General features: G+C 72.2%; 48 protein-coding genes (1 of these 48 cut by a window edge). 23 read left to right on the top strand and 25 right to left on the bottom strand.

Features of this window, described 5'->3' with window-relative positions; translation table 11 throughout:
* Together ACGFI7_RS06730 and ACGFI7_RS06725 are read left to right on the top strand one after the other, a co-directional pair.
* Nucleotides 1-201: the end of a hypothetical protein gene (locus tag ACGFI7_RS06730; protein ID WP_393400071.1), read on the top strand. 246 nt of this gene lie to the left of the window's left edge; only the last 201 of its 447 coding nucleotides appear in the window; its start codon lies beyond the left edge, outside the window; its stop codon occupies nt 199-201.
* Nucleotides 202-266: 65 nt separating this feature from the next.
* On the top strand, nt 267-2,930 hold the full coding sequence (locus ACGFI7_RS06725; protein WP_393400068.1) for a CHAT domain-containing protein: 2,664 nt from the start codon (nt 267-269) through the stop codon (nt 2,928-2,930).
* A gap of 14 nt (nt 2,931-2,944) precedes the next feature.
* Here ACGFI7_RS06725 and ACGFI7_RS06720 read toward each other — a convergent pair whose 3' ends face one another.
* The 4 genes from ACGFI7_RS06720 to ACGFI7_RS06705 all read right to left on the bottom strand — a co-directional run bounded on the left by ACGFI7_RS06720 (nt 2,945) and on the right by ACGFI7_RS06705 (nt 8,581).
* Complete coding sequence (locus ACGFI7_RS06720; RefSeq protein WP_393400066.1) at nt 2,945-3,760, bottom strand: sulfurtransferase; 816 nt, start codon at nt 3,758-3,760, stop codon at nt 2,945-2,947.
* Nucleotides 3,757-4,878, bottom strand: coding sequence for an alkaline phosphatase family protein (locus ACGFI7_RS06715; protein WP_393400063.1), 1,122 nt, complete (start codon nt 4,876-4,878; stop codon nt 3,757-3,759). Before ACGFI7_RS06715 ends, ACGFI7_RS06720 begins: the two co-directional genes overlap by 4 nt.
* Nucleotides 4,879-4,959: 81 nt before the next feature.
* Nucleotides 4,960-5,550, bottom strand: coding sequence for a DUF5998 family protein (locus ACGFI7_RS06710; RefSeq protein WP_393400060.1), 591 nt, complete (start codon nt 5,548-5,550; stop codon nt 4,960-4,962).
* Nucleotides 5,551-5,638: 88 nt separating this feature from the next.
* Entirely contained in the window at nt 5,639-8,581 is a 2,943-nt protein-coding gene (locus tag ACGFI7_RS06705; RefSeq protein ID WP_393400057.1) for a GNAT family N-acetyltransferase, read from the bottom strand.
* Between the two features lie 146 nt (nt 8,582-8,727).
* Between ACGFI7_RS06705 and ACGFI7_RS06700 the strand changes: the two genes are divergently transcribed.
* Nucleotides 8,728-9,618, top strand: a complete 891-nt coding sequence (locus tag ACGFI7_RS06700) for a carbohydrate kinase family protein (RefSeq protein ID WP_393400054.1) — start codon at nt 8,728-8,730, stop codon at nt 9,616-9,618.
* A 220-nt stretch (nt 9,619-9,838) separates the two neighbouring features.
* Here ACGFI7_RS06700 and ACGFI7_RS06695 read toward each other — a convergent pair whose 3' ends face one another.
* Complete coding sequence (locus ACGFI7_RS06695; RefSeq protein WP_393400052.1) at nt 9,839-11,926, bottom strand: RecQ family ATP-dependent DNA helicase; 2,088 nt, start codon at nt 11,924-11,926, stop codon at nt 9,839-9,841.
* Nucleotides 11,927-12,040: 114 nt separating this feature from the next.
* Between ACGFI7_RS06695 and ACGFI7_RS06690 the strand changes: the two genes are divergently transcribed.
* The 3 genes from ACGFI7_RS06690 (at nt 12,041) to ACGFI7_RS06680 (ending at nt 16,263) form a co-directional block, all read left to right on the top strand.
* Entirely contained in the window at nt 12,041-12,856 is an 816-nt protein-coding gene (locus ACGFI7_RS06690) for a hypothetical protein (protein ID WP_393400050.1), read from the top strand.
* Nucleotides 12,857-12,893: 37 nt separating this feature from the next.
* Nucleotides 12,894-15,386 (top strand): DNA topoisomerase (ATP-hydrolyzing) subunit A, encoded by a 2,493-nt coding sequence (locus ACGFI7_RS06685; RefSeq protein ID WP_393400048.1) that lies wholly within the window; start codon nt 12,894-12,896, stop codon nt 15,384-15,386.
* A gap of 97 nt (nt 15,387-15,483) precedes the next feature.
* Nucleotides 15,484-16,263 carry a hypothetical protein gene (locus ACGFI7_RS06680; protein WP_393400045.1) on the top strand — a complete coding sequence of 260 codons (780 nt, stop codon included), beginning with the start codon at nt 15,484-15,486 and terminating at the stop codon, nt 16,261-16,263.
* A gap of 9 nt (nt 16,264-16,272) precedes the next feature.
* On the opposite strand, the gene ACGFI7_RS06675 is transcribed toward ACGFI7_RS06680, so the two are convergent.
* A complete protein-coding gene (locus tag ACGFI7_RS06675) occupies nt 16,273-17,529 on the bottom strand; it encodes an FAD-dependent oxidoreductase (RefSeq protein WP_393400043.1) in 1,257 nt (418 codons plus the stop codon).
* 87 nt (nt 17,530-17,616) lie between these two features.
* Nucleotides 17,617-17,985: a VOC family protein gene (locus tag ACGFI7_RS06670; protein ID WP_393400041.1), complete on the bottom strand. Its 369-nt coding sequence runs from the start codon at nt 17,983-17,985 to the stop codon at nt 17,617-17,619.
* A gap of 40 nt (nt 17,986-18,025) precedes the next feature.
* On the opposite strand from ACGFI7_RS06670, the gene ACGFI7_RS06665 reads away from it, so the two are divergent.
* A complete protein-coding gene (locus tag ACGFI7_RS06665; RefSeq protein ID WP_393400037.1) occupies nt 18,026-18,589 on the top strand; it encodes a thioredoxin family protein in 564 nt (187 codons plus the stop codon).
* 22 nt (nt 18,590-18,611) lie between these two features.
* Here ACGFI7_RS06665 and ACGFI7_RS06660 read toward each other — a convergent pair whose 3' ends face one another.
* Nucleotides 18,612-18,962: a hypothetical protein gene (locus ACGFI7_RS06660; protein ID WP_393400034.1), complete on the bottom strand. Its 351-nt coding sequence runs from the start codon at nt 18,960-18,962 to the stop codon at nt 18,612-18,614.
* 145 nt (nt 18,963-19,107) lie between these two features.
* Here ACGFI7_RS06660 and ACGFI7_RS06655 point away from each other — a divergent pair, with 145 nt between their 5' ends.
* On the top strand, nt 19,108-19,599 hold the full coding sequence (locus tag ACGFI7_RS06655) for a beta-class carbonic anhydrase (protein WP_393400032.1): 492 nt from the start codon (nt 19,108-19,110) through the stop codon (nt 19,597-19,599).
* Between the two features lie 695 nt (nt 19,600-20,294).
* Here ACGFI7_RS06655 and ACGFI7_RS06650 read toward each other — a convergent pair.
* Nucleotides 20,295-22,361, bottom strand: coding sequence for a type IIA DNA topoisomerase subunit B (locus ACGFI7_RS06650; protein WP_393400029.1), 2,067 nt, complete (start codon nt 22,359-22,361; stop codon nt 20,295-20,297).
* Nucleotides 22,362-22,608: 247 nt separating this feature from the next.
* Here ACGFI7_RS06650 and ACGFI7_RS06645 point away from each other — a divergent pair, with 247 nt between their 5' ends.
* Entirely contained in the window at nt 22,609-22,839 is a 231-nt protein-coding gene (locus tag ACGFI7_RS06645; RefSeq protein WP_393400026.1) for a hypothetical protein, read from the top strand.
* Between the two features lie 182 nt (nt 22,840-23,021).
* Here ACGFI7_RS06645 and ACGFI7_RS06640 read toward each other — a convergent pair whose 3' ends face one another.
* The gene (locus ACGFI7_RS06640) at nt 23,022-23,741 is read right to left on the bottom strand and encodes a GNAT family N-acetyltransferase (RefSeq protein WP_393400023.1); all 720 of its coding nucleotides are present in this window, start codon (nt 23,739-23,741) and stop codon (nt 23,022-23,024) included.
* 97 nt (nt 23,742-23,838) lie between these two features.
* On the opposite strand from ACGFI7_RS06640, the gene ACGFI7_RS06635 reads away from it, so the two are divergent.
* From ACGFI7_RS06635 to ACGFI7_RS06620, 4 genes are all read left to right on the top strand, one after another.
* Nucleotides 23,839-25,194 carry an extracellular solute-binding protein gene (locus ACGFI7_RS06635; RefSeq protein ID WP_393400020.1) on the top strand — a complete coding sequence of 452 codons (1,356 nt, stop codon included), beginning with the start codon at nt 23,839-23,841 and terminating at the stop codon, nt 25,192-25,194.
* A gap of 167 nt (nt 25,195-25,361) precedes the next feature.
* Nucleotides 25,362-26,234: a carbohydrate ABC transporter permease gene (locus tag ACGFI7_RS06630; protein ID WP_393400017.1), complete on the top strand. Its 873-nt coding sequence runs from the start codon at nt 25,362-25,364 to the stop codon at nt 26,232-26,234.
* Complete coding sequence (locus ACGFI7_RS06625) at nt 26,231-27,082, top strand: carbohydrate ABC transporter permease (RefSeq protein ID WP_393400014.1); 852 nt, start codon at nt 26,231-26,233, stop codon at nt 27,080-27,082. The genes ACGFI7_RS06630 and ACGFI7_RS06625 overlap by 4 nt, the downstream gene beginning before the upstream one ends.
* Nucleotides 27,083-27,114: 32 nt before the next feature.
* Nucleotides 27,115-27,831 (top strand): YaaA family protein, encoded by a 717-nt coding sequence (locus ACGFI7_RS06620; protein ID WP_393400011.1) that lies wholly within the window; start codon nt 27,115-27,117, stop codon nt 27,829-27,831.
* A gap of 344 nt (nt 27,832-28,175) precedes the next feature.
* On the opposite strand, the gene ACGFI7_RS06615 is transcribed toward ACGFI7_RS06620, so the two are convergent.
* The 3 genes from ACGFI7_RS06615 to ACGFI7_RS06605 form a co-directional block, all read right to left on the bottom strand.
* Nucleotides 28,176-29,837 (bottom strand): RNA polymerase sigma factor, encoded by a 1,662-nt coding sequence (locus ACGFI7_RS06615; protein WP_393400008.1) that lies wholly within the window; start codon nt 29,835-29,837, stop codon nt 28,176-28,178.
* 241 nt (nt 29,838-30,078) lie between these two features.
* Entirely contained in the window at nt 30,079-32,172 is a 2,094-nt protein-coding gene (locus ACGFI7_RS06610; RefSeq protein WP_393400005.1) for a SpoIIE family protein phosphatase, read from the bottom strand.
* Between the two features lie 194 nt (nt 32,173-32,366).
* On the bottom strand, nt 32,367-32,936 hold the full coding sequence (locus tag ACGFI7_RS06605; protein WP_393400002.1) for an HhH-GPD-type base excision DNA repair protein: 570 nt from the start codon (nt 32,934-32,936) through the stop codon (nt 32,367-32,369).
* A gap of 154 nt (nt 32,937-33,090) precedes the next feature.
* Here ACGFI7_RS06605 and ACGFI7_RS06600 point away from each other — a divergent pair, with 154 nt between their 5' ends.
* The 6 genes from ACGFI7_RS06600 to ACGFI7_RS06575 all read left to right on the top strand — a co-directional run bounded on the left by ACGFI7_RS06600 (nt 33,091) and on the right by ACGFI7_RS06575 (nt 38,269).
* The gene (locus ACGFI7_RS06600) at nt 33,091-33,315 is read left to right on the top strand and encodes a hypothetical protein (protein ID WP_393399999.1); all 225 of its coding nucleotides are present in this window, start codon (nt 33,091-33,093) and stop codon (nt 33,313-33,315) included.
* A 123-nt stretch (nt 33,316-33,438) separates the two neighbouring features.
* On the top strand, nt 33,439-34,935 hold the full coding sequence (locus ACGFI7_RS06595; RefSeq protein WP_393401868.1) for a hypothetical protein: 1,497 nt from the start codon (nt 33,439-33,441) through the stop codon (nt 34,933-34,935).
* Nucleotides 34,936-34,945: 10 nt separating this feature from the next.
* The gene (locus ACGFI7_RS06590; RefSeq protein WP_393399996.1) at nt 34,946-35,716 is read left to right on the top strand and encodes a thioesterase family protein; all 771 of its coding nucleotides are present in this window, start codon (nt 34,946-34,948) and stop codon (nt 35,714-35,716) included.
* 69 nt (nt 35,717-35,785) lie between these two features.
* Entirely contained in the window at nt 35,786-36,541 is a 756-nt protein-coding gene (locus ACGFI7_RS06585) for a LamB/YcsF family protein (RefSeq protein WP_393399993.1), read from the top strand.
* A 244-nt stretch (nt 36,542-36,785) separates the two neighbouring features.
* Nucleotides 36,786-37,415 (top strand): allophanate hydrolase subunit 1, encoded by a 630-nt coding sequence (locus tag ACGFI7_RS06580; RefSeq protein ID WP_393401865.1) that lies wholly within the window; start codon nt 36,786-36,788, stop codon nt 37,413-37,415.
* Entirely contained in the window at nt 37,412-38,269 is an 858-nt protein-coding gene (locus ACGFI7_RS06575; protein ID WP_393399990.1) for a biotin-dependent carboxyltransferase family protein, read from the top strand. The genes ACGFI7_RS06580 and ACGFI7_RS06575 overlap by 4 nt, the downstream gene beginning before the upstream one ends.
* Nucleotides 38,270-38,272: 3 nt before the next feature.
* Here the strand turns inward: ACGFI7_RS06575 and ACGFI7_RS06570 are convergent, their stop codons facing one another.
* The 8 genes from ACGFI7_RS06570 to ACGFI7_RS06535 form a co-directional block, all read right to left on the bottom strand.
* Entirely contained in the window at nt 38,273-39,097 is an 825-nt protein-coding gene (locus ACGFI7_RS06570; protein ID WP_393399987.1) for a PhzF family phenazine biosynthesis protein, read from the bottom strand.
* Between the two features lie 10 nt (nt 39,098-39,107).
* Nucleotides 39,108-40,217 carry a winged helix DNA-binding domain-containing protein gene (locus tag ACGFI7_RS06565; protein ID WP_393399984.1) on the bottom strand — a complete coding sequence of 370 codons (1,110 nt, stop codon included), beginning with the start codon at nt 40,215-40,217 and terminating at the stop codon, nt 39,108-39,110.
* Nucleotides 40,218-40,252: 35 nt separating this feature from the next.
* Complete coding sequence (locus tag ACGFI7_RS06560; RefSeq protein WP_393399981.1) at nt 40,253-41,956, bottom strand: ABC transporter family substrate-binding protein; 1,704 nt, start codon at nt 41,954-41,956, stop codon at nt 40,253-40,255.
* A gap of 63 nt (nt 41,957-42,019) precedes the next feature.
* Nucleotides 42,020-44,029 carry a dipeptide ABC transporter ATP-binding protein gene (locus ACGFI7_RS06555; protein WP_393399978.1) on the bottom strand — a complete coding sequence of 670 codons (2,010 nt, stop codon included), beginning with the start codon at nt 44,027-44,029 and terminating at the stop codon, nt 42,020-42,022.
* Nucleotides 44,026-44,937, bottom strand: a complete 912-nt coding sequence (locus ACGFI7_RS06550; RefSeq protein WP_393399975.1) for an ABC transporter permease — start codon at nt 44,935-44,937, stop codon at nt 44,026-44,028. The genes ACGFI7_RS06555 and ACGFI7_RS06550 overlap by 4 nt, the downstream gene beginning before the upstream one ends.
* The gene (locus tag ACGFI7_RS06545; protein ID WP_393399972.1) at nt 44,934-45,920 is read right to left on the bottom strand and encodes an ABC transporter permease; all 987 of its coding nucleotides are present in this window, start codon (nt 45,918-45,920) and stop codon (nt 44,934-44,936) included. The genes ACGFI7_RS06550 and ACGFI7_RS06545 overlap by 4 nt, the downstream gene beginning before the upstream one ends.
* Nucleotides 45,921-46,003: 83 nt before the next feature.
* Nucleotides 46,004-48,346, bottom strand: a complete 2,343-nt coding sequence (locus tag ACGFI7_RS06540) for an AAA family ATPase (protein ID WP_393399969.1) — start codon at nt 48,344-48,346, stop codon at nt 46,004-46,006.
* 64 nt (nt 48,347-48,410) lie between these two features.
* Nucleotides 48,411-49,307: a haloalkane dehalogenase gene (locus tag ACGFI7_RS06535; RefSeq protein WP_393399966.1), complete on the bottom strand. Its 897-nt coding sequence runs from the start codon at nt 49,305-49,307 to the stop codon at nt 48,411-48,413.
* A gap of 207 nt (nt 49,308-49,514) precedes the next feature.
* Between ACGFI7_RS06535 and ACGFI7_RS06530 the strand changes: the two genes are divergently transcribed.
* Together ACGFI7_RS06530 and ACGFI7_RS06525 are read left to right on the top strand one after the other, a co-directional pair.
* Nucleotides 49,515-51,044, top strand: coding sequence for an MFS transporter (locus tag ACGFI7_RS06530; protein ID WP_393399963.1), 1,530 nt, complete (start codon nt 49,515-49,517; stop codon nt 51,042-51,044).
* Between the two features lie 35 nt (nt 51,045-51,079).
* The gene (locus tag ACGFI7_RS06525; protein ID WP_393399960.1) at nt 51,080-51,787 is read left to right on the top strand and encodes a DoxX family membrane protein; all 708 of its coding nucleotides are present in this window, start codon (nt 51,080-51,082) and stop codon (nt 51,785-51,787) included.
* Nucleotides 51,788-51,794: 7 nt separating this feature from the next.
* On the opposite strand, the gene sthA is transcribed toward ACGFI7_RS06525, so the two are convergent.
* Both sthA and ACGFI7_RS06515 read right to left on the bottom strand, forming a co-directional pair.
* Nucleotides 51,795-53,198 carry a Si-specific NAD(P)(+) transhydrogenase gene (gene sthA / locus ACGFI7_RS06520; RefSeq protein ID WP_393399957.1) on the bottom strand — a complete coding sequence of 468 codons (1,404 nt, stop codon included), beginning with the start codon at nt 53,196-53,198 and terminating at the stop codon, nt 51,795-51,797.
* A gap of 52 nt (nt 53,199-53,250) precedes the next feature.
* Complete coding sequence (locus tag ACGFI7_RS06515; RefSeq protein ID WP_393401863.1) at nt 53,251-53,502, bottom strand: hypothetical protein; 252 nt, start codon at nt 53,500-53,502, stop codon at nt 53,251-53,253.
* A gap of 184 nt (nt 53,503-53,686) precedes the next feature.
* On the opposite strand from ACGFI7_RS06515, the gene ACGFI7_RS06510 reads away from it, so the two are divergent.
* Both ACGFI7_RS06510 and ACGFI7_RS06505 read left to right on the top strand, forming a co-directional pair.
* On the top strand, nt 53,687-54,136 hold the full coding sequence (locus ACGFI7_RS06510) for a carboxymuconolactone decarboxylase family protein (RefSeq protein ID WP_393399955.1): 450 nt from the start codon (nt 53,687-53,689) through the stop codon (nt 54,134-54,136).
* A 285-nt stretch (nt 54,137-54,421) separates the two neighbouring features.
* Nucleotides 54,422-54,595, top strand: coding sequence for a hypothetical protein (locus ACGFI7_RS06505; protein ID WP_393399952.1), 174 nt, complete (start codon nt 54,422-54,424; stop codon nt 54,593-54,595).
* Here the strand turns inward: ACGFI7_RS06505 and ACGFI7_RS06500 are convergent.
* Nucleotides 54,592-55,218: a pyridoxamine 5'-phosphate oxidase family protein gene (locus ACGFI7_RS06500; protein ID WP_393399949.1), complete on the bottom strand. Its 627-nt coding sequence runs from the start codon at nt 55,216-55,218 to the stop codon at nt 54,592-54,594. The genes ACGFI7_RS06505 and ACGFI7_RS06500 overlap by 4 nt on opposite strands.
* Before the next feature lie 64 nt (nt 55,219-55,282).
* Nucleotides 55,283-56,380, bottom strand: a complete 1,098-nt coding sequence (locus ACGFI7_RS06495; RefSeq protein WP_393399946.1) for a PrsW family intramembrane metalloprotease — start codon at nt 56,378-56,380, stop codon at nt 55,283-55,285.
* Between the last annotated feature and the right edge of the window lie 101 nt (nt 56,381-56,481).

Raw genomic sequence — 56,481 nt, 5'->3', positions numbered from 1 at the left:
GACGTGGCGGGCCAGGTCGGCCCGCCGCCCGGTGAGGGCTGTCACGTCGACATCCGCACGCCTCACCTGACGCTGACCAGGCGTCTCGCCGGTACGGGCCAGTTCGCGGCCACGGGCCTGCCTCCGGGCTGGCTGAGCGTGGTCTGCCACCGGCCCGGCCACGCGCCCGTCCAGACACGGTGGGTGCGCGTCCGACCATGACTCCGGCCGGGGCCGAGGGATCCGCAGTCCCTCCGGTCCCCGCCGCTTCTCCACCGAGGCAGCGCATGGCGACACCGGAGATCACCCGTACCCCGGGCCGTTCCTCCCACAGCGCGCTGCTCGTGCGCGCGGCGGAGATGGCGGTGCTGCGCTCGGTGATCGATCCGCGTCAGGCGCTGCGCGCCGGGCGCAAGGTGCTGGAGGCGGCCGAGCAGGCCGGCGACGGCGAGGCCGCCGCCGTGGCGCTGCGCGCGATGGCGCTGGCCTCGCGCGAGCTCGGCGACCTGCAGGCCGCCGAGCAGCGGCTGCGGCAGGCAGTCCAGACTCCCGGCGCGCCGCCGGGGCGGGTGGCGCAGGCGCGGCTCTCCCTCGTCACCGTGCGCACCGAACGCGGTCACCCGCTGCAGGCGCTCAGGCTGGCCGCGCTGGCGTGGGCCTACCTGTCGCCGCTCGACCGGGCCAAGCTCGACACGCAGCGCGCCGTGGCCCTCGCCCACCTGGGGCGCTACCAGGAGGCGATCGCCTGCTGCGACCGGGCGACGCGGGCGCTCGTGGCGGCTCCCGGCACCATCGACGACCGCAGGTTCCTGGCGGGCGGGCTGCTCAACCGGGGGCTGGTGCACGCCTATCGCGGCGGCTGGGATCAGGCGATGCGCGACATCAGCGCCTGCCTGCAGATCGCCAGGCACGCCCGGCTGTCCCACCTCGCGCGGCTCGCCGCCGCCAACCTTCCGTTCCTGGCCGTACGGCGGGGCGACATCGGCGGGGCGTTCACCCACTACCGGGAGGCCGAAGACACGCTGTTCGGGTTCCCTGAGCGGCTGGCGACGATGCGGGCCGACTTCGCGGGCGCGCTGCTGGCCGCCCACCTGCCCGGCGAGGCGCGGGCGCTGCTCAGCCTGGCGGTGCCCGATCTGGAGGAGTCCGGGGCGCAGGTGGCGCTGGCCGAGGCCCGGCTCAAGCTCGCCCAGGTGGAGTTGCTGACGGGCGACGCGCGGGAGGCCATGGCGGTGGCCGAGCGTGCCATGCGGGAGCTGTCGGAGCAGGACCGTCAGGCGTGGCTGCCGCCGGCCAGGGAGGTGGTGCTGCGCTCCCGCCTGGCGCTGGAGCCACCGACGCCCGCGTTGCTGGCGGAGCTGGTGGCGTGCGCGGGCGACCTGGAACGGGACCCCGCCCACCTGGCCGAGGGCGCCTCCCTGCGGCTGACGGCGGCCGAGACCGCGCTCGCGCTCGGCGACCGCGCCGCGGCGCTGGCGCAGCTCTCCCACCTGACCGCGCGGCCCCCTCGGGAGCGGCGGATCCCGCCGGGCGAGCGCCGCACCCCGCTCGCCTCTCCCGCCCAGGCCGGGTACGTGCCCGCGGGGCAGGTGCCGCCGCTGGTGCGCCAGCATGCCCTGGCCCTGGCGGCGGCGCTGCGTGAGGACGTCCCCGCCGCGTTCCGGGCCGTGCAGGAAGGGCTGGCGGGGATGGGCGGCCAGGTGGACAGCCTGGACGACCCGTCGCTGCGCGCCCACGCGGCACGGGCCGGTGGCCGGCTGGCGGCGTTCGGGCTGCGGCTGGCGGTGCGTGACGGGTGCGCCGAGGAGGTGTTCGAGTGGGCGGAGCGCTGGCGGGCCGTCACGGCGCCGTCGCATGCGCGCCTGCCGCACGGTGCGGGCCCGCCAGAGGTGCGGGCGGCGCTGGGTCGGGCGGCGCTGGTCGAGTACGTCACGGACGACAGCTCGCTGTTCGCCGTGGTGGTGACGGGCGAGCGGATGGCGCTGCGGCCGCTGGGGGCGTTGCGGGAGGTCAAGGAGGCGCTGATCCGGCTGCGTTACTCGCTGCGCCGGGCCGCCCTGCACGACGGAGCGGCCGGGGCGGAGCCGATCGCGGCCGCCGGGGCGGAGCTGGAGCTGCTGCTGCTGGCTCCGCTCGCCGCCGAGCTGGGCGACCGTCCGCTGGTGCTGGTGCCCACGGGCGTCCTGCACACCCTCCCGTGGGCCGCGCTGCCCATGCTGCGCGAACGTCCGGTCACGGTGGCGGCCAGCGCCCGGTCGTGGCTCGCCGCCGTCGCCGGCGCCGCCCCCGTTCATCCCCGGCGCCCGCCCCGCTCCGCCGCCCGGCCGGGGCCGGGCGCGTCGGGCGCTCCGGTCGAGGGACCGGCTGTCGGTGCGGACGTCGTACGGTCCGGCGGTGCGGCGGTCACGGTGGCCGCGGCGGCGGGGCCGGGGCTGACGTACGCGCGGGAGGAGGTGGACCGGATCGTCGCCACCCACCCGGGAGGCCGGGCCGTGCCCGCCCTGCGTGACGACGTGCTCGCCGCGCTGGCCTCGTACGACGTGGTGCACCTGGCCGCGCACGGGGTGTTCCACGCCCGCAGCCCGCTCCTGTCGGGCATCACGCTGGACGACGGCCAGCTCATGGCCTACGACCTGCTCGACCGCGGGCGCACGGCCCGGCTGGTGGTGCTGTCGGCGTGCGACTCGGGCATGGCACGCACGCCGACGGACGGCGCGCCGCTCGGCCTGGCGGGCGCGTTCCTGGCCCAGGGGACGACCTGCGTGGTGGCCGGGATGGTGCCGGTGGGCGACGAGGACGCGCTGATGGTGATGAGCCGCTTCCACGAGCTGCTCGCCGCCGGCCACACCCCGGCGTCGGCACTCGCCGCCGCCTCGGCCCGGACCGGGATCGCGGCGTTCACCTGCTTCGGGGCCGGCGACCAGCCTCTCGTGCCCTGCCGCCCGGCATAGCGCTCCGGCGGCGGTCAGCCCGTGGCGACCGGCCGGGACGGGTCGGTCACCCAGTGGGACCAGGAGCCGACGTACAACGCGGCGGGACGCCCGGCCACCTCCAGGGCCAGCACCTGGTGGGCGGCCGTCACGCCGGACCCGCAGTAGGCGCCCGCCGGCACACCCTCACGGGCGCCCAGCGCGTCGAAGCGCCGCCGCAGCTCGCCAGGAGGCAGGAAGGCACCGTCGGGGGTGACGTTCTCCGTGGTGGGAGCGCTGACCGCGCCCGGGATGTGGCCGGCCACCGGGTCGATCGGCTCGACCTCGCCGCGGTAGCGTTCGGCGGCCCTGGCGTCGAGCAGCACCCCCGACGAGGCGAGGGAGGCGGCCTGGTCGGCGTCGAGCACGGGCATCGCGCCCGGCCGGGCCGTGAAGTCGCCGGGCGCGGGCACCGGCTCCTCCTTGACGACCGGCAGCCCGGCCGCCTCCCAGGCGGGCAGCCCGCCGTCGAGGACCCGTACGTCCTGATGGCCGAAGTAGCGCAGGGTCCACCAGGCGCGGGCCGCCGCGGTGGACGCGGTGTCGTCGTAAACCACGACCGGGCGCGCGTCGGAGACGCCGAGCCGCCGCATCGCCCGCTCGAACGCGCCGGTGGCGGGCAGCGGGTGACGCCCGCCCTCGCCCGGCGGGCCGGCCAGGGCGGCGTCGAGGTCGCAGAAGACGGCGCCCGGCAGGTGGCCCTCGCGGTAGAGGTCCAGGCCGGACGGGCCGCCCAGCCGCCAGCGCACGTCGAGCAGGGTGACGTCGCCGAGCGCGGCGAGGGCGGACGGGGTGATCAGCGGACCGGTCACCGGGTGCTCACCTCCAGGAGCGGGATGTTCTGCTCGATCGCGGTCATCGAGCCGTGGTAGCCGGTGAAGATCGCTTCGAGCCGGTGGGCGGACGGGGCGACGATGGCCAGGTCGGTGTACGGGACCGCGATCACGTCGCCGATGCGGCCGAGCCACTCGGTCAGCACCCGCGGGCCGAACCAGCCCGACTCGACCGCCTCCTCCCGCGGCACCACCCAGGCCTGGCCGCGCAGCACCTCGCGCCAGGCGGCGAGCACCTCGCCCGCGGCGCCCTCCCGCGCGTAGACGTGGCGCGCCCTGGCCTCGCCGCCGAGCATCGCCACCTCGTGGGCCAGCTCGGGAGTGGCCTCGGCGTCGAGCTTCTCCGAGGCGTTGACCATGCCGTGGTCGGCCGTCACGTACAGGGCGGAGCCGGGCGGCAGGCCCGCGGCGATGCGCTCGGCCATGGCGTCGACGACGGCGAGCTGCGCCAGCCACTCCTCGCTGCCCCAGCCCGTCATGTGGCCCATCGCGTCGAGGTCGCCGTAGTAGACGGTGACGTGGGCGCGCGGCCGCCGCAGCTCGGCCAGCACCCGGGCGACGCGGTCGTCGACGGTCTCGGCCGCCGCGTAGCGGACGCCGCGGAAGACGGCGCCGGTCAGCCCTGAGCCCTCGAACTCGCCGGGCGCCACGTAGACGGCGTCGACGCCGGCCGCCGCCGCGCGCTGGTAAACAGTGTCGCCGGGCTGCCATTCGAGCGGGTCCATGGGCATGCCGGACCAGCGCAGGCAGTTGAACAGGCGGCCGGTGCCGGGGACGGCCAGGCTCAGGCCGAGCATGCCGTGCTCGCCGGGCGAGACGCCGGTGCCGAGCGAACACAGGCTGGTCACCGTGGTGGCGGGAAACCCGGCGGTCAGCGTACGGGACCCGCCCAGGAGGCTCGCCAGGAACGGCGCCGAGGCGGCGTGCGCGGCGAGCAGCTCGGCGCCGAGGCCGTCGACCAGGAACACGCAGGTGCGCTCGGCAGGGGGGAGGTCGAGGGGATTGGGCACGTCCAGGCCCAGGGCCGCCAGCAGCGACCGGGACAGGTCGGGCAGCGACCCGGCGCCGTACGCCGGCACGAGGGGCCCGTTCGTCATGACCCGGATCCTATCGGCCCCGCCCCTCATCAGCCCAGACGAAGATCCCGCCCGCCCACGCGGAGAAGGCCGGGCCCCGGGTCAGGCGGCGGCGCGGGCGGTGGCTTCGGACAGGGCCTTGGCGAAGGCCAGGACGTGGGTGACCGCCTCGGGGCCGTCGGCCGCCTCGCTGACCCGCAGGGACAGGTCGTCGGCGGTGATGGCGCCGGTGTAGCCGTGGTCGGCCTCGCAGTTCTCGTCGCCGCAGGTGGCCGGCTCCAGGTCGACATGGGAGATGGCGCCCCAGCCGATCGTCAGCGTGACCTCCGTCGGAGGGACACCAGGGACGTAAGACGCGGGCTCGGGAACCACCCGGGTGACCGCCACCGACTGGATGCGGCCGAGCTGGACGGCCTCGGTGGTGGTGGAGGCGTGCGCCGTCGAGACGCCCTCCACGGCGGGATGCTCGTCGGTGTGGCAGACCATGAGCCTCGAACCCGTCAGCACCAGGACGGTGACGTGCCTGCGCACCTCCATCGCGGGATCGAAGGTGGCCTCGTGGTGCACCACGAAAGCCGTGACGGCCTCCTTGCCCAGCGCGGATTCGACCGCATCGGTGACGAGGTCGGGATAGTAGCCGCTGCGCTCGATCGCTTCACGCAGGCCCGCGGCTGAGACTCGGGTTTCCCTCATGGATCCAGTTTGCCAGGGACGCACAGTGCAACCACCCGCTAGATGTAACGCTCTATAACGTCTCCGTGCGCAGGGGGAACCGGGGCCGTCAGCTCAGACGGCGGGGGCCGCCGTCGAGGCGGGGGCCCGCCGGAGTGCGCAGGACGGCCCTGGCGCCGAGCACCGTCACGCCCTCCTCGCCCACGAGCACCTGATCCAGGTCGAGCCTGGCCAGCTCCGGCAGGTCGTGGGCCAGGCGGCTCACCCTGATCAGCAGGTCTTCCAGGGCGTCCACCGCGACCGGCGGGTAACCGTACTCGCCGAACAGCAGCGGCGCGGCCCGGACCGAGCGCACCAGCCCGGCCGCGTCCTCCCGGGTGAGCGGGGCCAGCCGGAAGCCGCGGTCCTGCAGCAGGCGGGCGGTCACCTCGCCCAGCCCGAACGACACGACGGGGCCGAACGCCGGGTCCTCCACGACGCTCACCACCGTCGGCACGGCGGGCTGCGGCGCCATCCGCTGCACGGCCAGCGCGGCTCCGTCACCGAGCTGCTGGGTGAACTCCTCGTACGCGTGCCGCACGGCGTCGGCGGTCGGCAGCCCGAGGCGCACCGTGCCCGCCCGCCGGGACGCCTCCGGGTCGGCGACCTTGAGCACGACCGGCCAGCCGAGCCGTTCGGCGGCCCTGGCGGCCTCCTCGGCCGAGCCGACCACTTCGGCGGGCCAGACGGTGAGGCCGTAGCAGGCGAGCAACTCGGTGGCGTCGGCCTCGACCGGCGGGCCCGCCGCCGCGAAGTAGGGCGCCCTCCCCTGTTCGGTGTCCTGCGCGGAAGCGCTTCCGGCCACCGGTCCAGCGGAAGGCCCGTTCGCTGACGGCTCCGCGGCGGAGGCGTCCGTCGAAGGGCGCACCGGGGCCTGATCGTCCGCCGAGTGGCTGGACTCCGGGGACGGCGGGCCGGCCGGCACGTCGCCGCCCGGCGAGACGGTCTCCCCGCTGGAGTCGACCATCTCGGGGGTGCCGACCGTGAGCCCGCCACTCCCGGGGGTTCCCTGGTCAGCGGCCTCATCGGCACCGACGTCGAGGCCCTCGGCGAGCGTCGCGGCGGCCAGGGAGCGGGCGCGGGCGGTGTCGGCGTCTTCCAGTTCGGGCGGCGGCGCGGCGGGCTCGGCCCGCCACCGGGCGTAGCGGACGGCGTGGGCCAGGGCGCGCACCGCTTCCTCGGGGGCCGCGTACGAGGGGATGGAGCCCCGCTCGGGCCTGGGCCCGGTCTGCAGGTGCGGGTGCATGCCGAGATGACCTTGGAACGTGGCCAGCACCGGCTTCGACGCGCCCTTCGACGCCCGGAGCAGCTCGGCGGCGACCCCGGCCGCGTCGCCGGGGATGGGCGGCATGTAGATGACGACCGCGGCGTCCACCTCGGGTGAGGCCAGTTCGCCGGCGAGCCCCGTACCGAACTCGGACGGCCCGGCCGCCGCACCGAGGTTGACCGGCGCGCGCGGCGACAGACCGGCGGCCACGCAGGCGTCGGCGGCGAGCAGGCCGAGCGCGTCGGAGTTGGTCACCACGGCCACCCGCGGCCCGGCCGGGAGCGGCTGATAGGCCAGCAGTTGACCGACGTCGAAGAGCTGGATCAGGTCGTCGACCCGGATCAGCCCCGCCTGCTCGAACAGCGAGCTGATCGCCGAGTCGGGCAGCCCCAGCTCCTTGGCGGAGTGGCCGGACGGCGTGCCGCCGCTCTTGACCACCACGATCGGCTTGCCGCGGGAGATCCGCCTGGCCAGGCGGGTGAACTTGCGCGGGTTGCCCAGCGACTCGAGGTAGAGCAGGATCACCTCGGTCGCGTCGTCTTCCTCCCAGTACTGCAACAGGTCGTTGCCCGAGACGTCGGCCCGGTTGCCCGCGGAGACGAACGACGAGATGCCCATGCCCCGCTGCGCCACCCGCTGCAGCAGGGCGGTGCCGAGCGCGCCCGACTGGCTGAAGAAGCCGACGGAGCCCCGGCCGGGGACGGTCGCGGCGAGCGTGGCGTTGAGCTTGACGGCGGGGTCGGTGTTGGCGATGCCGAGGCAGTTGGGGCCGACGACGCGCAGGCCGTGGGCGCGGGCGATGCGGGCCAGCTCGTCCTGGCGGGCGCGGCCCTCCTCGCCCTTCTCGCCGAACCCGGAGGAGACCACGACCAGGCCGTGCACGCCCTTCTCGGCGCACTCCTTCACCACGTCCAGCACGCTCCCGGCGGGGACCGCCACGACGGCCAGGTCGACGTCGTCGTCGATGGCGGCGACGCTCGGGTAGGCGCGCACGCCGGCGACGGCGCGCGCCTCGCGGTGCACGGGGTAGACGGGACCCGCGAAGTCGGCGGCGAGCAGGTTGCGCAGCACGGTCTGGCCGACGCCGCCGGGCTCGCGGGAGACGCCGATGACCGCGACCGAGCCGGGGGCCAGCAGCCGGGCGATGGACCGGGCCTCGGCGCGGTGCTCGCGGGCGATGGTGACCTCGGTGGCGGTCTCGGTGGGGGTGAGGTCGAGCGTCATGCGGACCACGCCGTCGGCGAACCGGCTCTCGGCGGTGTAGCCGACCTGGCGCAGCACGCCCATCATCTTCATGTTGGCGGGCAGCACGTCGGCGACGAAGCGCTCGATGCCGCGCTCGCGGGCGGTGGCGGCCAGGTGTTCGAGCAGCACCGAGGCCACTCCCCTGCCCTGGTGGGCGTCCTCGACCAGGAACGCGACCTCGGCCTCGCCCGGCCCGGTGCGGTCATAGCGGATGACCGCCACCATGTCGGCGCCGATCGTGGCGATCAGGGCGACCCGGCTGACGTAGTCGACGCTGGTGAACCAGCGCACCTCGCGGTCGGACAGCCGGGGCCGCGGCCCGAAGAAGCGGAAGTAGATGGACTCGTCGGACAGCCGCGAGTAGAAGGCACGCAACCGATCGGCGTCGGTGGGCCTGATGGGGCGCACGTGGGCGGTCCCGCCGTCGGCGAGGACGACGTCCGCTTCCCAATGAGCTGGATATTGTGCCTCCACAGTCCCGAGACTAAACCCGCATCCCACATGTCAAGAATCCCCGGTGCGTTTGGGCAACGGATGTGCATCGACTGAGGCCGGGTCTATGGGGTCCGCCCCACGAGCAGCCCCGAAGCTGTTAGTTTTGCCGTGGCCAGGCTCGATTGGTATGCAGCAAACAAGGTGGTGGCATCATGACGCGGGTCGTCGTGGTGGGCGATCTCATGACCGACGCGGTGGCGCGCGCCCGTTATGCGCTCGCCAGGGCGAGCGACACACCCGCGGTCGTGACCATGCACGGAGGCGGCTCGGGCGCCAACATCGCCTCGTGGCTGGCGGTCGAGGGCGCGGAGGTGGCCTTCATCGGCCGCCGGGGCGCCGACATCACCGGCCGCAACCGCGACATGGAGCTGATGGGCTACGGCGTCGACGCCCGGCTCGTCATGGATCCCGAGCGGCCCACGGGCACCTGCGTGGTGCTGGTGACCCACAAGGGCGAGCGCACCATGCTCTCCGACCCCGGCGCCAACGCGGCGCTGGCCCCAGAAGACCTGCCGCGCGACCTGTTCGGCGGCGGCCACCTCCACCTGTCGGGCTACACGCTGATCAACGAGGGCTCGCGCGACGCGGGTCTGGCCGCGCTCGACATGGCGCGCCGGTCGGGGATGTCGATCTCCGTCGACTGCGCCTCCGCGGCTCCCCTTGAGCGTACGGGCGCGGAGCCGTTCCTGGAGTGGACGAGCGGCGCCAAGCTGCTGCTCGCCAACGTCGACCAGGCCAAGGTGCTGACCGGTCGCGACGAGCCCGAGGCGGCGGCCAAGGTGCTGACCGCGTGGTTCCCCGAGGTCGTGATCAAGATGAACTCCGAGGGCGCGCTGTGGTTCGGCAACGGCCGCCCCGAGCCGGTGCGGGCGGCGGCCGAGCCGGTCGACCGCATCGTCGACGGCACCGGCGCGGGCGACGCGTTCTGCGCCGGGTTCCTGCCGGCGTGGCTGTCGGGCAAGCCGCCGGCGGAGTCGCTGAGCGCCGGCTGCAGCCTGGCGTCCAAGGCCATCGTGCACCTGGGAGCGCGCCCGCGCCTCTAGCGGGTCGTTCTGCGCCCCGGCGGGAGGAGCTGACCGCCTGCGGCTTCGCCACCACGTACGTCCACCGCGAGACGCCCGGACAGTCCGTGCGCACGGCGCCCGCCGAGGCGGGCATCCCGGTCACCGTGCGGCGGGGTCGCCGGGGAGGCGCTCGTCTGGCGCACCTCGCTCCCGGTGAGCGGGCCGTGACCGACGACCTGGAGACCACCGCGCCCGTTGATCAGGACGCGACGGCCAGGGCCAGCGGGAGGACGGCGGGGGCGCCGGCGTGGCGGATCAGGGCGGCGCCGAGCGTCATCGTCCAGCCGGTGTCGACCCGGTCGTCGACCAGCAGCACCGGGCCGCCGCACGCCGCCACCGCGGCGCTCAGCTCCTTCGGCATGGCGAGCGTCGCCCGTACGGCCTGGACCCGCTTGGCGCTGTTGAACTGCTGACCGGGCGGCCCCGCACGGTAACCCAGCTCGCCGAGGTAGGTGAGGCGGCCCACCTGCGCCAGCCGCTCGCCGAAGCCGCGCACCAGCAGGGGCCTGGTCGAGGAGGGCACCCCGACCACGGCCACCGGCCGCTGCTCCCACTCCCAGGCGGACAGCACCTTGATCACGGCCGCGAACATGTCGTCGGGCATCGGCCCGTCGGGGCCGTGGAACAGCTCGCGCAGCCGGTTGCCCCAGCCGATGTCGGTCAGCCTGCCGAGCGCGCGGCCGGGCTCGGCGCCGAGCTCGGGCTTGATGCGCCCGGACAGGTCGGACAGGCCCGTCGGCCACTGCTTGCGCGGATCGATCTCCACGCCCGGCCGGGCCAGCCGTTCGCGGGCGCGCTCGACGGCCGGTGCGGCGATGTCGGGCGAGCGGTGGCGGCCGGTGCAGTTGTCGCAGCGGCCGCACGGCGTGGCGGCCTCGTCGTCGAGCAGCTCGCGCAGGTAGTGCTCGCGGCAGCGGTCGGTGGTGAGGTAGCCCAGCATGGCCTCCTGCTCGGCCCTGCGTTCGGCGGCGATGCGGGAGTAGCGCTCGGCGTCGTAGTGCCACGGCTCGCCGGTGGCCTCCCAGCCGCCCTTGACCCGGCGGACCGCGCCGTCGACGTCGAGCACCTTGAGCATCATCTCCAGGCGGGTGCGGCTCAGGTCGACGGCGCTCTCCAGCGCGGGGGTGGACATGAGGCCCCGCTCCTCCAGCGTCTGAAGCACGGTGCGGACGACCGGCTCGGGAGGGAAGGCCAGGGAGGTGAAGTAGGCCCAGATCTCGCGGTCCTCGACCCCGGGCAGCAGGATCACCTCGGCCCGCTCGACGCCGCGCCCGGCCCGGCCCACCTGCTGGTAGTAGGCGACCGGCGACTGCGGGGCGCCGATGTGGACGACGAACCCCAGGTCGGGCTTGTCGAACCCCATGCCGAGCGCGCTCGTCGCGACCAGCGCTTTGATCTTGTTGTTGAGCAGCGCCTCCTCGGCCGCCAGCCGCTCGGCCGGGTCCGTCTGGCCGGTGTAGGCGGCGACCTCGTGGCCCTGCTCGCGCAGGTGGCCCGCGATCTCGTGGGCGGCGGCGACGGTGAGCGTGTAGACGATGCCGGAGCCGGGCAGCTCGTGGAGCGTCTGGGCCAGCCAGGCCAGCCGCTGCTCGGCGGTCGGCAGCCGGACCACGCTCAGGTGGAGGCTCTCGCGCTCCAGCGGCCCGCGCAGCACCAGGGTGTCGTCACCCATCTGCTCGGCGACGTCGCGGGTGACCCGGGCGTTGGCCGTGGCGGTCGTGGCGAGCACCGGGATGCCGGGCGGCAGCTCCGCGAACAGCGTGGCCAGCCGACGGTAGTCGGGACGGAAGTCGTGGCCCCAGTCGGAGATGCAGTGGGCCTCGTCGACCACGACCAGACCGGCGCTCTCGGCCAGCTCGGGCAGGACGTTGTCGCGGAAGTCGGGGTTGTTGAGCCGCTCGGGGCTGACCAGGAGCACGTCGACCTGGCCGTCGGCGACCTGGCCGTAGATCTCCTCCCACGCCTCGGGGTTGGCGGAGTTGATCGTCACGGCGCGGATGCCGGCGCGCTCGGCGGCGGCGATCTGGTTGCGCATGAGGGCGAGCAGCGGCGAGACGATGACGGTCGGCCCCTCGCCCAGCTCGCGGAGCAGCGCGGTGGCGACGAAGTAGACCGCCGACTTTCCCCAGCCGGTGCGCTGCACGACCAGCACCCGCCGCCGGTCGACGACGAGCGCCTCGATGGCGGCCCACTGGTCGTCACGCAGCCGGGCGTGCTCGCCCGCCAGGGCCCGCAGCTTCTCCTCGGCCTCTTCGCGCAGCATCGCCGCGTCGGGGGCGTCAATCATGGGTTCCTTGTTACCAGGTCCCGCCGACGATTCCGAGCCGGGCAAGGGGAACCGGGCGGTTCGGAGAATCGTTGAAGCGACATCAGCCGCTTATCGTGCCCCAGGGGAGGGGTCATGACAGAGGCACTCCAGGCGTTCCGGGGGCGGGGGCCCTGGCTTCGAAGTCGGACAGCGTTCAGGGCGGCGACGGCGCTGGCCCTGGTCTTCATGCTGGGAGCGGCCGGGTGCGCCGGGTCGGGTGTCAAGGCCTCCTATCACCCGGCGCTCCTTCCCGTGAAGCTGGAGTGGGGCAATGGCGCCATCAAGATCACCGGAGAGAAGTCGATCGTCACCCCCATCGGCGTCTTCGCCGTGGGGCTCGAACACCCGGTGGTGGCCAAGAAGGAGAACGCGCTCTACGTCATCTTCCGCAACCGCGACGCCAGCCTGCCCGGTTCGACCGTCGCGGGGGTGGACCACGTCTACGAGGTGCTGAGCGGCGGCGGACGGTTCGTCGCGGTGGTGAACGGCACGGCGACGATCGAGATCAGCAAGCAGGAGGTGCTGATCGACGTCACGGACGGCACGCTCAAGGTCGTCGAGTTCAAGGGGGCCCAGGCGGTCGTCCAGGAGCAGCCGGGCGGCATCGGCAAGCGGTGGCAGGAGTTCTGGGACGACTGCTTCTACTCTCCCATGGCCCTGTCCAGGTGGGCCTACGACGACTCCACCATGGACCGGTGGTACGGCCTGGGCTTCCTGTGGTTCCTCGTCCGCCTGATTCTCGCCCTCGTTCTCGGCGTCGTGGACCTGATCCTCACCGTGGGCTGCTTCCTGGCCGCCGTCGGATATCTGGTGGCGGGGACGACGGGGCGGAACATCGTGTACGGCGTCGAGGCGCTCATCGGGATGCTCTTCGTCTTCGTCGCCCTCGCCGTGGCCCAGGACTCCTGAGGCGACGTGTCGCGCACACCCGCAATTCTTCGGCACAATGTTCGACATGGCCCGACGCACGACCGCACCCCCTCCGGATGACTTCGAGGAGCGCATCGTCGACATTGACGTGTCGTCCGAAATGCGCACCAGCTTCCTGGAATACGCCTACTCCGTCATCTACCAGCGGGCGTTGCCCGACGCGCGCGACGGGCTGAAGCCGGTCCAGCGGCGCATCCTCTACTCGATGAGCGAGATGGGCCTGCGGCCCGACCGGGGGCACGTCAAGTCGTCCCGCGTGGTCGGCGACGTCATGGGCAAGCTCCACCCTCACGGTGACAGCGCCATCTACGACGCCCTGGTACGGCTGGCGCAGCCGTTCTCGATGCGGTTGCCGCTGGTCGACGGCCACGGCAACTTCGGCTCGCCTGACGACCTGCCGGCGGCCATGCGCTACACCGAGGCCAGGCTGGCCCCGGCGGCGATGCTCATGGTGGAGTCGATCGACGAGGACACCGTCGACTTCAAGCCCAACTACGACGGGCAGGAGACCGAGCCGACGGTCATGCCGTCGGCGTTCCCCAACCTGCTGGTCAACGGCACCACCGGCATCGCGGTCGGCATGGCGACCAACATGGCGCCGCACAACCTGACCGAGGTCGTCGCGGCCGCCCGCCACCTGATCAAGAAGCCGACCGCGACGCTCGACGAGCTGATGAAGTTCGTGCCCGGCCCCGACCTGCCGACCGGCGGCACCATCATCGGCCTGCAGGGCGTCCGCGACGCCTACGAGACCGGCCGCGGCACCTTCCGCATGCGGGCCACCTGCACCGTCGAGCAGATCACCCCGCGCCGCAAGGGCATCATCGTCACCGAGCTGCCCTACAACGTCGGCCCCGAGCGCGTGGTCACCAAGATCAAAGAGCTGGTGACCAGCAAGAAGCTGCAGGGCATCGCCGATCTGAAGGACCTCACCGACCGGCACAAGGGCCTGCGCCTGGTCATCGAGATCAAGAACGGCTTCATCCCCGAGGCGGTCCTGGAGGAGCTCTACCGGCTGACGCCGATGGAGGAGACCTTCGGCATCAACAACGTCGCGCTGGTCGACGGCGAGCCGCGCACACTGGGCCTGCGCGAGCTGCTTCAGGTGTACGTGAACCACCGGCTGGAGGTCGTCCGGCGGCGCTCGGAGTTCCGCCGCCGCAAGCGCGAGGACCGGCTCCACCTGGTCGACGGCCTGATCATCGCGCTGCTCAACATCGACGAGGTCATCCAGGTGATCCGCGCCTCCGATGACTCGGCGCAGGCGCGCGAGCGTCTGATGAGCGTGTTCGACCTGACCGAGGTGCAGGCCGCCTATATCCTCGACACGCCGCTGCGCCGCCTGACCCGCTACGACAAGCTGGAGCTCGACCGCGAGAAGGAGACCCTCACCGAGGAGATCGCCGAGCTGACCGCGATCCTGTCGTCGGAGACGCGGCTGCGCCAGGTGGTCTCGGGCGAGCTGGCCGAGGTGTCCAAGAAGTACGGCACGCCGCGCCGCACCGAGCTGCGTGAGGCCTCCGGCCAGACCCGCACCCCCGTGGTGTCGCTGCAGGTGGCCGACGACCCGTGCCTGGCGCTGCTGTCGTCCACGGGCCTGCTCGCCCGCACCGCCGACGACTCGCCGCTGGCCGGCGAGGGCGGCCGGTCCCCTCATGACGTGCTGGTCTCCGCCGTCCGCACCACCGTGCGCGGCGAGGTGGGGGTGGTGACGTCACAGGGCCGGCTGATCCGCGTCCAGGTGGTCGACCTGCCGACGCTGCCGGCCGCCGCCGCCCCGCCGTCGTTGTCGGGGGGCCATCCGGTCTCCGAGTACGTGTCGCTGGAGCCGGGCGAGACCGTGGTCGGGCTGGGTTCGCTCGACCCGGCGGGGCCCGGCCTGGCGCTCGGCACGGCGCAGGGCGTGGTCAAGCGGGTGGTGCCCGAATACCCCGCCAACCGTGACGACTTCGAGGTGATCACGCTCAAGGACGGCGACACGGTGGTGGGCGCGGTCGAGCTGGAGTCCGAGGATCACGACGTGGTGTTCATCACGTCGGAGGCCCAGCTGCTGCGCTTCTCCGCGTCGCTGGTCCGGCCGCAGGGGCGCCCGGCGGGCGGCATGGCGGGCGTCCGCCTCGACGACGGGGCGCGGGTCATCTGGTTCGGCGCGGTCGACCCGTCCAGGCCGGCCCACGTGGTGACGGTCGCGGGCTCGTCCACCGCCCTGCCGGGCACGCAGATCGGCGGCGGCAAGGTGTCCGACTACGCCGACTTCCCGGCCAAGGGCCGGGCCACGGGCGGGGTGCGCGCCCAGCGGTTCCTGAAGGGTGAGGACGTCCTGCTGCTGGCCTGGGCGGGCGCGGCCCCGGCCAAGGCGGTCTCCGCCGTGGGCAAGCCCGTTCCGCTGCCTGATGAGATCGGCCGTCGCGACGGCTCCGGCGTCCGCCTCACCCACACCATCGGCGCCATCGGCGGCGCTCTGGGCTCGGGGCCCGCCCCCGAGCGGTCCGCTCCACCGGAAGCCTGATCGGGGCCCGCGCCACCCAGGGTGGCGCGGGTCCTTCCCCCGCAGCCTGATCGCCAGGCGTGGTGAACCCCCGCCGCGAGATGATCGTGGTACGGGTATGAGATCCCGTTGGGTGGTCGCCCTGGTGTTGATGCTCCCGGCGTGCGGCAGCACAGGAGTTCAGGAGACCGGGACCACGCCGAGGCCGGAGCAGACCGCCGGGTCGCTCGCCGAGCCGACCGCGGACGGGTCCGGGGGGCGTCCTGTCGGGCAGTGGCTGCGGGTGGGTGGTCTGATGGCTCCCGGCCTCGCGGCCGTGCGCCCTCCGATGCTGGTGGTCTACGCCGACGGCCGGGCCGTCGCCGACGCCGCGCGCGTCCTGCGCCTCTCGCCCGCCGAGACCGCAACCCTGGTCAAGGCCCTCGAACATGACCTGGCAGGGCAACCCGCCACCGCCTCGCCCCGGCCGGGAACACGGAAGGTCTATGACGCGCCCACCACCGTCCTGGGCGTCGACGGCGGCAAGGGGATGCGCGAGGTGCGCGTACCGGCTCTGGAGCATGCCGAATCCGGCTACGACGCCGCGCTCGTCACCGCCCGCGACCGCCTCGCCCGCCTGGCCGCCCGCGTGAGCGCGCAGGGCCGGAGCTACTCGGCCGACCGGGTACGCCTGTCGGCCGAGCAGATTTCGGCCCCCGAGACGCCCGCCAAGCCCTGGCCCGGGGGCGTCCCCCTGCCGCCCGAGACGCAGGCGCGCTCGGGCAGGAAGGACTACAAGGGCGCCAAGGCGCGCACGATCACCCGGTCGATACCGGATGCCGGACTCTGGCACGTCTATCGCAGGCCGACCGGTGAGCACATCGCGCTCTCGTGGCGCTATCTGCTCCCCCACGAGTAGAGCTCCAGGCTACTCCGCCACGGTCGCCCTGCCTGCCGGCGTCTTGCCGGGGTCGCGGCGGGCGAAGGCCGGGGCGCGTTCGGGGCGCGGGCCGACGCCGATCAGGTAGGCGGGGACGTACGAGAGAGCGGGGAAACGGCGCAGGAGCCGCAGCAGCAGCGCGGGCGGCCCCGACCAGGTGCCGCGCAGCACCCGCACGACCAGCGCGCGGTGCATCACCCGCTGGAGGGCCTGCACGGCCGCCGTGGCGGGCAGCCGGCGGGCGCGTACCCGGGCGAGGGCCGCCGGAGTGGGCCGGCCGCGGCGCAGCGGCCCGGCCAGCAGCGTCGCGGCGGCGACGGCGTCCTGGATCGCCAGGTTGATGCCCACGCCGCCGACGGGCGACATGGCGTGCGCCGCGTCGCCGATGCACAGCAGGCCGTCGGTGTGCCAGCGGTTCAGCCGGTTGAGCCGGACGTCCAGGTGCTTGACGTCGTCCATCGAGGTCAGCTCGCTCACCTTGCCGGCCAGGTCCGGCACGGCCTCGGCGATCTCGCGGCGGAGCGGTTCGAGCCCGCGGGCGCGGAACGCCGGGTCGAAGCCCTTGGGGCCGATGTAGCCGATCTGGAAGTGGGTCTCGCGGGGCAGGACGATGAACAGCCGATCGGCGGTGACACGCGGGATGAGCGCGCCGAGATCCTCCTCCTTTGCGCGCGGCAGCCGGAACCACCACACGTCGAACGGCACGCGGCGCTCCTTGACCCGCAGCCCGGCCTCCCGGCGGGCGAGGGACCAGCGGCCGTCGCAGGCCAGGGTCAGGTCGGCGCGGAGCTCGCCGTCCTGCCCGTCCTCGGTCCGGTAGCGCACGCCGGCGACCCGCCCACCCTCGTGGACGAGGCCGGTGACCTCGGTGCGCATCCGCAGCGTGAAGCCGGGCTCCTCGCGGGCGGCGTCGGCGAGCAGGGTGAGCAGGTCCCACTGCGGGACCATGGCGATGTACGGGTGACGCACCCTGAGCCGGGACAGGTCGCCGAAGACCACCTGGCGGCCACCGGCGGGGAACGCGACCTCGGTGATGTGGTACTGGGGCAGGCGGGCGAAGCGCTCGCCCAGGCCGAGGTCGTCGAGCAGGTCGAGCGTCGACGGGTGAACGGTGTCGCCCCTGAAGTCACGCAGGAAGTCGGCGTGCTTCTCCAGGACCGTCACGGCGACCCCGGCGCGGGCGAGCAGCAGGCCGGCGACCATGCCGGCGGGGCCGCCCCCGATGATGACGCAGCGTCCGGTCATCGCGATCACCAGATTTCATCATGTGTTGAATAACCTCATGATGCGCCGCCCGTACGCGGACGTCAAGGAACGTCCCCCGCCGGGTCGCTAGACCGTCAGGCAGAACGGATGCCCGGCCGGGTCGAAGAAGACCCTGAACTGGTCGTCAGCGCTGGGCTGCACGCCGGCCTTGGCCGCGCCGATCTCCAGCACCCGCTTCTCCGCCTCGTCCAGATCGTCCACCCGGACGTCGAGGTGGAGCTGCTGCGGCCGCTCCCCGTCGGGCCACACCGGCGGCCGGTAGTTCTCCACGCGCTGGAACGCCAGGCGGTCCGGCGAGCCACCGTCGGTCACCACCACCCAGTCGTCGTCCTCGACGGCGATCGGCCAGCCGAGCAGGCGCGAGTAGAACCCGGCCAGCGCCCGCGGGTCAGGACAGTCGATGACCGTCGAACGAAACCGTGCGATGCCTTCCATGGACACACCTCCGAGAGTGACGACCGGCGACAATGGGAGCATGGCTGCCCACTCGTTCATGGTTCCGCTCGGCACACCCGCGCCGCCCTTCGACCTGACAGCCGTCCACGGCGGCAGCGTGTCCCTGAAAGATCTCGAAGGCTCTCCCGCAACCCTCGTGATCTTCCTGTCCAACCACTGCCCCTACGTCCGCCACATCGAGCACGGGCTCGCCGAACTGGCCGCCGACTACGGCTCCCGGCTGTCGATCGTCGCGATCTGCAGTAACGACAGCGTTCATTACCCCGACGACGATCCGACACACCTGGCCGAGCAGGCCGCCCGCGCCGGGTTCACCTTCCCCTACCTCCTGGACGACACCCAGGAGGTGGCGAAGGCCTACCGCGCGGCCTGCACGCCCGACTTCTTCCTGTACGACTCGGCCTTGGAGCTGGCCTACCGGGGCGAGTTCGACGGCGCCAGGCCGGGCAACACAGTGCCGGTGACGGGCGCCTCCCTCCGCGCCGCCGTCGACGCGCTGCTGGCCGGCGAGCCCGTCTCCGACCTCCAGGCTCCGTCGCTGGGCTGCGGCATCAAGTGGCGGCCGGGCAACGCGCCGGCCTGAACGCGCAGGTGGTCGTGCTCGCCTAGTAAGGCCGGGTGCCGTACTCCTGGCCGCGGCGCTCCGCCGAGCCGGTGATCGCCGCAGGGAGCGACAGCAGCAGCTCGTGCGGCTCGGCGCCCTCCCACGAGCGGATGAACCTGGCGCCGGCCTCGCCCGGATCGAACGCCTCACAACCGAGAGGCCCGTAACACCCGGCCTGGTCGAGCATCAGGACCAGCGGATCGTCGTCGGGCAGCCCGCCGGCGTAGGCGGCGGCGTCCAGCAGGGCCAGGGCACGCCTGGCGTTACGGCCGCCGTCGTCGGACTCCACTCGATCCAGACAGCGCCGGGCCTGGGCGCGGAGATACGCAGCGAGCGATTCGGACCTGCTCAAGACGACCTTCTTCGATCATGCACACGATGGGCTACTGAATCATCACGCAAAGTTAGCAGTGATCGCATGAGCGTGCCGCCGGTCCGGCCCAAGTTCACCACCCCCCGCCGCATTCTCGAAGCGGTCATGGGGGATCATCTGAGGCATGGATGCGTTCGACGACCTGTTTGCCGCCAACACCGCGTTCGTCCGTACGTTCAGAGGATCGGATCTGACCGGACGTGCCGCGCGCGGCCTGGCCGTGGTCACCTGCATGGACTCGCGCATCGACCCGCTGGGCCTGCTCGGGCTGGAGCCGGGGGACGCGAAGATCCTCAGGAACGCCGGCGCCCGGGTCACGGACGACGTCCTGCGTACGCTGGTGCTCGCCGTCTACCTGCTGGGTGTGGAGCGCGTCCTCGTCATGCCGCACACCGACTGCGGCATGACCAAGGCCACCGACGCGGACGTCCACCAGCTGACCCAGGACCACGGCGTGGACACCCGCAGCCTGGAGTTCCACATGGTGCCCGACCAGCGTGAGGCGCTCAAGCACGACCTGACCCGCATCACGTCGTCACCGTTCCTGCCGTCGGGCATGCCTGTCGCGGGCGCCATCTACGACGTGAAAACCGGCCGCCTGATCCCAGCAGATTGACCTGACCTGACCTGGCCTGGCCTGACCTGGCCTGACCTGGCCTGGCCTGAGCTGGCCTGAGCTGGCCTGAGCTGGCCACAGAAGCGGCCCCTCCCGCATCAGACACAAGCCGCAAAACGGCCCAGGCCCCTCCAGCAGCGAGCCCCAGGGACCAACCCACCCCGATCGGGCACCCACCCCGCGGTCATAGACCCTCCCGATCAGACGCCCCCGCCAAAAGCAGGCACGAACCCGGCCTGTGTGGGTGCCCGTACCGCAAGCACGAACTCGGCCCGACCTGAGGCACCTACCCCACAGGCACGAACCCGCCCGATCAAACGCCCACGCCGCAGGCACGAGCCCGGCCCGACCTGGGGCACCTACCCCGCGGGCACGAACCCGCCCGATCAAACGCCCACGCCACAGGCACGAGCCCGGCCCTCTGTGGGCACCCGCGCCCACAGGCACCGACTTGACCCCGCCTACGCCACCACCGGGATGACCCCGGCCCGGATCAAGAGCCCAGCCCGCGGAGGCGCACCCGGCTCAGCCCCGCAAGCCGGACGGTTGAGACCCATCAAGCGCTCACATCGACAGGACGGCCCCTGCCCGGGCCCGATTCGGCGCCCACCCACGACGTAGGGACGGCCCCAGGGCCGCCAGCGCCGCTGCCGTGATGTCCCGACGCCGATCAAGTGCCCGCGTGCCCCGTTCGGTCAGGCGTCGATGTGGTCGCGGTCGACCTCGGCGGCGCTCTTGACGATGAACTCGCGGCGCGGGGCCACGTCGCTGCCCATCAGCAGGCTGAAGATCTGCTCCGCCTCCTCGGCGTCCTCGATGCGGACGCGGCGCAGGATGCGGTGGCGGGGATCCATCGTGGTCTCGGCCAGCTGGTCGGCGTCCATCTCGCCGAGGCCCTTGTAGCGCTGGACCGGGTCCTTCCAGCGCTTGCCCCGCCGCTCCAGGTCGCGCAGGACCTTCTGCAGCTCGCCGTCGGAGTAGCAGTAGATGTACTTGTCCTTGCCGCGCCCGGGATTGGTCAGCTCGATGCGGTGGAGCGGGGGGACCGCGGCGAAGACCCGGCCCGCCTCGACCATGGGCCGCATGTAGCGGTGGAAGAGCGTGAGCAGCAGGCAGCGGATGTGGGCGCCGTCGACGTCGGCGTCGGCCATGAGGATGACCTTGCCGTAGCGGGCGGCGTCGATGTCGAAGGACCGGCCCGAGCCGGCCCCGACGACCTGGATGATGGCGGCGCACTCGGCGTTCTTCAGCATGTCGCTGACGGACGCCTTCTGCACGTTGAGGATCTTGCCGCGGATCGGCAGCAGCGCCTGGAACTCCGAGTCGCGGGCCAGCTTGGCGGTGCCCAGGGCCGAGTCACCCTCGACGATGAACAGCTCGCTGCGGTCGACGCCGTCGCTGCGGCAGTCGACCAGCTTGGCCGGGAGCGCGGAGTTTTCCAGGGCGCTCTTGCGGCGCTGGTTCTCGCGGTGCTCGCGGGCGGCGATGCGGGCCTTGGCCGCGGCGACGATCTTCTCCAGGGCCGCGCGCAGCGGCTGCTTGTAGCCGCGCGGCGGGTTGTCGAACAGCTCCTTGAGGTCGCGGCTGACGACGTGGGAGACGATGCGGGTGGCGGCGGAGGTGCCCAGGATCTCCTTGGTCTGGCCCTCGAACTGCGGCTCCGGCACGCGGACGGTGACGACCGCGGTGAGCCCTTCGAGGATGTCTTCCTTGGTGACGGGGTCGTCGCCGTTCTTGAGCAGGCGGGTCTCGCGGAGCTGCTCGTTGATCGTGCGGACGAGGCCGCGCTCGAAGCCGGTGACGTGGGTGCCGCCCTTGGGGGTGGCGATCACGTTGACGAAGGAGCGGACGGCGGACTCGTACCCCTTGCCCCAGCGCACGGCCACGTCGACGCTGAGCTCGCGCTGGACCTCGGTGGAGGTCATGTGGCCCTGGTCGTCGAGGACGGGCACGGTCTCGCGGAAGTGGCCCACCCCCTGCAGGCGCAGCACGTCGCAGACGGCCTCGTCGCGGGCGAGGAACTCGGTGAACTCGGAGATGCCGCCCTCGAACCGGAACTCGTCGCGGACCTGCTCCTCGTGGCGGCTGTCGATGACCACGAGGGTGAGGCCGGGCACCAGGAAGGCGGTCTGGCGGAGCCGGACGTGGATCTCGTCGAGCGACACCTCGGCGTCGGGCAGGAAGATCTGCTTGTCGGCCCAGAAGCGCACGCGCGTGCCGGTGACCTTCTTCGGCAGCTTGCCGCCGTCGCGCAGCCCGGACTTCTTCCTGAACTTGGCGGTCGGCCCCGGCCCGTCGAACACACCGGGCACGCCGCGCCGGAAGCTGATCTCGTGGACCTTGCCGTCACGGTCGACCTCGACGTCGAGCCGCGCCGACAGGGCGTTGACCACGGAGGCGCCCACGCCGTGCAGGCCGCCGGAGGCGGTGTAGGAGCCGCCGCCGAACTTGCCGCCCGCGTGGAGCTTGGTGTAGACCAGCTCGACGCCGGCCAGGCCGCTCTTGGGCTCGACGTCGACCGGGATGCCGCGACCGTTGTCGCGCACCTCGATGGAGCCGTCGGCGTGCAGCTCGACCTCGATGCGGTCGCAGTGACCGCCCAGCGCCTCGTCCACGCCGTTGTCGACGATTTCCCAGAGGCAGTGCATGAGCCCGCGGCTGTCGGTGGACCCGATGTACATCCCCGGGCGCTTGCGGACGGCCTCGAGGCCCTCAAGCACCGAGAGGTGCCGAGCCGTGTAACCCGCCTCCACTAGCGTCACTCCAGCCCTCCGGGTCTATCGTTCGAACACGTGTGCGTAGCTTACCGTTCTTCCCTCACGCACGCGTACAAGCTTGCCATGGCGCCATGTTTGCCGTTACCAGCAGGGTGATCCCCATTACTTTCGGACACATTCTGCTCTGGGCGTAGAGACCTGTGGGTTGGGAACGTCCACGTCCGGTTAGATGTTGTTCCAAGTGACTGACGCCAGATCCTCGCTTCGGCGGGGGTGACCCGAAAGGCGATACGTGACTGGAGCTCTTGCCCCCGTTAAGCCGCTGACGGCCCTCGACCGCTGCGACCGTTGCGGTGCCCAGGCGTACATTCGCGCAACCCTGCCGGTCGGTGGGGAGCTGCTGTTCTGCGCCCACCATGGGCGTAAGCACATCGCGGCACTGCGTGAGAAGGGCGCTGACATCCTGGACGAGTCGGCCCGTCTCAGCGAAACTCCGAAGATTGCCCCTAGCGACGAGCGGTGACGCGCTCGCCGTGACGACATAACCACATATATCTCCACAGGACGGCGATCCCGGCTCGACCGGGGTCGCCGTCTTGCGTTCCCCCGGATTCCGGCCCCCGCGGGATTGCGGCGGCGCTCCTGGCGCGAGCCGAGGGTCCAGGCGCCGCTCCCGGCCCAGGGGACTCAGACATCCGCACCGGCTCATCCGGCCGCGCCCGCCTTCCCGGCCCGTAGGCGGTAGTGGTAGCCGCCCGCGGGTTCCAGACCTTCGCTCCGGTAGAACTCCCGCGCGGCCAGGTTGCGCTCTGTCACCACCAGGTACGCCCCGGGCGTGTCGCCCGCCGCCGCCAGGGCCCGCAGAACCGCCCTGGCCAGCCCAAGACGGCGGAAAGCGGGAAGCGTGGCCATGCAGTAGACCCCGAGCGTCTCGCCCTGGGGCACGCCCCGGCCGACGGACACCGGCACCCCGTCCTCCTCGACGGCCGCGTACAGCGCCGGCACGCCGGTCAGGATCCGCTCGGCCGCCTCCAGCCCGTCGGCGTACCGGCCGTCGACCGCCCACCACGCCTCCAGCCAGCCCTGCCAGGGCCGCTTCTCGATCCGTACCGGCCAGGAGGCCTTGCCCCGGATCGTGCCCGCCATGACGACGGTGGGGTCCACCAGCGCGTACCCGCGCGCGTCCAGGGCGCGGTCCAGGCCGGGCGGCGCGCCCGCGCCGATCGAGAAGGCGCACGGCACGCTCCGCTCGGCGTAGAACGCCTCCGCGGCCGCGATCGCGGCGTCGAGATCCTCCGGCTGCCCCGCCGCCAGCACCGAGTTGGCCCGCTTCGTCACGCCTCCCGCGTGGCGCAGCACCCAGCCGCCGAGCGCGACCTGTTCCCAGGCCGGCCATGCCTCGTGCACCAGAAGATCGACATCCATCCCGGAGAGCCTAGCTGACCTGCACTGCTCGGCACGTTTGACAACCCACTTCCCGGTAAGGCGCTCGACCAGTCAAAGGGCCGTGAAAGGGGTTGCCATGTCCCGTTCAACGGGAGCCGTCGTCGTGGCCGGCATGCTCGTCCTGTCCTCCTGCGGTGGAGTCGGCGGAGGAAGCGGAGAAGGCGGAGGAGGTGGTGAGGGCCGGACGGCGGGGCAGTCGCTCACCACGATGGGCTTCGGGCTCCCCGACGAGATCGCCTCCGTCCGCGTCGACCTGTTCAAGAAGGCGAACCCGCAGGTCACGGTCCAGATCAACGAGGGCGCGTTCGACGAGCAGGCCTTCCTGTCGGCCGTCGCCGCCGGGAACCCGCCGGACGTGGTGTACCTCTCGCGCGACCGCATCGGCAGTTACGCCGCCCGCGGCGCCATCCAGCCGATCGACGCGTGCGTGTCGGGCGAGTCGATCCCGACGGGCGACTACTATCCGGCCGCGCAGGAACAGGTGAAGTACGCGGGCAAGTGGTACGGGATTCCCGAGTTCTACAACTCCATCGTCCTCATCGTGAACGACAAGGCGGCCGAGGACGCGGGGGTCGACCCGGCCTCGATCGACACCTCCGACTGGGACGCCCTCGCCCGCCTGGCGAAGAAGATGTCCAAGACGGACGGCGGCAAGATCGAACGCTTCGGCTTCAACCCGAAGTTACCCGAGTTCCTCCCCTTGTGGGCCAAGGCCAACGGCGCCGACATCCTCTCCGCCGACGGCCGCACCGCCGGCCTGGCCGACCCGAAGGTGGTCGAGGCCCTGCGGTACGCGCACGGCCTGGTGGAGGAGCAGGGCGGCTGGAAGCGGCTCAAGTCGTACGTGGACACCTGGGACTTCTTCGGCGCCGAGAACCCGTTCGTCAAGGACCAGGTCGGCATGCTGCTGAGCGAGCAGTTCCTGGTCAGCTCGATGGCCGGCAGCAGCCCCGACGTGAAGATCACCGTGCTGCCGTTCCGTGACCGGCAGGGCAAGCCGGTCAACTACGTCGGCGGGAACGCCTGGGTGATCCCCAAGGGCGCGCACAACCCGGAGGCGGCCTGCCGCTGGATGAAGACGATGACCGCCGCCGACACCTGGATCGCCGCGGCCAAGGCCCGTCAGGACAAGCGCAGCCAGGAGGGCAAGGTCAACATCGGCACCTACACCGGCAACGCCAAGGCGGACGAGACGATCTTCGGCGAGATCGTCCGGCCGAGCGGGAAGAAGCAGTTCGACGACGCGGTGAAGGTCATCCGTGAGGTGCAGCCGGTCGGGTTCGCGGTGCCGCAGTCGGCCGCCGCGGCGGAGTTCAAGAAGGCGTGGGAGGACGCGGGCACCCGGGTGCTGTTGGAGGGCCAGGCCCCGGACAAGGCCCTGGAACAGGCCCAGGCCGAGGCCCAGAAGGCCATCGACGGAGCCGGGTCGTGACAACGCGGGGACGCGCGCCGGGCCAGAGTGCCCGGCGCGGGCCCGGGTCGGCGCCCCGGCGAGAATCCGGGCGGGGCTCCCGGCGGGGCTCCTGGCGCGGGTTCCGGCGGGGGTCAGGACACGGCTCCTGGCGCGGGTTCCAGCGGGGTGAGACGCGGTGGGCGTACGTGTTCGTGCTGCCCTGGCTGATCGGGCTGGCCGTGTTCCAGCTCGGCCCGATGATCGCCAGTCTGGTGCTGTCGTTCACCCGGTACGACCTGATCTCCAGCCCGCGCTGGGCCGGGGTGGACAACTACGCCCGGCTCGCCGAGGACCCGAAGGTGGCCAGGGCCATCGGCAACACGGTGGTCTACACGGTGCTGCACGTGCCGCTGGCGATCGTGCTCGCCCTCGCGCTGGCGCTCATGCTCAACCGGATCGGCGGGCGCGGCGCCGGCGTCTTCAGAACGATCTTCTACCTGCCGTCGATGACCCCGTACGTGGCGGTCGGGGTGCTGTTCCTGTTCCTGCTGAACGGCCAGGCCGGCATGGTGAACCAGTTCCTGGCGCTGTTCGGGGTCGAGGGACCGCAGTGGACCACGGACCCGGACTGGATCCTGCCGGGCATCGTCCTCATGTCGCTGTGGAACCTGGGCTCCACGACGATCATCCTGTTCGCGGCGCTGCGGAACGTGCCGGCCGAGCTGTCGGAGGCCGCGATGATCGACGGGGCCGGACCGTGGGCCCGGTTCCTGCGGATCACGCTGCCCATGATCAGCCCGGCGCTGTTCTTCGTGCTGATCATCAACACGATCGCGTCGCTGCAGATGTTCGACCAGGTGTACGCCATGTTCTTCGGCAACCAGGTCACCCAGCAGGCGTCCGGCGACGCGGCCCTGTTCTACGTCGTCTACCTGTTCCAGCAGGCCTTCCAGTTCCTGCGCATGGGGTACGCCTCGGCCCTGGCCTGGGTGCTCTTCCTGGTGATCGCGCTGATCACGTTCGTGCAGTGGCGGGTGGGCGGCCGGTTGGTGCACTACGAGGGCGGGGAGCGGGCATGAGCGCCGCCGATCGGCCCCGGGGCGGCCCGGCCCGGGTGTTCTTCCTGCTCATGCTGGCCGCCGCGTCGACGATCTTCCTGTATCCGTTCGTGTGGCTGGTCGTCGCCTCGCTGAAGCCTCGCTCGTACACCTTCGCCGACCCGTTCGTCCCCTGGCCGGACCCGTTCGCGCCGGAGAGTTACGCGGCCGTCTGGCAGGCCGCGCCGATGCTGGCCTGGCTGCTGAACACGCTGGTCGTGGGCCTGGCGGCGGCGGTCTCGGTGACGTTGTCGAGCGCGTTCGTGGCCTTCGGGTTCGCCTACTTCCGCTTTCCCGGGCGCAATCTGATCTTCGCGAGCGTGCTGGGGACGATGATGCTGCCCGCCGCGGTGACGCTCGTGCCGACGTACCTGATCTGGAACGCCGCCGGGCTCACCGGGACGCAGGTGCCGCTGTGGGCGGGCAACCTGTTCGGGTCGGCGTTCTACATCTTCCTGCTCCGCCAGTTCCTGCTCGGGGTGCCGAGGTACGTGTTCGAGGCGGCCCGCGTGGACGGCGCCACGTATCTGGACCTGTTCTGGCGGATCGCGCTGCCGCTGGCCAGACCCGCGCTGATCATCGCGTTCGTCTTCGAGCTGAAGGCAAGCTGGTTCGACCTCATGAAACCGCTGATCTACCTGCAGGATCCGCAGCTCTACACGCTGCCCAGGGGGCTGAAGGCCATCGTCGACCAGTTCTACCAGGGCGGCGACCCGAAGTGGGAGATCGTGCTCGCGGCCAGTGTGATCACGACGCTGCCGCTGATCCTGATCTTCTTCTTCGGCCAGCGGTACTTCGTGCGCGGCATCGCCACGACAGGTCACCGCTGACCTGCGCCGATGCCCCGGTAAGCTGCGGCATTGTGCTCATTCTGCTGCCCCCGTCGGAGGGCAAGGCCGCGGCCGGCGACGGGCCGCCCGTCGCCGGCCTGTCCTTCCCGAAGCTGGACCGGCCCCGCAAGCGGGTGCTGAACGCCCTCGTCCGCGCCTCCCGCAGACGCGACGCCCTGGACGTGCTCGGCCTGTCCCCCGGTCAGGCTCCGGAGCTCGCGAAAAACCTGGAGCTCCAGGTGGCGGGCACCCTCCCGGCCGGCGAGCTCTACACCGGGGTGCTGTACGACAATCTGGCGCTCGGCGGCCTCTCCCCCGAGGCGCGGGCCAGGGCCGAGGAGAGCGTGCTGATCTTCTCCGGCCTGTGGGGCGTCCTGCGGCTCGCTGACCGCATTCCGCCCTACCGGCTGGCCATGGGCGTCACCCTGCCGCCCGTCGGCCCCCTTGCGGCCTTCTGGAGGCCGCTCGTCACACCGGAGCTGGAGCGCCTGCCGGGGCTGGTGGTCGACATGCGCTCCTCCGCGTACGCGGCAGCCTGGCGCCCGGGCGCCCGCGGCGTGTCCGTACGGGTGCTCAAGGGCGGCAAGGTCGTCAGCCACATGGCCAAGGCCACCCGCGGCGAGGTCGCCCGGCGGCTCCTGGAGAGCGGCCACACCCCGGAGACCCCCGACGAGCTGGTCAAGACCCTGGAGGACCTGGGCTACCGGGTCACGCTCACGGGCGGCAGGCTCGACGTCCTGCTCCCCTGAGAACGGCCCGGGCCTTCCTTTAGACGGCCCGGCCTCCCCTGAGAACCGCCCGGACCTTCCTTGAGAACCCGTCCGGACCTCTCCCGAGAACCGCCCGGACCTTCCTTTAGACGGCCCGGCCTCTCCCGAGAACCGCCCGGACCTTCCTTTAGACGGCCCGGCCTCTCCCGAGAACCGCCCGGACCTTCCTTTAGACAGCCCGGCCTCCCCTGAGAACCGTCCGGGCCTCTCCCGAGAACCCGTCCGGGCCCCTCCTGAGAACCGCCCGAACCCTCTCTGAAAGCCCTCCGGGCAGCGGAAAGGGCACGGCCCGCGAGGGGCCGTGCCCTTTCCGGGCGCGTCACCTAGTCGAGGTAGTCGCGCAGAACCTGCGAACGGGACGGGTGGCGGAGCTTGGACATGGTCTTCGACTCGATCTGCCGGATGCGCTCACGCGTCACCCCGTAGACCTTGCCGATCTCGTCCAGCGTCTTGGGCTGCCCGTCGGTGAGGCCGAACCGCATCGACACCACGCCGGCCTCGCGCTCCGACAGGGTGTCGAGCACCGAGTGGAGCTGCTCCTGCAGCAGCGTGAAGCTGACCGCGTCGGCCGGGACGATGGCCTCGGAGTCCTCGATCAGGTCGCCGAACTCGCTGTCGCCCTCCTCGCCCAGCGGGGTGTGGAGGGAGATCGGCTCGCGGCCGTACTTCTGGACCTCGACCACCTTCTCGGGGGTCATGTCGAGCTCGCGGGCCAGCTCCTCCGGCGTCGGCTCGCGGCCCAGGTCCTGCAGCATCTGCCGCTGGACGCGGGCCAGCTTGTTGATCACCTCGACCATGTGGACCGGGATGCGGATGGTCCGCGCCTGGTCGGCCATGGCCCGGGTGATCGCCTGCCGGATCCACCAGGTGGCGTAGGTGGAGAACTTGTAGCCCTTGGTGTAGTCGAACTTCTCGACCGCGCGGATCAGGCCCAGGTTGCCCTCCTGGATCAGGTCCAGGAACAGCATGCCGCGGCCGGTGTAGCGCTTGGCCAGCGAGACCACCAGGCGGAGGTTGGCCTCCAGCAGGTGGTTCTTGGCCCGGCGGCCGTCTTCGGCGATCCACTCGAGCTCGGCGCGCACGTCGACCGGGAGGCCGTCGCCGTCGCTGGCGAGCTGCTCCTCGGCGAACAGGCCGGCCTCGATGCGCTTGGCCAGCTCGACCTCCTGCTCGGCGTTGAGCAGGGGGACCTTGCCGATCTGCTTGAGATAGTCCTTGACCGGGTCGGCGGTGGCCCCGGCGGCGGCGACCTGCGCCACGGGCGCGTCATCGTCGTCGTCGGAGAGGATGAGGACCTCGTCCTCGCTCTTCTCCTTGACCGCGACGACCACTTCGGGCTTCGGCTCGTCCTCGGTCTCGTCGGTGTCGCCCTCGGTCTCGGTGTCGGTCTCGGCGACGATCTCCTCGTCCTCGACCTCGAGGTCTTCCAGGTCCTCCAGCTCCACGTCGCCGTCGAGCTCGATGTCATCGTCGTCGTCGACCTCGGACCTGGGGCCCTCGGGGGCCTTGGGCTTGGTCTCGGCAGGCCCAGCGCTCTCAGGCTTGGCCTTCTTGGCGGGGGCGCCCTTGACCGGGGCCGCCTTCTTGGCCGCCGGGGCGGCCTTCTTGGCGGGGGCCGGCTTCTTCGGCGCGGGCTCGGCTTCGGCGGTGCCGACGACCGCGGTCACGGTCTCCGGCTGCTGCTCCTTGGCGGCCGCCGCCGTCTTGCTCTTGACGGGCGCGGCGGTCTGGCGCTTTGCTGAACCTCGAGACTTCTTCTTCGGCGCAGCCGAATCCGCGGCGGTCACCACCACGGTCACGCCCTCTTTGCTGAGGTTCCGCAAGAACGCGGCGGCGTGCGACATGGGGATGTCCGCCTCCTCGAAGGCCTGACGGACATCCTCAGACTCGAGGAAACCCTGCGAGCGCCCACGCTCGAGCAGTCGCTGAATGACGGGCTCGTTCAGCTCTTGTGGCTTCGAGCGAGTCGAACTTGCAGGCGACACGAACACCTCTCGAACGAACGCGTGGCGACAATGGACCCAGATGCCCGCTAGGGGGCTGTTGCCTCTCTCGGAGATCGGTGAGGCCGTGCGGACCGCTACGGACCTTCCAGCATTCTGGCACGCCCTCGCACTCCATACGGCCACCTCCCGGCGGTTGACCTCCACCCTAGGCCGACCGAGAGAGTAGTGCGTACGCAAGGGCGGCACTGATACCCGAAAGCAACCCTTATGACTGTTTCATTCAGTCACTCTTCGTGATGGCGGGGACGTGGATAGCCAGGGCGGTAACGTCATCGTCCTGTTCATATCCCGACAACATCCCGTCAACCAGGAAATCCAGCAGCATGTGGGGATTCGCCACCACCTCAGGCGGCGCTTCGGTCACAACACTGCAAATCTCTGCCAAGCCGGCGTCCAGCCCGCGTTTGCGGTTCTCCACCAGGCCGTCGGAGTAGAGCACGGCGGTGTGTCCAGGCGGCACCACGAACCGGAACTGCCTGCGGCTCGTCGGCCAGCCCAGCGGCGTGCCGGGCTCGGCGTCGCACAGGATCGCGGTGCCCTGCGGCGAGACCAGCACGGGCGGCGGGTGGCCCGCGAGCGCGAGCGTGCCCTCGCCGGTGGCAGGCTCGACGACCATGTAGGCCAGGGTCGTGACCTGGTCTTCCTCCTCGGTGGCGTCGAAGACCCGGTCGAGGCCGGTCAGCACGGCCGCGGGCGGCGGGTTGGTCAGCGCCAGCGCCCGCATGGCGTTGCGGATGCGGCCCATCCCGGCCGCCGCCTTGACGCCTTTGCCCATGACGTCGCCCACGACGGCCGCGACCCGGCCGTCCTGGAGCACGAACGCGTCGTACCAGTCGCCGCCGACCTGCACGTGACGGCTGCCGGAGCGGAAGCGCTGGGCCAGCTCCAGGCCCTTCACGACGGGCAGGTGGTCGGGCAGCAGGCTGCGCTGGAGCGTCTCGGCGGTGCGGTGCTCGCGCTCGAACAGCGTCGCCCGCTCCACCGCCAGCGCGCACTGGCCGGCCAGCGCCTCCAGGAAGACGCCGTCCTCCTGGGAGATCTTCTGGGGCCTGGTGAACGAGAACCGCAGCGCGCCCAGGGCCCGGCCCGCGGCCAGCAGCGGCAGGCCCACCCAGGCCTGCTCGTCGCTGCTGGCGAGGTAGTGGGCGAGCACCTTCTCGTCGCCGCCGGCCTCCAGCAGCTGCATCTTCAGGCTCACCGGCGACTCGGCGAAGACCGGCCGGCGGCTGTTGACGGCCATGGTCATCACGCTGGAGTGGGACAGCGGGATCTCCTCGCCGGAGGAGCCGGAGGCCTCCGGGATGCCCTCGCCGTTGATCAGCTTGAGCGCGGCGCGGTCGGTGTCGAGCAGCGCCACGGCGGACCGGTCGGCGGCCAGGGCGGTGCGGCCGACGTCGATGATGACCTGCACCACCTGCTCGACCGTGAGCGCCTCGGCGAGCTGGGCGGTGGCGCCCTGCAGCCGGGCGGTGCGCAGGGCGGCGGCGCCGAGCTGGTCGGTCAGCCTGCCGCGCATCTCCTCGGCCTCGCGCTGCGGGGTCACGTCGGTGTTGGCGCCGACCCACTCGACCACCCGCCCGTGGCGGATGATCGGCACCGCGCGCACCTCGAAGTGGCGGTAGCCGCTGGCGCGGGTGCGCACGCGGTAGTTCCACTCGAACATGGTGCGGCCGCGCAGCGCCTCCTTCCAGGCCTCCTCGGTGGCCTGGCGCTCGTCGGGGTGGACCACGTCCAGCCAGCCGTAGGCGAGGTACTCCTCGAGCCCCTGGCCGGTGATGGCGCGCCACTGCGGCGCGTCCTCGGCGACCGTGCCGGTGGGCGTGGTGATCCACACCAGCTGGGACTGCGCCTCGACCAGCGAGCGGTAGCGCTCCTCGCTGCGGCGCAGGTCTTCCTCGATCTGGCGGCTCTCGGTCACGTCGAGGCCGACCAGCGTGACGGCCCGGAGCTCGCCGGCCTCGTCGTGGATCGGCGAGAACGACATCGACCAGTGCCGGTCGTCGCCCTCGGGCGAGCGGACCCGCAGCCGGCGCTCGGCGACCGGGCCCTCGCTCTCGACGACGGCCTGGACGCCCTGCGTGATGGCCTGACTGAGGTCGGCGGCGAGCGCCTCGACGGGCGGGCGGCCGGTGAGGCGGTCGGCGGGCACGCCGACGAGATCGCTGAACACGTCGTTGACCCGCTGGATGCGGCCCTCGACGTCGAAGAAGGCAAAGGCGAACTCTGCCTCGGACAACAGGCCCTTCAAGAGGGCGGAGTCTGAGATGTCCACATCCGACTCCCGGGGACGGGGAACGGAGGTCTCGGCGCTCATGGTCCGTACCTCCGTCGCGTGCCAGGGTCTCCCACGCGGCACATCTCCATAATCGTGTATCGGCGTAGCGCAGCTCCGGGCGACCGGATTCTGCAGTACATCATCGGCGATGGGCATGCGCGGACGGAAGCCCCGGCCGCCATACGGTCAACGCATCCTGTCAAAATCGCTCCACGTTGCGCAGCAAGATCAGGCTACTCGGCCTTCGCCGCCTGCTTGGCAGCCTGCTTGAAAGCTCGCACTCTCGCCAGGCTGTCGGCGTCGACCACATCCGCCACGGATCGGTAGGACCCCTCCTCGCCGTACGCGCCGGCCGCCTCGCGCCATCCTGGCGGCGTCACGCCCAGTTGTTTGCCGAGCAATGCCAGAAAGATCTGAGCCTTCTGCTTGCCGTATCCCGGCAGAGCCCGCAGCCGGCTCAGCAACTCCTTGCCGTCGGCGGCGTCGGCCCAGATGAGCTCGGCCTTGCCGTCGTAGTGCGCCACGAGGTAGGCCGCGAGCTGCTGGACCCGGGCCGCCATCGACTTGGGATAGCGGTGGACGGCCGGCTTCCGGGCGAGCAGCGCGGTGAACGCCTCGGGGTCATAGGAGGCTATCTCTTCTGCGGTCAGATCGTGCCCCAGCCGCTCGGAGATGGTGTGCGGACCCGTGAACGCCCACTCCATCGGCACCTGCTGGTCGAGCAACATGCCGACGAGCAGGGCGAGCGGGTTGCGGCCGAGGAGGTCGTCGGCCTCGGCGCGCTGCGTGAGCTGGATGCGCATGGAGACAGCTTCGCACGAAAGCCGCCGCGGAGAAGCGAACACAGTCGCCTCGGGGCCTTGACAGTGCCTCCATAAAAGATGAAATGAGAGCGCAAGTCGCCTCGCATCCACTCCTGGGGGTTTGCCCCCGGGTCTCCAGAGGAATTTGACACCTATGCTCGCTCTGGCCACACGCCTCCTGCGGGAGCCGGTCAGTCTACGGCTGGCCGAAGAGTTCCTCACCGTGCCGGTGGACACCATCGACCGGTGTGTCGCCGACGTCTGCGCGTGCGCGCAGCACCTCGGCATCACGGCGACGCCCGAGGTCGTCGAGCGCGTCGCACGCGAGCACCTGCTCGCCATCGTCAACTCCGCACCGCCGCCACGAACCCATCGATAACATCGGAGTCATCAGGCCGCGTTCTACGCACCGATTGCGCCTGGAATGCGAGAGAGTGAGGGCGTGCGCCGACACCGACGAGACCCCCGGGAGAGCATTCCGCCTGACGACGTCTTCCAGGAGATGGTCCAGGCCGCACGCGAGCTGCTCGCCGTGCGGAGCCCGCTCGACGCGGAGCTGATGGTCTCCGACATGATCGGCGCCTGGTGGGGCAGGCGCGTCAGGGGCGGCGACGTCGAGCAGGTGCTCGGTGAAGGGCTGGTCGACTACGCCGCCAAGACCGGCACGCCGGCCTCGCTGACACTGCTGATCTGCCTGGCCTACCTCGGCACCGCCCGGCAGGGCGCCAAGGCCGAGGGCGCGGCGCTGGCCATGATGGAGTCCGGCGTGGCCAGGCCCGGGTGGGCCGACCGGGTGGGCGCGGTCAAGCCGACCGGCTGTTACGTCTCCCGCGACGCCTACGGCGACCAGGACACGGTGATCTGCACGTTCGCGTACCGGTGGAACGGCGACGAGGCGCGCAACCAGCAGGACCGTCACGCGCTGGTCATGGTGGTCGACTACAACATGTCCGGCATGGCGCGCGACGCGTGGGTGTCCTCGCAGGTCGACAAGCTGCTGGAGCAGGCGGGGGCGGAGGCGGCGGGCAACCCGATGCTGCGCTTCGAGGAGATCGAGCCGCAGCAGGCCAGGGCGCTGCTGGAGTCGGCCATGAAGGCCACCGGCGAGCCGAAGACGCCGCCGCCCGTCAGCGACAGCTACAGCGCCTACCACGCCTTCGCCCGGGCGCGGCTGAAGGCGCTGCCTCCGGGGCGCAAGCGGCCCGCGCCGCTCCACATCGAGGCCCCGTACAACCGGGAGCGGCGGGCGATGCTGGCGGCGGAGTTCCTCGCGTCCGACGACGCCGAGCACCTGTCCGACCCGTCGGCCGCCTCGCGGTGCGCCGACCACATCATCGACTACGGCTGCGACCAGGACTTCAGCAGGCCGCTGCGGGTGAGCCCGACCAAGTGCGAGACGTTCCTGCTCGACTGGCTGCCACGCAAGGTGATGCTGTCGGAGTCCGAGCAGGAGGCGATGCCGCACGTGCTGGCCGCCTGGGCGCGCTTCGCCGCGCACCGCACCGGCCTGCCCGACGAGGGGCTGAAGGCCACGCTCGACGCGGTGTGGGAGGCGACGGGCAAGTTCCCCGAGGCCTACCGCGATCCGACCTCGTTCGGGCTCGACCGGTCCCTGCTGGGGCGGCTGCTGCCCGACGGCGACCTGTCGGCGCTGGCCAGGCGGGCGTTCGCGTTCCCGTTCCTGCAGGGCTCGCACAACGGCGTCGACCTGGACCGGCTCAACCCCGCCGACGAGGCCGACCGGCGGGTGCTGCTGGAGATCGACCACGTGGGCGGCATCGACCAGGAGCACCTCGCCTGGCACGAGGAGATCGCCACCCGGTTGTGGGAGGGCGATCCGCCGCAGCTCTGGGAGGCCGCCCAGCGCCTGCTGGACCTCGGCCACGACCGCCACGACGTGCTGCACGTGCTGATCGAGATCGCCGAGCGCATCGGCGGCGACCCGGAGGAGCTGGCCGCGGCTCTCGACGACATCGCCGACATTCCCGACGAGATCTAGTCTTTCCCCCATGGCGATGTACGTACCGCTGCGCGCGGGCCGATATCAGGCGACGGAACACACCCAGGGGCCCTGGGACCCGCGCACCCAGCACCTCGGCCCGGTCACCGCATTGATCGCGCACGAGCTGGCCCGGACCGCGCCGCGGCCCGGGCTCGACCTGTCCAGGCTGGCCGTCGACGTGTTCGGGCCGGTGCCTGTGGCCGAGCTGGTGGTCCGCACCGAGGTGGTACGCGACGGCAAGCGGATCCAGTGCCTGTCCGCCTCCGTCTCCTCCGGCGACCGCGAGTACGTCCGGGCCACCGCCTGGCGGATCCGCGAGGCCGAGACCCCGGCCACGCCCGCCGCGCCCCCGCCGCCCCTCCCCCCGTCGGAGGGCGAGCCGTCCTGGCTGGCCACGGGTTTCGGGTACGGACGCGCGACCGAATGGCGTTTCGTCCACGGCAGCGCGGCCGAGACCGGCCCGGCCACCGCGTGGGGCAGGTCGCGGGTGCCGCTGGTGCAGGACGAGGAGATCACCCCGCTGGAGCGGCTGGCGCTCTTCGCCGACAGCGGCAACGGCATCAGCTACGCGCTCGACTTCGACACCCACATGTTCGTCAACGTCGACCTGGTGATCTCGCTGTTCCGGGCGCCGGAGGGCGAGTGGGTCGGCCTGGACGCGGAGACCGTCGTCGGCCCCTCCGGCCGCGGCCTCAGCCGCTCCACGCTGTACGACACGTCCGGCGAGATCGGCTCCGCGTCGCAGACCCTGTTCGTCGCGCCCCGCGAAGCCCCCTGATAGCGTTTCCCCACGCCCGGCAGGGCGGAATCCGCCCCCGTGAGGGTGCGGAGGAGTCACGATGGACCCATGGTGATCGACCTCAACGCGGACCTCGGCGAAGGCTTCGGCATCTGGCGGCTCGGCGACGACCTCGCCCTGCTCGACATCGTCACGAGCGCCAACGTCGCCTGCGGCTTCCACGCCGGCGACCCGGTGACCATCAGACGCACCTGCGCGGCGGCCGTCGACCGGGGGGTGGCGATCGGGGCCCAGGTGTCCTACCGCGACCTGGCCGGCTTCGGCCGCAGGGAGATGGACGTCGAGCCGGAGGAGCTCTGCGCCGAGGTGCTCTACCAGCTCGCCGCCGTCGACGGCATCGCCCGGGCGATGGGCGGCCGGGTCTCGTACGTCAAACCGCACGGCGCGCTCTACAACCGGGTCTGCCGCGACCGGGAGCAGGCCGTGGCGGTGATCGACGCGGTGGTCGACTACGATCCGGCGCTGCTGGTGCTGACCCTGCCCGGGTCGGTGGTGCACGAGGTGGCGGCGGCGTCCGGGGTCCGGACCGTCAGCGAGGCCTTCGCCGACCGCGCCTACACCGCCGCCGGCACGCTCGTGTCGCGGCGGGAGGCGGGCGCGGTCATCCATGACGTCGAGGCGGTGTCCTCGCGCGCGGTCCGGATGGCCAAGGAAGGGCTGGTCACCTCCGCCGACGGCGCCGACGTGCCGGTGACCGCCCGCTCGATCTGCGTCCACGGCGACACGCCCGACGCGGTCGGCCTGGCCCGCGCCGTCCGCGACCGTCTCCTGGAGTCCGGCGTGGTCCTGCAGGCGTTCGCATGACCCCCAACCGCCCCGCCCCCCACGCCGCGACCCTCTCCAGGCGCACTCACCTCACCCCCGCCACCCCGCCCGCAGCCCCGCGACCGGGCGTCGGTCATGACGCGGAGCTGGCCGAGAGCGTCCGTATCACCCCCGCCACCTCGCCGGGCCCCCGCCCGTTGACGATCCGCCGACGCGTCGCGGGGGCTCGCATCGCAGCTGCCGTGCCGCCCCGCCGAACGGGTGTCGGCGGGGTGGGGTGCGGGTGATCAGGCGGGCCGGGGAGCACGGGCTCCTGGTGGAGACCGGTGCGCTGGAGGTGTCGCATCGGCTCGACGCGGCGCTCCGGGGCGAGCGTCCGCCGGGGGTGCTGGAGGTGGTCCCAGGCCCTGAGACGGTGCTGGTGGTGGCTCCCGGCGCCGATCCGGGCCGGTTGGGCGGCCTGCTGGAGACCCTGGTGGCCCGCTGCCGCGAGATCCCGCCGTACGAGGAAGCCGCGGAGACCGGCCGGGAAGCGAACACCGTGACGATCCCCGTGGTGTACGACGGCGCGGACCTCGGGTCGGTGGCCGAGGCGGCCGGGATCCCGGTGGAGGAGGTGGTCGCCAGGCACACGGGCCGGGAGCTGGTCGTCGGCTGGCTGGGGTTCGCGCCCGGCTTCGCCTACCTGACCGGCCTGGACCCGGTGCTGCACGTCCCCAGGCTCGCGACGCCGCGCACGTCGGTGCCCGCCGGGTCGGTGGCGATCGCCGGCCCGTACTCGGCGGTCTACCCGACGGCGTCACCCGGCGGGTGGCGGCTGCTCGGGCGTACGGACGCGCGGGTGTGGGACGTGTCGGCCGAGCCGCCGACGCCGTTCCGGCCCGGCACCCGCGTGCGGTTCGAGGTCGCATGATCGAGGTCCTGGCGCCGGGCCCGTACGCGACCGTGCAAGATCTGGGCCGGCACGGCTACGCGCACCTGGGCGTGCCGTGCTCGGGCGCGGCCGACGCGGGGAGCCTGCGGCTGGCCAACCGGCTCGTCGGCAACCCGGAGCACCTTGCGGGCGTGGAGGTGACGTTCGGGGGCGCGCGACTGCGGTTCCTGGAGGGGGCGTGGGCGGCGCTGGCGGGCGCGCCGTGCCCGGTGTCCGGCGGCGCGGGCGGGGCCGGCATGGGGGTGCCGTTCTGGGTGCCGAAGGGCGGCGAGGTGCGGCTCGGCACGCCGGAGTGGGGGCTGCGCACCTATCTCGCGGTGCGCGGCGGCATCGCGGTGGAACCGGTGCTGGGCAGCCGATCGACCGACTCGCTGTCAGGGCTGGGGCCGCCGCCGCTGCGGGCGGGCACGGTCCTGCCGGTCGGCCCGGCGGCGGGGCTGGCCGAGATCGAGGTGGACCTGGCGCCGCCGCCCGGGCCCCGGCCGGCGGTGCTGCGGGTGCTGCCCGGGCCGCGTGACGACTGGTTCGCCCCGGAGGCGCTGGAGACGCTGTGCGCCGCCCCGTACACGGTGAGCCAGGACAGCAACCGCGTCGGGGTGCGGCTGCGCGGCGCGGAGCCGCAGCGCGCCCGGGAGGGCGAGCTGCCGAGCGAGGGCATGGTGACGGGGGCGGTGCAGGTGCCGCCGAGCGGCCAGCCGATCGTGTTCCTCAGCGACCATCCGCCGACCGGCGGCTACCCGGTGATCGCGGTGGTGTCGGAGGCGGACCTGGCGGTCGCCGCGCAGCTCCGGCCCGGCGACACGGTGTGGTTCAGAGTCATGCCGCACCCGTGACGGTCACAGCTCGACGGTGCCCGTCACGCAGGTGACCACGGACCCGCCCACCCACACGTCGGTGTCGTCGGCGGAGATCCGGACCCGGCCGGCGCGCCCCAGGACGGTGCCCTGGCTGGCCACGTAAGGGGCGGTGACGCGACCGGCGCCCAGGAACCACTGGGCGAGCGAGGCGTTGAGGCTGCCGGTCACCGGATCTTCGACGATGCCCCCGTACGGGCTGAACGCGCGCACCTCGTAGGCGAACGGGGAGCCCTCCGGGTAGAACCCGGCGACGCCGGTGTCGACGGGGACGGATTTGGGACGCAGGGCGAGCACCGCGTCGGCGTCGCGGAGCAGCACCGCCACCCAGCCCGGCCCGTTGTCGGCCCAGGCGGCGTCGGCGATGTCGTCGCGCTTGATGCCGAGCCCGTCGACGAGCTCCTGGAGCAGGGCCTCCTCGACGGGACCCGATCGCAGCAGCGGCGGCGCGGCGAAGGCCGGCCCGGACTCGTCGCGGCGGATGCGCACCAGGCCGGAACCGCACTCCTGGACGATCATGGCGGGGTCGCGGGGCACGCCGCCGGTCTCCAGCCAGACGTGACAGCTGCCGAGCGTGGGATGCCCGGCGAACGGCAGCTCGGCGGTGGGGGTGAAGATCCGCACGCGGTAGTCGGCCCCGGCGTCAGTGGGCGGCAGCAGGAACGCGGTCTCCGACAGGTTGGTCCAGCCGGCGAAGCGCTGCATCTCCTCGTCGGTCAGGCCGTCGCCGTCGACGACGACGGCCAGCGGGTTGCCCAGGTAGGCGGTGGCGGTGAACACGTCGACCTGGCGGAAAGAACGTCGCATAACCCGATCGTCACCCTTCTGCGGCGCCGGCGGCGACCGGCAGGGCCTCGACGCGGGCCACCGCGTCGCCGAGCGGCCCCTCGGGGACGTCTTCGAACAGGTCGAGCACGACCCGGCCCGCCTCGGCCTTCCACACCCCGGCGACCCGGCCCCCGTGGAGCACGACCGGGGAGATCCAGCCGGCCTGACGGCTCACCTTCGGCCTGGCCGCGGCCGGGACGAGCGGCTCCAGGGAACGCGGCGCGCCGAGGATGTACGGGTCGAAGCCGGGCAGCAGGTGGACCTCCTCGGAGGGGCGGGTGGCAGCCAGGTCGTCGAGGTGCTCGGCGAGGGCCAGGAGGGTGTGACCGTCGCCGGTCTCCACCTCCGCCAGCTCCGGGCCGAGGTCGCGGAACCAGCCCTTGAGCACGGCCTTCCTGGCGACGCCGCCGAACAGCCACTTGTCGAGCATCTCCGGCGTCGCCGGGCCGTGGGCGCCCAGGAACGCGCGGACCACCCGGACCCCGGCCTCCTCCTGCGGCGGGAGCGCCGCGGGCCAGCCCGGCAGCCAGGCGCTCGGGGCGACGAAGGTGACGCGGCCGTCGCGGGGCGGGCCGTAGCACAGCTCGCCCAGACGGCTGAGCGGCTTGAGCAGGGCGCCCCAGCCGGAGCCGAGCGCCTCGCGCAGGTGCTCGTCGCCGGTGACGGCCACGACGCCGTCGACCAGCTCCTCCCGGGTGACCGGGCGCTCGCCGAGAACCCGGGGAACGGCGTCGACGATGGCCTCGATCTCGCCGGCGGTGACGCCGTGGCCGCGCTGCCAGACGCCCTTCTCCCAGAAGCGGAGCGTGCTCAGGGCCGCGCAGTAGTCGGGCAAGGTGTCGGCGGGCACCAGGTGGAGGGTGCCGCGCATGATCCACGTCTTGGTGAGCGCGCGATCGACCCACAGCGCCCGGTCGATCGCGCGCGGGTCGGGCCGCTCGCTCCGCACCGCGACGGCGAGCTGGGCGGAGGAGGCCACCTGCGCCTGCACCCCGCACAACCGCCGGGCGATCTCCACCGGCCCGCCGCCGGGCTCGCTCACGAACTGACGGCGCAGCCGCCAGGCCAGGATCTGGGGCCAGGTCACCGAGAAAGTCACCCGACACTTCTACACGGCGCCGCCGACAACCTGCGTCAGCGGGTGAACCCGATGTCTTGGTAGCGGAGGTCGTGGAAGCCCCGGGCGCCGATGTTGGCCAGGGTTTCCTTGACCGCCACCACCTGCGGCCGCTGGTAGAGAGGCAGGACGTTGGCCTGCTCCCAGATGAGCCGGTCGGCGGCGTTGACATCGGCGCGGGCCTTGCCGGGATCCAGGTTGGCCACCGCCCGGTCCAGGGCGGCGTCGATGGCCTTGGAGCCGGACCGCCCCAGGTTGGCGTTCCAGGTCTTGCCGTCGGGGCTGTTGGCGTACGCGCCGTAGCTGCTCGACACGGGGAACGGGGTGCCGATGTACGCGAACGGCGCGATGTCGAAGTTGCCGGGGATGACGTACTTGGTGAAGAAGTCGTCACCGGGAACCGCCCGAAGGGTCAGCTTCACCCCGATCTTGGCGAGCATGCTCTGCGCCAGCTCGCCTTCCGACTTGCTGAGCTGTGACCCCGCCGGCACCACGAACCTCAGTTCGAGAGGGTGCCCGTCCTTCTTGCGCACGGCGCCGTCGAGCTTCCACCCGGCCTCGTCCAGCAGCCGCTTGGCCCGCTCCGGGTCGAACACGCCGAAGGTGCCCGCGTTGTCGCGGTAGCCCTCCTGGGCCGGCATGAAGAAGTGGTTGTTGAGCGGCGTCACGGGCCAGTCGAGACCCTGGAGGTCGGAGCGGGCGATGGCGGCCCGGTCGATGCCGAGCTGGATCGCCCGCCGCACCCGCACGTCGCTGAGCTTCTCGCTGGAGCCGTTGAAGGTGAAGTGGCGGAAGTCGGGCCCCGCGGCGAGCCGCACCTGGGCGCCGGCGGCGCTCCTGGCCCTGGCGTAGTCGGGGGCGGACGGCCCGATGTCGGCCACGTCCAGCTCGCCGTTGCCGAACATGCCGGTGAGCGAGTCCTGTTCGGCGGCCCGGTAGACGATCCGGTCCAGCTTGGCCCGGTCGCCCCACCAGGCGGGGTCGCGGACCAGCGTGACGGTCTTGGCGGTCTGGTCGAGCGCGCCCACCTTGAAGGGCCCGGCGGTCACCGGGATCGCGTTCAGCCAGGAGGTGTTGAACGCCTCGGCGTTCTCGTTGGCGGAGGCGGGCAGCAGCGGGCTGAACAGCGCCTTCCAGTCGCCGAACGGCCGCGCGAACGTCACCACCACCTCGTGCTCACCGTCGCCCCGCGCGACCCCGGCGATGTCCTGGTAGCCGGTGGCGGAGACGATGCGGAAGGCGGGGTCCTCGCCGCGCATGACCTGCCACTGGGCGCGGTAGTCGGCCCAGGTGATGGGCTTGCCGTCGGACCACCTGGCCTTGGGGTTGAGCGTGTAGGTGACCACCTGGCGCGGGCTGCGGGCGGTGATCCGGGCGTCGAGCACGTAGTCGCGGTCGGCCGAGAGCCTGGCCCTGCCGTCGGAGGTGAACGCGGACGGCAGCAGCGCGTTGCTGACCACGGCGGCCATGGCGAGGTTGCCGTCGATGTGGTTGCGGTTCCACTGGGTGGGGAACTCGTTGATGCCCCAGCGCAGCGTGCCGCCCTCGACGACCTTGTCGCGCGGCTGGAGGTTGATGTCGGACACCTTGACCGTGTCGTCGCCCTGCCGGGGGCCGGCGTCGGGGCGGCGCTGTCCGCAGCCGGCCGCGGACAGCGCGGCCATGGACAGCGCGAGGACGGCGGCGGCAGCGGTCCGCACGCCCGTCGACGGGGCTTTCATCGGTGGTTCTCCTCCTGCTCGTGCGGTGCGGGTCGAACGGGGTCCACGTGACACAGGCGCGGGTCAGACGACGGCGAGCCTCTCGGCGTAGTGACAGGCGGCCGACTGGTCCTCGCCCAGCGGGCGCATCTCCGGCTCGGTGTCGGCGCACAGGCCGCGCTCCGCCTCGGTCAGCACCGACCGGTAGGTGGGGCACCGGGAGCGGAACCGGCACCCGGACGGCGGCGCGGCCGGGTCGGGCCGCTCGCCGGTGAGCAGGATCCGCTCGCGGGCGCGCTCGCGGGCCGGGTCGGGCAGCGGGATCGCCGACAGCAGCGCCTGGGTGTACGGGTGAGCGGGCGCGGTGTAGACGGCGTCGGCGTGGCCGATCTCGGCGATCCGCCCGAGATACATGACGGCCACCCGGTCGGCGATGTGCCGCACCACGGCCAGGTCGTGCGCCACCAGCAGATAGGACAGCCCGAGCTCGGTCTTGAGCGCGCCGAGCAGGCCGAGCACGCCGGCCTGCACGGACACGTCCAGCGCGGACACCGGCTCGTCGAGCACCAGCAGGCGCGGCCGAAGCGCGAGCGCCCGGGCGATGGCGACGCGCTGCCGCTGCCCGCCGGAGAGGTCTCCGGGGTAGCGGGCGGCGTGCGCCGGGTCGAGCCCGACGAGGCCGAGCAGCTCGCCAACCCGCCGCAGGGGCTCCCCCAGCCGGTGGGTGCGCAGCGGCTCCGCCAGGATGTCGTGGATCGTCATCCGCGGGTCGAGCGAGGCCAGCGGGTCCTGGAAGACGACCTGCATGTCGCGCCGGATCTCCATCCGCTGCCCGCCGGTCAGCTCCGCGGTGTCACGCCCGAGCACCACGATCCGGCCCTGCTGCGGGCGGGTGAGCTCCAGGATCTCGGTCAGCGCCGTGGTCTTGCCGGAGCCGGACTCGCCGACGAGACCGAGCGTCTCGCCCTCGCGGATGTCGAAGCTGATGCCGGCGACCGCGTGCACGGTGCCGACCCGTCTCCTGAGCACGACGCCCTTGACCAGCGGGTAGTGCTTGACCAGCCCGTCGACCTCCAGGACCGTGCGCGGGCCGCGCGGGCCGGGACCGGCCTTGGCCGCGGGCGCGGCGGTCGGCGGGCTCACCTCGTCCCAGCGGATGCACGCCGCGCGGTGTCCGGGGCCCACCTCGAACAGCGGCGGCTCCCGTTCGTCGCACGCCGCCACGTGGAGCGGGCAGCGGGGCGCGAACGGACAGCCCGGCGGCAGGTCGCCGGGCGCGGGCGGGGCGCCGTCGATCGCCGCCGGCGCCGACCGGCCGGCCGCGTCGACCCGCGGCACCGCGCCGAGCAGCCCCGCGGTGTAGGGCATGCGGGCGTGGTAGAAGACGTCGTCCACGTCGCCGGACTCGACCGGGCGGCCCGCGTACATGACGAGCACGCGGTCGGCGAAGCCGGCCACCACCCCCAGGTCATGCGTGATCATCACGATGGCGGCGCCGGTCTCCCGCTGCGCGGTCTTGAGCACCTCCAGCACCTGGGCCTGGACGGTGACGTCGAGCGCGGTCGTCGGCTCGTCGCAGATGATCACATCGGGGTCGTTGGCGATGGCCATGGCGATCAGCACCCGCTGGCGCATGCCGCCGGAGAACTCGTGCGGGAAGGCCAGCGCCCGTCGCGCCGGGTCGGGGATGCCCACCAGGTCGAGCAGGTCGACGGCGCGGACCGCGGCCCGCTCCTTGGTGACCTTCTGGTGGGTGCGCACGGCCTCGGCGATCTGGTCGCCGACGCGGTAGACCGGGGTGAGCGCGGACAGCGGGTCCTGGAAGACCATCGAGACGGCGCGGCCGCGGACGGCGGCCAGCTCCCGCTCGCGCAGGCCGACCAGCTCCCTGCCGTGCAGCCGGATCGAACCGGTCACCCGGGCGGACGGCGGCAGCAGGCCCATCACCGCGGCCGCCGACACCGACTTGCCGCAGCCGGACTCGCCGACGAGGCCGAGCACCTCCCCCTTGCGCACGGCGTAGCCGAGACCGCGCACGACAGGCGCCCCGCCGAACGTCACCCGCAGGTCGTCGACCTCCAGCACCGGGCTCATCGCGGCCTCCTCGCCGCCGGGTCGAAGGCGTCACGCAGCGCGTCGCCGACGAGGTTGACCGCGAGCACGGTGACCACGAGCAGCCCCGCCGCGAACCAGAACGTCCACGGCGCGTACACCGCCGTCCTGGAGCCGTCGGCGATGAGCGTGCCGAGCGACACGTCGGGCGGCTGGATGCCGAACCCGAAGTACGACAGCGAGGTCTCGGTGAGGATGGCGGCGCTGACATTCAGCGTGGCGTCGACGACGAGCAGCGACGACAGGTTGGGCAGCACGTGCGAGAGCACGATCCGCACGGGCGGCACGCCCAGGTAGCGGGCGGCCCGCACGAACTCGCGCTCCCGCAGCGAGATCGTCATCCCCCGGGCCATCTTGGCGGTCACCATCCACAGGAACAGCGCCAGCATGAGCACGAACAGCGGCCACTGCCCGGCGCCGAACAGCGGCGACATGACGGCCAGGACGAGGAACGCGGGCAGCACGAGCAGCAGGTCGGTGACCCAGGTGATGACCCGGTCGGTCCAGCCGAGGAAGTAGCCGGCGAACGCCCCGGCGAGCGCGGCCAGCGCCGTGCACACCACGGCCGCGAGCAGCCCGACGACCAGCGACCGCTGCAGGCCGCGCAGCGTGACGGCGAACACGTCGGCGCCGGTCTGCAGCGTGCCGAACCAGTGGGCGGCCGACGGCGGGCCGAGGAACGCGGTGAAGTCCTTGTCGGTGTGGGACCACGGGCTGAGCAGCGGCCCCGCGAACGCCAGCAGGAACACCAGCGCCAGCACCAGCGCGCCGGCCCGGCCCTGCCACGAGGAGAGGAACCGGCCGGCCACCACCCGGACCCTGGACGGCGGCGGCGGTGGCCCCGCGTCGTCGCCGGGGGCCTCCTCGGCGATCTCCTCCGACAGCGTCATCCGGCTCTCACCCTCGGGTCGAGCGCGGCCTGCAACAGGCCCGCCGCCAGGGACGCGGCCAGCACGGCGACGGCGGCCAGGCAGGAGATGGCGGCCACGGTGTTGACGTCGTTGGTGAAGATCGAGCTGATCAGCCGCTCACCCAGCCCGTGCCAGCCGAAGATCTTCTCGGTGAAGGTGGCGCCGGTGAGCAGGGCGCCGAAGGTGAAGGCGAAGTAGGTCGCCACCGGGATGAGCGCGGTGCGCAGCCCGTGGCGGACGAGCGCCCGCCGCCTGGTCAGCCCCTTGGCCATGGCGGTGCGGAGATAGTCGGCGCCGAGCACGTCGAGCATCATGTTGCGTTGGTAGCGGCTGAACACGGCGGCCAGGCCGAGCGTGATCGTGACGGTCGGCAGGACGAGGTGCTGGACCCGGTCCAGGAGCGTCGCCCAGAACCCCGCCTCCAGACCGGCGGTCGCCTCCCCCGCCACGAGCAGCACCCGGGCGCCGAACACCTGGTCGTTGAGCCAGGTGCCGGCCAGGATGAGCACGTTGGCCAGGACCACCACGGGCACCGCGAGCAGCAGGAAGGACGCGGCGGCCGACAGCCGGTCGAACCATCCGTACTGCCGGGCGGCGGCCAGCGCGCCGGCCATGACGCCCAGCGCGCTCCCGCACACCAGCCCGAGCAGGACCAGCCGGAGGGTGACGCCGGCCCGCCGCTTGAGGTCGTCGCCGACCGGGGCGCCGGTGACGCTCCTGCCGAAGTCGCCGTGCAGCACCCCGCCCGCCCAGGTGAGGTAGCGCTCCAGCAGGGGCGTGCGGTCGTTCAGGTTGAGCGCGGTGAGCTGGGCGTCGACGACGGCGGGCGGCGGCGGGGGTGTGCGGCCCGCGTAGTTGGAGCGCGGGTCGAGCGCGACGGCGGCGAGCAGGTAGGCGAGGGAGACGGCGACGGCGACCAGCACCGCCGAGCTGATCAGTCTGCGGGCCAGGAACCCCGCCATCACCCCTCCTCCGGACGCTCCGTAGCCATATTGCTACAGCACGCGACCGACAACGCGCAGGCGAGTGCCAAAGAGGGGTCTGGTTAGCGTCCGGAAAGCTCGTCGACGGCGGTGCGGACGTCGTCGCTGGTGATCGTGGTGAGGTCGGCGGCGGTGGCCGGCTCTTCCGCGGAGGCGCGGGCGGCCAGCCGCACGTCGCGGCGCATCGCGGCGCGCTCGAACAGCGACCTGGCGAACCGGCCGTTGCCCAGCCCGTCGATCAGCCGCTCCTCGCACACCCAGGTGAAGACCTCGTCGAGGTCGCGCAGCGCGTCGTCGTCGAACCGGTCGCCGGCCGACTCGGCGAGGAGCACGGCGATCTCGGTCAGCTCGCGCGGCGCGTAGCTCGGGAAGGCGACCCGCTGGTTGAACCGGCTGGCCAGGCCGGGATTGGTGGCCAGGAAGGAGTCCATCTCGCGCTCGTAGCCGGCCAGCACGACCACCAGCCGGTCGCGGTCGTCCTCGGCCCGCTTGAGCAGCGTCTGCACGGCCTCGGCGCCGAACGCGTCGCCGCCGGAGTAGCCCGGGTTGACCAGGCTGTAGGCCTCGTCGATGAAGAGCACGCCGCCGAGCGCCCGGTCGACCAGCTCGTTGGTCTTGATCGCGGTGGAGCCGAGGTGCTGGCCGACCAGGTCGGCGCGGTGCGCCTCGACCACGTCGGGCCGGGCGAGCAGGCCGAGCGCGGCGAAGATGCGGCCCAGCACCCTGGCCACGCTGGTCTTGCCGGTGCCGGGCGGGCCGACGAAGACGAAGTGGCGCATCTGCGGCGGCGTCGGCAGCCCGCGCTCCTGCCGCATGCGGGCCACCTGGAGCTGCGCGGCGATGGCGTGCACCTGCCGCTTGACGGGCGCGAGCCCGGCCATCCTGTCGAGGTCGGCGAGCGCCTCCTCCAGCGTCGGGGTGGCGACGTAGCCGCGGAAGCGGGCGGTCAGCTCGTCGAACGCCTTGGTCACGTCGGCGGTCGTGGTGGTCACCAGGTCCTCGGTGGTCGGCGTGCCGCCCGCGCCCACCACCCGCACGTCACGGGCCTGGGCGGCGGCCTCGACCAGGCTGCGCGCGAACCTGGCGTTGCCCAGCTCGTCGACCAGCCCGCGCCGGTGGACGTCCGCGTAGAGGCCGAGCAGCGCGGCCTTGGCCTCGGCGCCCATGGTGTCGCCGCGCCGGCGCTGCAGCAGCTCGGTGATCTCGGCCAGCTCGGCGGCCGAGTAGGTGGGGAAGCGCACCCGGGTGGCGAACCGGCTGGCCAGCCCGGGGTTGCTCGACAGGAACGAGGTCATCTCCTGCTCGTAGCCCGCGAGGATGATGATCAGCCGGTCGCGGTCGTCCTCGGCGCGCTTGAGCAGCGTCTGCACGGCCTCGGCGCCGAACCGGTCGGGCTGGCCGTCGGAGGAGTTGATCAGCCCGTACGCCTCGTCGATGAAGAGCACGCCGCCGAGCGCCCGGTCGACCAGCTCGTTGGTCTTGATCGCGGTCGCGCCGAGATACTCGCCGACCAGGTCGGCGCGCTGCCCCTCGACCACGTACGGGGTCTCCAGCAGGCCGAACGCGTAGAAGATCTTGGCGAGTGTACGGGCGACGCTGGTCTTGCCGGTGCCCGGAGGACCGAGGAACACGAAGTGGCGCACCGGACGGCCCGCGGTGTAGCCCGCCTCGGCGCGCAGCCGGGAGGCCTCGATGGAGGCGGCGATCGAGCGGACCTGCTCTTTGACCGGGGTGAGCCCGATCATGGCGTCGAGCTCGGCGAGCGCCTCCTCGACCGAGATCTGCGGCAGCCCCTGGACCTTCTCCTGCTGCGGCTCGGGCCTGCCTTCGCGGGCGCGCACGCGTACGCGCTCCTCGGCGGTCAGCTCGGCCCTGGCCCGGCGGGCGAGCAGGAACCGGTAGCCGAGGACGGCGGCGGCGGCGCCGTAGGCGGTCCAGACGGCGAGGTTCTCGGAGACGAGGGAGAGCGCGGCGGCCAGCGCGCCCGCGGGCACGAGCGCCAGCAGCGCGGAGACCCATGGGGTGACCCACCGGATCAGGTGGGCGGCGATGGCGACCGGCACGGCGAGCAGCAGGAGCAGGGTCGGCGCCATGGACTGCGGCGTGAAGAGCGTGATGAAGAGCGGCAGCAGCACCGTCCAGCCCGCGACGACGAGCACGGTGGCGGCGGCCGGCGGGAAGCGCAGGGTCAGCGCGACGAAGCAGAGGATCACCGCGGTGAGCAGGAACGTGTTGAGCAGGTGCCAGCCCAGCGCCGCGCCCGTGCCGACCGCCCCGATGAGGATCGCCGCGTACAGGACTCTGCGCACGGCGGGGGGAAGCCGGAAATAGCGCAGCCGCACCTGCTCGAACAGATCCCGCACCGCGGCTCGACCCGCGGCCCGGGTCCTGCCGGACTCCTGCATCACGCCTCCCCGGTCCGCCCCCGGTTATACCGCACGGGACCGCCGAGTGGGCGAGCCTGACACGCTAGGTGGAGGTCACGAAAAGGGCTATGTGGCGGCCGAGCTCGGCGCCCGCGTCCTCTTGCAGGAAGTGTCCGGCGCCCTTGATGACCGGGTGGTCCAGGCCGGCGGCGCCGGCCATCGAGGAGCGCAGGATCGGCGCCATGCCGCCGGTGATCGGGTCGCTGTCGGAGAACGCGACGAGGAACGGCCGGTCGAGGGTGGTGAGCACCTGCCAGGCGGCGCGGTTGGCAGGTCCGGAGGGGTCGTCCGGCGTGTGCGGGACGAGGCCGGGCATGACGCGCGGGCCCGCCTTGTACGACTCGTCGGGGAAGGGGGCGTCGTAGGCGGCACGCACCTCGGGGGCGAGCCGGGTGACGCAGCCGGACTGCACGAACCGGGCGATGTCGAGGGTGGGAGCGGAGGCCACCGCGTCCTTGAACCGGTGCCAGACCTCGGGCATGGGAATGTCACCTGTCGGCAACCCGGTGTTGGCGGCGACGATCCTGGCCACCCGGTCCGGGTGCTCGGCGGCCAGGCGCAGGCCGATGAGGCCGCCCCAGTCCTGCCCGACGAGGGTGACGCCGGTCAGGCCGAGCGCGTCGTGCAGCAGGGTGCGGGTCCACTCGACGTGGCGGGCGTAGGTGTGGTCGGCGGTCTCGGCGGGTTTGTCGGAGCGGCCGAACCCGATGAGGTCGGGGGCGATGGCGCGCAGCCCGGCGGCGGCGAGCTCGGGCATGACGTGGCGGTAGAGGAACGACCAGGACGGCTCGCCGTGCAGGAGCACCACCGGTTCCCCGTCCGGTGGCCCGGTCTCGACGTAGGCCATCCGCAGGCCGTCGCCGATCTCGGCGCAGCGGGGTTCGTAGGGGAAGTCGGGCAGGTCGGCGAAACGGTCGTCCGGCGTTCGCAGCATCCGCATAGAACAAGATTCTAGTCCGATGACGGCCGCCTGTGCAGGTCCGGATAACATGTGCTCGATCCCGATAAACGGCGACATTTCGGTCAAGAGGTGGACGACCGTTCTTGGATCATTCGATACCGCTACACCCACCGGGTGGCATGCCCTAAGCTGCCACGCAAGTTCGTGCGGGCCCTGCTGTGAACGGATCGGCCTGCAAGGAGGTCCATGACCGTCACACAGGCCGTGCCCCTCGCACGCCGCGCCGGCCGCGAGCATCAGGACAACCGCTGGGCCATCCTGGTGCTCCTCTGCGTGAGCCTCCTGCTCATCACGGTCGACGCGACGGTCCTGCACATCGCGGTCCCCGCGCTCACCGCGGCCCTGGAGCCGTCCGCGGTGCAGCTGCTGTGGATCATCGACGTCTACTCGCTGATCGTGGCCCCGCTGCTGATCCTGTTCGGCGCGCTGGGCGACCGCTACGGGCGCAAACGCCTGGTCCTCGCGGGTTTCGTGCTGTTCGGCGCGGCCTCGGCCGGGGCCGCCTTCGCCCCCACTCCCCTGGCCCTCGTGCTGGCCAGGGCGCTGCTCGGCATCGGCGGCGCCATGATCATGCCGGCCACGCTGTCGCTGATCCGCCAGGTGTTCACCGACCGCCGCGAACGTGCCATCGCCCTCGGCGTGTGGAGCGCGGTCGCCGCCGCCGGCGCCGCCGTGGGGCCGCTCATCGGCGGCGTGCTGGTCGGCTTCTGGTGGGGCGCGGTCTTCCTGATCAACGTGCCGATCCTGCTCGTGCTGCTGCCCGCCGCCGTGCGCATGCTGCCCGAATACCGCGACCCCGCCCCCCGGCCGTGGGACGTGACCAGCGCCGTGCTGTCCGTGCTGGGCATCCTGGCCCTGGCCTTCGGGCTGAAGGAGGCCGGTTCCGGCAGCCTGCTGCCGTTCCCCGTCTCCGCCGCGATCTTCCTGACGGGCGTGGCGCTGCTGGTGTGGTTCGCCCGGCGGCAGACCCGGCTGGAGTCGCCGCTGCTGGACGTCTCGCTGTTCAGGCGGCGGGAGTTCACCACCGGCGTGGTGGGCGTGCTGCTCGGCGTGTTCTCGCTGGTGGGCCTGCAGCTCATGCTCGCCCAGTACCTGCAGCTCGTCCTCGGCGACACTCCCGTGCGCGCCGCGTTCCGGATGCTCCCGCTGGTGCTGTCGGCCATCACCGGCGGCCTGGTCGCCGCGCACCTGCTGCCCAGGCTCGGCCTGCGCGTCACCATGAGCGGCGGCCTCGGCCTCGTCGCGCTCTCCCTCACCCCCACGCTGACCTGGGGCGTCGAGGGCCATCCGGTGATGCTGGCCTGCTGCTTCGTGGGCATCGGCTTCGGCGTCCAGGTGGCGCTGCTGGCCGCCTCCGACACGATCATGTCCGCCGCGCCCGCGTCCCACGCGGGCGGCGCCGCCGCCGTCGAGGGCACCGCGTACGAGCTCGGCGCCGGACTCGGCGTCGCGGTCCTCGGCACGGTCACCACCATCGCGTACGCGCCCGCGGTCCCCGACGTGCGGGGCATCCCGGCCGGCGGGATGGACCAGGCCAGGCAGTCACTCGCGGGCGCCGCCCACGTCGCCGAGGAGATCGGCGGCAACGCCGGCGGCGCGCTGCTGCACGCGGCCCGGTGGGCCTTCGTCAACGCCCTGCACACGACCGTGGTCGTGAGCGTCGTCCTGCTCAGCCTGACCGCCGTCGCGGTGGCCATGCTGCTTCGCCGTGATTGAGGTGTGCCATGTCCCGATTAGGGCAGACAACGACCGTGAGACAGACCCTCCGTGATCTCGCCGCGCTCGTCGCCCGTCTGGGCGTGGGCGGCATCTTCTTCGCCAACGGCTGGCGCAAGCTCGAGATCGGGCTGGTGGAGACCGGGCTGCAGTTCCAGGCACAGGGAGCCCCCGCGCCGCGGGCCTGGGCGACGATCACCATGCTCGTCGAGCTGATCGGCGGCGCGCTGCTCATCGCCGGGCTGATGGTGTCGGTGATGGGTCTGATCCTCTTCGCGGAGGCGGTCGCGGTGCTGTGGGTGGCGCCCCCGCTGAACCCGATAACGCTGAACGAGCTGATCCTGCTGGGCGCGGCCTCGCTGCTGCTGGCCGTGGTGGGCGCGGGCCGCATCTCGGTCGACCACATGGTGGTGATCAGGCGGCGCGAGTCGGAGGCCGCCCAGGAGTTCGCCGCCGACAACGAGGCCGACGCGGTCATCGCCTCCCTGCGCGACCCCGACAAGCCCACCGGCCCGCTCGCTCCGGCCAAGCCCGAGACCCCGGAGAAGAAGGAGCCCGCCGACAAACCGGCGCGCACCCGTACGGAGAAGGCATCGGACGCCGAGCCCAGCCTGGACGACACCGCGCCGCATCCCCGGCCCCGCCCGGCGGCCACCGAGGAGCCCTCCCCCTCCCCCGGCGACACGCTCGTGGCGGGCCGCAAGAAGCCGGCCCCCCGGTCGCGGCGCACCACGGAGGGCTAGAGCGGGGCTAGAGCTCGAAGCGGGCGACGCGGCGCAGCTTGTTCATCGCGTCCAGGGCCGCCACCTTGTACGACTCCGCCAGCGTCGGGTAGTTGAAGACGGCGTCCACCAGATAGTCGATGGCGCCGCCGCAGCCCATCACCGCCTGCCCGATGTGCAGCAGCTCCGTCGCCCCGGTGCCGAACACGTGCACGCCCAGCAGCGACCGGTCCTCCGGTGACACGAGCAGCTTGAGCATGCCGTACGTGTCGCCGATGATCTGGCCGCGGGCCAGTTCGCGGTAGCGGGAGATGCCCACCTCGAACGGCACCTGGCTCTTGGTCAGCTCGTCCTCGGTGCGGCCGATGAACGAGATCTCGGGGATGGTGTAGATGCCGATCGGCTGCAGCGGGGTCATCCCGGGCAGCGGCTCGTCGCAGGCGTGGTGGGCGGCGATGCGGCCCTGTTCCATGGAGGTGGCGGCGAGCGACGGGAAGCCGATCACGTCACCGACCGCGTAGATGTGGTCCACGGCGGTGCGGTAGTGAAGGTCCACCGCGATCCGGCCGCGCTCGTCGGCGGCGAGCCCGGCCTGCTCCAGCCCGAGCCGGTCGGTCATGCCCTGGCGTCCCGCGGAGTACATGACGGTCTCGGCCGGGATCTTCTTGCCGCTCTCCAGCAGCGTGATCGCGCCCCGCGGCCGCCGTTCCACGGCCGCCACCGTCTCGCCGAAGCGGAAGGTGACGGCCAGGTCGCGCAGGTGGTACTTGAGCGCTTCGACGATCTCCAGGTCGCAGAAGTCGAGCATCCGCTCGCGCCGCTCCACCACCGTCACCTTGGTGCCGAGCGCCGCGAACATCGACGCGTACTCGATCCCGATCACCCCGGCGCCGACGACGACCAGCGACTCCGGCACCCGTTGCAGGTTGAGTATGCCGTCGGAGTCGATGATCGTCTCTTCGTCGAACTCCACCGACTCCGGCCTGGCCGGCCGGGTGCCGGTGGCGATGATGATCTTCTCTCCAGTGATCTTGACGACCCGTCCCTGCTCGTCGGTGACGTCGAGGGTGTTCGGGTCGGTGAAGGCGGCGGTGCCGGTGAACACGGCCACGTGGTTGCGCGAGAGCTGGCTGCGGATCACGTCGACCTCGCGGCCGATCACGTGCTGGGTCCTGATGCCCAGGTCGGCGACGGTGATCTCGTCCTTGACCCGGTAGCTCTGCCCGTACATCTCCCGCTGGTTGAGCCCGGTCAGGTAGAGCACGGCCTCACGCAGGGTCTTGGACGGGATCGTGCCGGTGTTGATGCAGACCCCGCCGATCATGTTGCGCCGCTCGACCACGGCGACGCGCTTCTCCAGCTTGGCGGCGGCGATGGCCGCCTTCTGCCCACCGGGCCCGGAACCTATGACAACCACATCGAAGTCGGCCACACCGCCAGTGTGCGTGCCGGTGACGATCTGGAGAAGCCCGAAATCCCGGCTGTCAGGCGGTGGCCCCGGCCGGGGTGCGGTCGACGATGCCGCGTGAGCCCTCCTCGCGGGCGCAGTGGGCGCAGCAGTACCAGTGGTCGCCCGACTGGACGCCGTGGCCGATGACCTTGGTGCCGCAGTGCTCGCAGACGGGCGCCATCTTGTCGATCGCGCACTGGAAGGAGTCGAAGGTGTGGGTGGCGCCCTGGGCGCGGACCTCGAACGCCATGTCGTAGTCGTTGCCGCACGTCTCGCAGACGGCCATGATGATCCCCCTGATGGTCGGTCTTTCCTCGTTCAGGGGTCTCATTTCCCCAGGATGCGGCCCTATTCAAGGCCAGGGTCCGGCGCGCCCGGACCCGTCGGGAAATTTTCCGGCGGAAAGTCGTCACATCCGGCGCGGCCGTCCCGTCCATGATGCGTCGGCTACGACCAACATGGAGGATGACATGACTCTGCGGCTCAACGTCGCGGCCCTCGCCCCCGAGCCCTACCGGGCGTTCCTCTCGGTGGAGGCCTTCCTGGGCGACTGCGGGGTCCCGCACGCCACGATCGAGCTGATGAAGCTGCGTGCCAGCCAGATCAACGGGTGCGCGTTCTGCGTCGACATGCACAGCCGGGACATGAAGAAGGCCGGCGAGAGCGACGAGCGGATCTGGTCGGTGGCGGCCTGGCGGGAGGCCACGGTCTACACCCCGGCCGAGCGGGCGGCGATGGCCCTGACAGAGGAGGCGACCAGGCTCGCCGACCACGGCCAGGGCGTGTCCGACGCGGTCTGGCAGGAGGCGGCCGAGCACTACGACGACAAGCAGCTCGCGTCGCTCGTGGTGGCCGTCGCGATGATCAACGCGTGGAACCGGCTGGCCGTCACGACCCGGGCCGTCCCCGCCGGCGCCTGACCTCATCGGGCGGGCGTCACGGCGTGCCGCCCGCCCGGTGCGTACAAATGCGTTGAGCGCACTCCGCGGGCCCGATTAGGTTGTGGCCAAGCGATAGGGGGGCAGACCCATGAAGCGCATCCGCATCGTCAAGACGACGACCAGGCGGCGCCCGGTCCGCGGCGCAGACCTCGACCTGCGATCTCCGTCAGGCCGACGCCTGCCTTACTGAATTCTGTCTTACACCGTCCTTACCGGGGTTTCTGTTAATAACATAGGTAACAGGAACATCACGGGGGGAGGACGATGAGAAGGCTGGTGACGGTGCCGCCGCGCATCGCCAGACACAAGATCCGCGACATCAGGTCGGCGGCGGTCCACCGTAAGCAGGCGGCGGCGGACCCGAAGGTCGTCGATCTCCGCGCCTACACGGGCCGCAACGTGATCCGGTTCCCCGACGGCCCCACCCCCGCGGCCTAGCTCCCGTAGAGCTTCTTGCTGTAGCTGGCGTCAGAGTAGTACGCCTCCAGCTCCTCCAGAGTCTCCGGCATCGCCTGCAGCTCCTTGACCAGGGTGGCGTGCGACGGCAGCGGGTCGGGGCCCCACTGTTCGGGCCGCCACAGCGCGCTGCGCATGAACGCCTTGGCACAGTGGAACATGATCTGCTCGATCTCCACGACCAGGGCCAGCCTGGGCCGGTGACCCTTGACGATCATCTCGTCGAAGAACGGCGCCTCCCGCACGAGCCGGGCCCGGCCGTTCACGCGCAGCGTCTCGTTGCGGCCGGGGATCAGGAAGATCAGGCCGACGTGCGGGTTGGCCAGGACGTTGCGGAACCCGTCGGCCCTGCGGTTGCCGGGGCGGTCGGGGATGGCGATCGTGGTGTCGTCGATGACGTGCGTGAACCCGGCCGGGTCGCCCTTGGGCGAGACGTCGCAGTTGCCGTCGGCGTCGGCGGTGGCGATCAGGCAGAACGGCGAGGCCGCCAGCCACTCCCGGTCACGCGCGTGCAGGCGGGGGCGCTCCTTCGTCGCCGAGCGCGGCAGCACCTCACCGAGGAGTTCGCGCAGTTCGGCCTCGGACTCGATCTCCACCCAGTTCATTCGCTCTCCTCCCGAGTCAACGGCGGACATTATGCCAAGAGGGCGATATACCGGTCGATCGGATTTACCAGCGGCGGGCCCGCGCCATCGTCCCCAGCAGCAGATCGCGCTCGGCCTCGAACCGGACCGGATCCGCCCCCTCCCGCTCGGCGCGCAGGTGCAACATCGTCAGCTCCGTGGCCGCCTGCTGGTAGTCGCCCATCTGACGGCCCAGACCGACTCCCCTGGCCCACTTACGAGCCGCGCGGCGGGCCTTCATCGTGGTCAGCATCCGAACGTCCTGCTCGGTGATCAGGCCGGTGGCCCCGTACGCGGGAAGATAGGCGCCCATCCGCGAGACGAGCTGCCTGCGCTCCACCACCGTGATGACGATCAGCCCGATGAGCACCACCATGATCACCAGGTACGCGCCGGCGACCGCCGCCAGCGAGCCGGTGGAGGCCGCGCCGTTCCACAGGGCGTGCAGGAGGACCGCGCCCAGGTAGCCCAGCGGGATCGCCGCGAACCGGGCAGCGTTGCGGCGGGTCAGCGCGTACGCCACCCCGACCCCGATCATCGAGGTGTAGACCGGGTGGCCGAGCGGGTCGATCAGGCCGCGGATCACGAACAACTGCACGGCGGCGCCCACCCCCTCCTCCCCGTAGGCCATCAGGTAGTAGCCGACGTTCTCCACCGCGGCGAAGCCCAGCCCGGCCATGGACGCGTACACGATGCCGTCCGTCAGACCGTCGATCTCCCGCCGGCGGCGCAGGAGCAGCAGCAGCGCCGCGCCCTTCAGCGCCTCCTCGATGACCGGCGCGAGCACCACCGTGCTGATGAGGTTCACCGCCTGCTGGCCGTAGCCGGCGCGGGCGAACAGCTCGACCCCCACCAGGCTCAGCAGGATGGCCACCCCCACGGCCACCCCCGCTCCCCAAGCGAACGCGAACGCCAGGTGCAGCTTCGGCTCCGGCTCCAGCCGGTCGAGCGAGAGCACCGCCGCCAGCAGCACCGGGAGCGGCGCGATCGCCAACAGCGCCGACAGGCCGAAGCCCATCGCCCCGCCGCTCATCAGCAGCAGCGCGAGCACGCCCAGCGCCAGCAGGCCCGACAGCACCAATCCGATGATCAGCGCCTTGCTGGGCCGGCGATCGAGCACGGGCGATGGCGGGGGAACCGTCATGACAGGCCCTTCCTTTCCACGGACACTCAGGATGGCCCGGTTTGATCGACGCTCGCTTACAGACCGCTTGCGGCCGAACGCGGGGGAAAGCAATCTATCGA

This window comes from Nonomuraea sp. NPDC048826, from assembly GCF_043198225.1.
Lineage (GTDB): Bacteria > Actinomycetota > Actinomycetes > Streptosporangiales > Streptosporangiaceae > Nonomuraea.
The sequence above is the reverse complement of the archived record's forward strand: the minus strand, read 5'-3'. Positions and strand labels throughout refer to the sequence as shown.

Excerpts from the sequence above, each read along its gene's own strand:
- ACGFI7_RS06725 (WP_393400068.1), top strand. The coding sequence starts at position 267 with ATGGCGACACCGGAGATCACCCGTACCCCGGGCCGTTCCTCCCACAGC.
- ACGFI7_RS06715 (WP_393400063.1), bottom strand. The coding sequence starts at position 4,878 with ATGACGAACGGGCCCCTCGTGCCGGCGTACGGCGCCGGGTCGCTGCCC.
- ACGFI7_RS06710 (WP_393400060.1), bottom strand. The coding sequence starts at position 5,550 with ATGAGGGAAACCCGAGTCTCAGCCGCGGGCCTGCGTGAAGCGATCGAG.
- ACGFI7_RS06700 (WP_393400054.1), top strand. The coding sequence starts at position 8,728 with ATGACGCGGGTCGTCGTGGTGGGCGATCTCATGACCGACGCGGTGGCG.
- ACGFI7_RS06695 (WP_393400052.1), bottom strand. The coding sequence starts at position 11,926 with ATGATTGACGCCCCCGACGCGGCGATGCTGCGCGAAGAGGCCGAGGAG.
- ACGFI7_RS06690 (WP_393400050.1), top strand. The coding sequence starts at position 12,041 with ATGACAGAGGCACTCCAGGCGTTCCGGGGGCGGGGGCCCTGGCTTCGA.
- ACGFI7_RS06685 (WP_393400048.1), top strand. The coding sequence starts at position 12,894 with ATGTTCGACATGGCCCGACGCACGACCGCACCCCCTCCGGATGACTTC.
- ACGFI7_RS06680 (WP_393400045.1), top strand. The coding sequence starts at position 15,484 with ATGAGATCCCGTTGGGTGGTCGCCCTGGTGTTGATGCTCCCGGCGTGC.
- ACGFI7_RS06675 (WP_393400043.1), bottom strand. The coding sequence starts at position 17,529 with ATGACCGGACGCTGCGTCATCATCGGGGGCGGCCCCGCCGGCATGGTC.
- ACGFI7_RS06670 (WP_393400041.1), bottom strand. The coding sequence starts at position 17,985 with ATGGAAGGCATCGCACGGTTTCGTTCGACGGTCATCGACTGTCCTGAC.
- ACGFI7_RS06665 (WP_393400037.1), top strand. The coding sequence starts at position 18,026 with ATGGCTGCCCACTCGTTCATGGTTCCGCTCGGCACACCCGCGCCGCCC.
- ACGFI7_RS06655 (WP_393400032.1), top strand. The coding sequence starts at position 19,108 with ATGGATGCGTTCGACGACCTGTTTGCCGCCAACACCGCGTTCGTCCGT.
- ACGFI7_RS06640 (WP_393400023.1), bottom strand. The coding sequence starts at position 23,741 with ATGGATGTCGATCTTCTGGTGCACGAGGCATGGCCGGCCTGGGAACAG.
- ACGFI7_RS06635 (WP_393400020.1), top strand. The coding sequence starts at position 23,839 with ATGTCCCGTTCAACGGGAGCCGTCGTCGTGGCCGGCATGCTCGTCCTG.
- ACGFI7_RS06625 (WP_393400014.1), top strand. The coding sequence starts at position 26,231 with ATGAGCGCCGCCGATCGGCCCCGGGGCGGCCCGGCCCGGGTGTTCTTC.
- ACGFI7_RS06610 (WP_393400005.1), bottom strand. The coding sequence starts at position 32,172 with ATGAGCGCCGAGACCTCCGTTCCCCGTCCCCGGGAGTCGGATGTGGAC.
- ACGFI7_RS06605 (WP_393400002.1), bottom strand. The coding sequence starts at position 32,936 with ATGCGCATCCAGCTCACGCAGCGCGCCGAGGCCGACGACCTCCTCGGC.
- ACGFI7_RS06600 (WP_393399999.1), top strand. The coding sequence starts at position 33,091 with ATGCTCGCTCTGGCCACACGCCTCCTGCGGGAGCCGGTCAGTCTACGG.
- ACGFI7_RS06595 (WP_393401868.1), top strand. The coding sequence starts at position 33,439 with ATGGTCCAGGCCGCACGCGAGCTGCTCGCCGTGCGGAGCCCGCTCGAC.
- ACGFI7_RS06590 (WP_393399996.1), top strand. The coding sequence starts at position 34,946 with ATGGCGATGTACGTACCGCTGCGCGCGGGCCGATATCAGGCGACGGAA.
- ACGFI7_RS06585 (WP_393399993.1), top strand. The coding sequence starts at position 35,786 with ATGGTGATCGACCTCAACGCGGACCTCGGCGAAGGCTTCGGCATCTGG.
- ACGFI7_RS06575 (WP_393399990.1), top strand. The coding sequence starts at position 37,412 with ATGATCGAGGTCCTGGCGCCGGGCCCGTACGCGACCGTGCAAGATCTG.
- ACGFI7_RS06570 (WP_393399987.1), bottom strand. The coding sequence starts at position 39,097 with ATGCGACGTTCTTTCCGCCAGGTCGACGTGTTCACCGCCACCGCCTAC.
- ACGFI7_RS06560 (WP_393399981.1), bottom strand. The coding sequence starts at position 41,956 with ATGAAAGCCCCGTCGACGGGCGTGCGGACCGCTGCCGCCGCCGTCCTC.
- ACGFI7_RS06555 (WP_393399978.1), bottom strand. The coding sequence starts at position 44,029 with ATGAGCCCGGTGCTGGAGGTCGACGACCTGCGGGTGACGTTCGGCGGG.
- ACGFI7_RS06550 (WP_393399975.1), bottom strand. The coding sequence starts at position 44,937 with ATGACGCTGTCGGAGGAGATCGCCGAGGAGGCCCCCGGCGACGACGCG.
- ACGFI7_RS06545 (WP_393399972.1), bottom strand. The coding sequence starts at position 45,920 with ATGGCGGGGTTCCTGGCCCGCAGACTGATCAGCTCGGCGGTGCTGGTC.
- ACGFI7_RS06540 (WP_393399969.1), bottom strand. The coding sequence starts at position 48,346 with ATGCAGGAGTCCGGCAGGACCCGGGCCGCGGGTCGAGCCGCGGTGCGG.
- ACGFI7_RS06535 (WP_393399966.1), bottom strand. The coding sequence starts at position 49,307 with ATGCGGATGCTGCGAACGCCGGACGACCGTTTCGCCGACCTGCCCGAC.
- ACGFI7_RS06530 (WP_393399963.1), top strand. The coding sequence starts at position 49,515 with ATGACCGTCACACAGGCCGTGCCCCTCGCACGCCGCGCCGGCCGCGAG.
- ACGFI7_RS06515 (WP_393401863.1), bottom strand. The coding sequence starts at position 53,502 with ATGGCCGTCTGCGAGACGTGCGGCAACGACTACGACATGGCGTTCGAG.
- ACGFI7_RS06510 (WP_393399955.1), top strand. The coding sequence starts at position 53,687 with ATGACTCTGCGGCTCAACGTCGCGGCCCTCGCCCCCGAGCCCTACCGG.
- ACGFI7_RS06505 (WP_393399952.1), top strand. The coding sequence starts at position 54,422 with ATGAGAAGGCTGGTGACGGTGCCGCCGCGCATCGCCAGACACAAGATC.
- ACGFI7_RS06500 (WP_393399949.1), bottom strand. The coding sequence starts at position 55,218 with ATGAACTGGGTGGAGATCGAGTCCGAGGCCGAACTGCGCGAACTCCTC.
- ACGFI7_RS06495 (WP_393399946.1), bottom strand. The coding sequence starts at position 56,380 with ATGACGGTTCCCCCGCCATCGCCCGTGCTCGATCGCCGGCCCAGCAAG.